Source organism: Streptococcus sp. S784/96/1 (assembly GCF_902729355.1).
GTDB lineage: Bacteria > Bacillota > Bacilli > Lactobacillales > Streptococcaceae > Streptococcus > Streptococcus caledonicus.
The window spans coordinates 1-42674 of sequence record NZ_CACVCC010000020.1; the positions used below are offsets into that span (position 1 = coordinate 1).

General features: G+C 38.7%; 38 protein-coding genes, 8 tRNA genes and 2 pseudogenes. 9 read left to right on the forward strand and 39 right to left on the reverse strand.

The genetic code is table 11. From position 1 onward, the window contains the following. The coding region (locus GZ996_RS07625; protein WP_162011741.1) for an IS3 family transposase at positions 1-150 on the forward strand (150 nt) is incomplete at its 5' end. A gap of 733 nt (positions 151-883) precedes the next feature. Then, on the forward strand, positions 884-1183 hold the full coding sequence (locus GZ996_RS07630; RefSeq protein WP_156807167.1) for a rhodanese-like domain-containing protein: 300 nt from the start codon (positions 884-886) through the stop codon (positions 1181-1183). 111 nt (positions 1184-1294) lie between these two features. Here GZ996_RS07630 and GZ996_RS12245 read toward each other — a convergent pair. The 30 genes and pseudogenes from GZ996_RS12245 to GZ996_RS07780 form a co-directional block, all read right to left on the reverse strand. Continuing rightward, positions 1295-1603, reverse strand: a pseudogene (locus GZ996_RS12245) (DUF711 family protein); the annotation flags it as partial. Further along, complete coding sequence (locus tag GZ996_RS12250) at positions 1581-1826, reverse strand: DUF711 family protein (RefSeq protein WP_162011742.1); 246 nt, start codon at positions 1824-1826, stop codon at positions 1581-1583. The gene GZ996_RS12250 and the pseudogene GZ996_RS12245, both read right to left, overlap by 23 nt. Before the next feature lie 46 nt (positions 1827-1872). Continuing rightward, positions 1873-2103, reverse strand: coding sequence for an ACT domain-containing protein (locus GZ996_RS07645; protein WP_162011743.1), 231 nt, complete (start codon positions 2101-2103; stop codon positions 1873-1875). Positions 2104-2259: 156 nt separating this feature from the next. Next, entirely contained in the window at positions 2260-3603 is a 1344-nt protein-coding gene (gene celB / locus GZ996_RS07650; protein ID WP_162011744.1) for a PTS cellobiose transporter subunit IIC, read from the reverse strand. Positions 3604-3621: 18 nt separating this feature from the next. Beyond that, positions 3622-4146, reverse strand: coding sequence for a hypothetical protein (locus GZ996_RS07655; RefSeq protein WP_202922611.1), 525 nt, complete (start codon positions 4144-4146; stop codon positions 3622-3624). 21 nt (positions 4147-4167) lie between these two features. Next, positions 4168-4482: a PTS cellobiose transporter subunit IIA gene (locus GZ996_RS07660; RefSeq protein ID WP_162011745.1), complete on the reverse strand. Its 315-nt coding sequence runs from the start codon at positions 4480-4482 to the stop codon at positions 4168-4170. Further along, entirely contained in the window at positions 4483-6471 is a 1989-nt protein-coding gene (locus GZ996_RS07665; RefSeq protein ID WP_162011746.1) for a BglG family transcription antiterminator, read from the reverse strand. It abuts the gene before it with no gap. Between the two features lie 56 nt (positions 6472-6527). Beyond that, positions 6528-6845: a PTS cellobiose transporter subunit IIB gene (locus GZ996_RS07670; RefSeq protein WP_162011747.1), complete on the reverse strand. Its 318-nt coding sequence runs from the start codon at positions 6843-6845 to the stop codon at positions 6528-6530. Between the two features lie 274 nt (positions 6846-7119). Then, positions 7120-7416, reverse strand: coding sequence for a hypothetical protein (locus GZ996_RS07675; protein WP_162011748.1), 297 nt, complete (start codon positions 7414-7416; stop codon positions 7120-7122). 264 nt (positions 7417-7680) lie between these two features. Next, on the reverse strand, positions 7681-7920 hold the full coding sequence (locus GZ996_RS07680) for a SemiSWEET transporter (RefSeq protein ID WP_162011749.1): 240 nt from the start codon (positions 7918-7920) through the stop codon (positions 7681-7683). 116 nt (positions 7921-8036) lie between these two features. Beyond that, positions 8037-9470 carry a 6-phospho-beta-glucosidase gene (locus GZ996_RS07685; RefSeq protein ID WP_162011750.1) on the reverse strand — a complete coding sequence of 478 codons (1434 nt, stop codon included), beginning with the start codon at positions 9468-9470 and terminating at the stop codon, positions 8037-8039. A 223-nt stretch (positions 9471-9693) separates the two neighbouring features. Next, positions 9694-11082, reverse strand: a pseudogene (gene argH, locus GZ996_RS07690) (argininosuccinate lyase). Beyond that, a complete protein-coding gene (locus GZ996_RS07695) occupies positions 11083-12279 on the reverse strand; it encodes an argininosuccinate synthase (RefSeq protein WP_162011751.1) in 1197 nt (398 codons plus the stop codon). Positions 12280-12775: 496 nt separating this feature from the next. Further along, positions 12776-13765: a lipoate--protein ligase gene (locus GZ996_RS07700; protein WP_161979635.1), complete on the reverse strand. Its 990-nt coding sequence runs from the start codon at positions 13763-13765 to the stop codon at positions 12776-12778. A gap of 94 nt (positions 13766-13859) precedes the next feature. After that, positions 13860-14969: a DUF4097 family beta strand repeat-containing protein gene (locus GZ996_RS07705; protein WP_162011752.1), complete on the reverse strand. Its 1110-nt coding sequence runs from the start codon at positions 14967-14969 to the stop codon at positions 13860-13862. After that, positions 14966-15283: a PadR family transcriptional regulator gene (locus GZ996_RS07710; RefSeq protein WP_162011753.1), complete on the reverse strand. Its 318-nt coding sequence runs from the start codon at positions 15281-15283 to the stop codon at positions 14966-14968. The genes GZ996_RS07705 and GZ996_RS07710 overlap by 4 nt, the downstream gene beginning before the upstream one ends. Before the next feature lie 176 nt (positions 15284-15459). Continuing rightward, positions 15460-16464 (reverse strand): siderophore ABC transporter substrate-binding protein, encoded by a 1005-nt coding sequence (locus tag GZ996_RS07715; RefSeq protein WP_161980799.1) that lies wholly within the window; start codon positions 16462-16464, stop codon positions 15460-15462. A 13-nt stretch (positions 16465-16477) separates the two neighbouring features. Next, the gene (locus GZ996_RS07720) at positions 16478-17230 is read right to left on the reverse strand and encodes an iron ABC transporter ATP-binding protein (protein WP_161980802.1); all 753 of its coding nucleotides are present in this window, start codon (positions 17228-17230) and stop codon (positions 16478-16480) included. After that, the gene (locus GZ996_RS07725; protein WP_162011754.1) at positions 17230-18198 is read right to left on the reverse strand and encodes an iron chelate uptake ABC transporter family permease subunit; all 969 of its coding nucleotides are present in this window, start codon (positions 18196-18198) and stop codon (positions 17230-17232) included. Before GZ996_RS07725 ends, GZ996_RS07720 begins: the two co-directional genes overlap by 1 nt. Further along, positions 18191-19147: an ABC transporter permease gene (locus GZ996_RS07730; RefSeq protein ID WP_162011755.1), complete on the reverse strand. Its 957-nt coding sequence runs from the start codon at positions 19145-19147 to the stop codon at positions 18191-18193. The genes GZ996_RS07725 and GZ996_RS07730 overlap by 8 nt, the downstream gene beginning before the upstream one ends. Before the next feature lie 193 nt (positions 19148-19340). Beyond that, positions 19341-21095 (reverse strand): dihydrolipoyl dehydrogenase, encoded by a 1755-nt coding sequence (gene lpdA, locus GZ996_RS07735; protein WP_162011756.1) that lies wholly within the window; start codon positions 21093-21095, stop codon positions 19341-19343. 285 nt (positions 21096-21380) lie between these two features. Further along, complete coding sequence (locus GZ996_RS07740) at positions 21381-22766, reverse strand: dihydrolipoamide acetyltransferase (RefSeq protein ID WP_156807134.1); 1386 nt, start codon at positions 22764-22766, stop codon at positions 21381-21383. Between the two features lie 177 nt (positions 22767-22943). Continuing rightward, on the reverse strand, positions 22944-23942 hold the full coding sequence (locus GZ996_RS07745; protein WP_121835855.1) for an alpha-ketoacid dehydrogenase subunit beta: 999 nt from the start codon (positions 23940-23942) through the stop codon (positions 22944-22946). Positions 23943-24182: 240 nt separating this feature from the next. After that, on the reverse strand, positions 24183-25151 hold the full coding sequence (locus GZ996_RS07750) for a thiamine pyrophosphate-dependent dehydrogenase E1 component subunit alpha (RefSeq protein ID WP_161979630.1): 969 nt from the start codon (positions 25149-25151) through the stop codon (positions 24183-24185). 177 nt (positions 25152-25328) lie between these two features. Further along, positions 25329-26141 carry a transporter substrate-binding domain-containing protein gene (locus GZ996_RS07755; protein ID WP_161980801.1) on the reverse strand — a complete coding sequence of 271 codons (813 nt, stop codon included), beginning with the start codon at positions 26139-26141 and terminating at the stop codon, positions 25329-25331. A gap of 145 nt (positions 26142-26286) precedes the next feature. Then, a complete protein-coding gene (locus GZ996_RS07760; RefSeq protein ID WP_156807140.1) occupies positions 26287-26832 on the reverse strand; it encodes an NADPH-dependent FMN reductase in 546 nt (181 codons plus the stop codon). Positions 26833-26967: 135 nt separating this feature from the next. Then, positions 26968-27393, reverse strand: coding sequence for a MarR family winged helix-turn-helix transcriptional regulator (locus tag GZ996_RS07765; RefSeq protein ID WP_156807137.1), 426 nt, complete (start codon positions 27391-27393; stop codon positions 26968-26970). An 85-nt stretch (positions 27394-27478) separates the two neighbouring features. Continuing rightward, on the reverse strand, positions 27479-31873 hold the full coding sequence (locus GZ996_RS07770) for a PolC-type DNA polymerase III (protein ID WP_162011757.1): 4395 nt from the start codon (positions 31871-31873) through the stop codon (positions 27479-27481). Between the two features lie 697 nt (positions 31874-32570). Next, the gene (locus GZ996_RS07775; protein ID WP_162011758.1) at positions 32571-32813 is read right to left on the reverse strand and encodes a hypothetical protein; all 243 of its coding nucleotides are present in this window, start codon (positions 32811-32813) and stop codon (positions 32571-32573) included. 10 nt (positions 32814-32823) lie between these two features. Further along, the gene (locus GZ996_RS07780) at positions 32824-35775 is read right to left on the reverse strand and encodes an LPXTG cell wall anchor domain-containing protein (RefSeq protein ID WP_162011759.1); all 2952 of its coding nucleotides are present in this window, start codon (positions 35773-35775) and stop codon (positions 32824-32826) included. A gap of 143 nt (positions 35776-35918) precedes the next feature. On the opposite strand from GZ996_RS07780, the gene GZ996_RS07785 reads away from it, so the two are divergent. Then, positions 35919-36251 (forward strand): helix-turn-helix domain-containing protein, encoded by a 333-nt coding sequence (locus GZ996_RS07785; RefSeq protein ID WP_162011760.1) that lies wholly within the window; start codon positions 35919-35921, stop codon positions 36249-36251. A gap of 39 nt (positions 36252-36290) precedes the next feature. On the opposite strand, the gene GZ996_RS07790 is transcribed toward GZ996_RS07785, so the two are convergent. After that, entirely contained in the window at positions 36291-36926 is a 636-nt protein-coding gene (locus GZ996_RS07790; protein WP_162011761.1) for an epsilon-antitoxin, read from the reverse strand. A 244-nt stretch (positions 36927-37170) separates the two neighbouring features. On the opposite strand from GZ996_RS07790, the gene GZ996_RS07795 reads away from it, so the two are divergent. From GZ996_RS07795 to GZ996_RS07820, 6 genes are all read left to right on the forward strand, one after another. Beyond that, positions 37171-37464, forward strand: a complete 294-nt coding sequence (locus tag GZ996_RS07795; RefSeq protein WP_162011762.1) for a hypothetical protein — start codon at positions 37171-37173, stop codon at positions 37462-37464. A 42-nt stretch (positions 37465-37506) separates the two neighbouring features. After that, the gene (locus tag GZ996_RS07800) at positions 37507-37977 is read left to right on the forward strand and encodes an RNA-binding protein (protein WP_162011763.1); all 471 of its coding nucleotides are present in this window, start codon (positions 37507-37509) and stop codon (positions 37975-37977) included. A 3-nt stretch (positions 37978-37980) separates the two neighbouring features. After that, positions 37981-38724 carry a cell division protein FtsK gene (locus GZ996_RS07805; RefSeq protein ID WP_162011764.1) on the forward strand — a complete coding sequence of 248 codons (744 nt, stop codon included), beginning with the start codon at positions 37981-37983 and terminating at the stop codon, positions 38722-38724. 311 nt (positions 38725-39035) lie between these two features. Next, positions 39036-40286, forward strand: coding sequence for a replication initiation factor domain-containing protein (locus GZ996_RS07810; protein ID WP_162011765.1), 1251 nt, complete (start codon positions 39036-39038; stop codon positions 40284-40286). Between the two features lie 63 nt (positions 40287-40349). Next, the gene (locus GZ996_RS07815) at positions 40350-40685 is read left to right on the forward strand and encodes a DUF771 domain-containing protein (protein ID WP_162011768.1); all 336 of its coding nucleotides are present in this window, start codon (positions 40350-40352) and stop codon (positions 40683-40685) included. A gap of 52 nt (positions 40686-40737) precedes the next feature. Further along, positions 40738-41868 carry a tyrosine-type recombinase/integrase gene (locus GZ996_RS07820; protein ID WP_162011766.1) on the forward strand — a complete coding sequence of 377 codons (1131 nt, stop codon included), beginning with the start codon at positions 40738-40740 and terminating at the stop codon, positions 41866-41868. Between the two features lie 80 nt (positions 41869-41948). Here GZ996_RS07820 and GZ996_RS07825 read toward each other — a convergent pair. The 8 genes from GZ996_RS07825 to GZ996_RS07860 form a co-directional block, all read right to left on the reverse strand. Then, positions 41949-42032, reverse strand: a tRNA-Leu gene (locus tag GZ996_RS07825). Positions 42033-42044: 12 nt separating this feature from the next. Beyond that, a tRNA-Gln gene (locus GZ996_RS07830) sits at positions 42045-42116 on the reverse strand. A gap of 8 nt (positions 42117-42124) precedes the next feature. Next, a tRNA-His gene (locus GZ996_RS07835) sits at positions 42125-42197 on the reverse strand. 11 nt (positions 42198-42208) lie between these two features. Next, positions 42209-42279: transfer RNA gene (locus GZ996_RS07840), tRNA-Trp, on the reverse strand. Between the two features lie 4 nt (positions 42280-42283). Beyond that, positions 42284-42364 (reverse strand) — tRNA-Tyr (locus GZ996_RS07845). Between the two features lie 6 nt (positions 42365-42370). Then, positions 42371-42456, reverse strand: a tRNA-Leu gene (locus GZ996_RS07850). 6 nt (positions 42457-42462) lie between these two features. After that, a tRNA-Gly gene (locus tag GZ996_RS07855) sits at positions 42463-42534 on the reverse strand. Between the two features lie 14 nt (positions 42535-42548). After that, positions 42549-42621 (reverse strand) — tRNA-Thr (locus tag GZ996_RS07860). Positions 42622-42674 lie beyond the last annotated feature (53 nt).

The following is a 42674-nucleotide window of genomic DNA, read 5'->3' on the forward strand; positions in this document are numbered from 1 at the left end:
ACGGAGTGTTATGACTTGAAGGCTTACAAGACATTTGAGGAATTAGTTTATGATATTGATGACTATATCTATTTTTACAATAACGAACGATTTCAAGAGAAGCACAACGGCCTTGCCCCTCTTGAATCGAGGGACAAGGCCGTTGCTTAATCTTTTATTATTTCATTGTCCACTTGACAGGGAGCAGTTCAAATCATTCATGCTTTTTTATTTTATTGACTAATCTTTGAAATCCCAACTCAGCAACTCTGCTATTCCCCAAATCAAAGGATAGGTGTCTCAAAAAAATAGGATCTGTCCCGTGTTTTCACGGTAGAGATTGCCTTGGAAGAAATAGTGATATGTCTTTCTGTCAACCTCAAGGAATGAGGAGCGCCAACGAGCACCTCTGCGATTGATAGGATTCCAACTAATTTTCAACTGCCTATCTCGGCCCATTAGCTGGATATTAACACTAATCTTGCTTAGGGTCATGGTAGGAACATGGCAGAGCTAAGACACGATTTTCCTCCGTCAAAAAAGGATAAAACTCTTGAATACCTTGATAGTCATCACTTGGTGTGGCTTCTAAATCATCCTCTATCTGAACATGTCATTTTCGTTATACTTTGTCATGTATATTGTTCGCATGACACATATGCAGAGCCATTCCCCAATGGTAAGCATTTAGGTTCCTGGCTGTCATAGGTATTCCCGTACGTGCTACCATTATAGTCCTTGCTATCCTATCTTTGGGAAAAAACATTACCTGAAAACTACAACGTTTCCGTTTGACATGTATACAACTGATATTTACACAAACAAATAAATTACTGAAATACATTGATTGCTTTTTCTATGAAAATAATAGACAATACAGACAGAATAAAAAAGGAGATTATTTATGACAAAGGCCATTTCAGTTATGGAATTGAAAACCTTGCTTGATACTGAAAGCATTAACTTAATTGATGTTCGTGAGAAAGATGAATTTGCAACTGGACATGTTCCTGGGGCTGTTAATCTTCCCCTTAGCGAACTAGGTAATCGTTCCACAGAGCTCACAACCGATAAACCCTACTACATCATCTGCCAAGCAGGAGGACGTTCTGCCCAAGTCTGTGCCTTTTTAGACAGTATGGGCTACGATACAACCAACGTCATTGACGGAACAGGTGCTTGGACTGAAGAGCTAGAGAAATAATAGTAAAGAAACCACTGCTGTTAAAAAGTTCAACAGTGGCTTTTTTACGTTAAAATCATCATAACATACAAAATACACCTATCATCCGATAATAAGTGCAGTAATTGAGTCTTAATTCTTAAAACTATGAATTGGCGCCGGAATTTGTTCGCCTCGATTGATAAAGCCTGCTGATGAGTTCTGATTGATGACCCAGATAGTTGCTTCATTGGCAATCATAGCCGCAATGGTTTCATAAGGGGTATCCTCCGGAATAGCAATCATATCAAGACCAATGGAACAGATAGCCGTCATAGCTTCCAATTTTTCCAAGTTAAGAGAGCCACTCTGCACCGCCGCAATCATTCCCTCATCTTCTGAGACAGGAATGAAGGCACCCGATAGGCCACCGACTTGGTTACAAGCTATCACGCCACCTTTCGTCTTGCAGCTCAATCAAGTGTATGCCCAAAGGAAAATAATTTAACGCATCCGTTGCTGCACCAATCAAGACAATCGGTGTCACACTGACATGTTTGTTGACAATGGAAATCCCAAGCTCTGCTGCAATCTCATCTCCAACCGCAACCAGATTCGCAGCCTTAGTTGTAATTTTGTCATAAATTTTCTGCTCAATTGTTTCACGAACTTGTCTAATATCCATAGGTCACCTCTTACAAATTGTACATGGCGTCAAAAATAGCTGCGCTTTAAATATTGATTTTAACATTCAGCGTTTGTCCAAAGGCCTCCAATTCACTACGCAAAGCCGTGAAATCCTGTTTCTCCTCAGATGACACCACCGCCATCATGGTAAAATACTCATCCAAAACCGTCTGAGAAATATCATCAATGTTCAGATTTAGCTCAGCTAACTTGCCTGCGACGCCTGCTACAATCCCTTTTCCGTCTTTACCAACAACCGTTACAATAGCTTTCATATCAATCTCCTTATCTTTTTTGTTTATTTTATAAACTTTCCAAACATTCTATTTAAACCAAAAAACGTCCGTATAAAACGAACTTTTTTTGGTTTTTATTGAATTTGACACAAAATAACAAAATCATTAACGTTATCTGCTGTGAACAACAACTGATTAAACACCTTCTTCAGCAAGCAATTGTTTATCATATTGACGCACAAATGGCCAATAGACTAAGAAAGCTACCAATGAACACACTAATGCAACAGGGATTGCTTTTACATCCGCAGTACCAAGAAAGGCTCCGATACCAACAGGAGTTGGCCATGGAACTTGAGCTACTACTGCATTGATAAGATTAGTTTTCATTGCAAAATAGTAAACCGACATTGACGCAATAGGCGCTGTCATAAATGGAATCGCAAGCGCTGGGTTATAGATAATTGGTAAACCAAAAATCAACGGTTCATTAATATTGAAGATACCTGGTACAATAGAGGCTTTACCAATCGCACTTAATTGTGCAGAACGAGCGCGAAAGGCACACCAGATACAAAGCCCAAGTGTCGCACCAGAACCACCAGCAATAACAAACATATTTGAAAACTCACCCGCAACAATATTACGCGCACCTTCAGCATTGAGTGCCATATTTGTAAGAGCAATTGGATTAACAAAAGCAAAGACGATATTTGCTCCGTGGATACCTACAATCCAAAGCGCCTGAGTCAGCAAGTAAATAACAACAAGACCAATCCAAGTATTAGTGAGTCCACCTACAAATGAGAATGGAATCGCAATGACTTGGAAAATATCTGTACCAAGAGCAACAAGGGCTCCATTGATAACAATAACTGTGAAAGCAACTACAAAACTAGGAATAAGGGCTGTGAAACCACGAGAAACACCTTCTGGAACTGATGCAGGCATTTTAATAACCCAGTTGTGCTTAATACACATACGATAAATAAGTACTGTTACAATAGCCATAATAATAGCTGTAAAGATACCAGTTGTTCCAAAACGAGTAACACCATTACCCATTGCCCAACCATCTGCTATCACTGTACCTTCCTTAAGGCTTTGGACAGCTGACATCATACCATCTTTAAAAATAATTTGTGGAACAGTCATGATGAAGGCAAACAAGGCCAATAAAGCTCCATTAAGTGGGCTCATGTTTAACTCTTCTTCCTCAGCATAAATTTTTGTCAATTCATATGCCATAGAAAGAACAAAATAGAGTGATAACGACCCCATAGTAGCATAGTTAGCAACCATGTATAAAGCCGTAAATTTATCAAATGAAGCCGCAAATACATCAGCTACAACTGGCCAAAAAGAGAACGCTTGAGGTAATATACTAAATACCAAGAACATTGATCCTACAATTGTAAATGGTACTGCAGCCATACCTGCCGCTGTGATAGCACGCACAACTTTATACTGTGCAATTTTTCCCATTGGTCCCATAAGATATTTCTCTAACAAGCCAAAGAATCCTTTTTGTTCGTCCATAATGAACTCCTTTCAAAATTAAAATATTTTTCCAAATGATTTTTGAAAACGATAATAAAAGTTATCGGTATTAGTTTCAACACGCTGTACACGATTCACATTATGCCAAACAGCCAATAAACCCAATAACAGTAAACTTGAAACAAATAGTTTCCCTAACAAATTACTAGCAAAAACAGGAAAGACATACTCAAATTGACCCGGGAAAACGACACTTAGCAGTGCAAGAACATTAACAATTCCTTGTGCCTGAAAGGCACGTTTTGTCCAAATCAATACGGCTTTTGTTTTACCATAGAGAGAAAATTGCTCAGCAATTGCTCTAATAAGCAACAATAGCAAACCTATCGGTAAAATGATGTAAACCGACGTTCTATACATTTGAATCATTCCCCAATAAATATTAGCAAAAAAGAAAAGAGTCAGAGAATATCTAAATAGCATATAACGACTAAATAAGTTATTTTTCCAAGTCGTTTCTTGTTTCAAGTCACGACTCTGTGCTTTTTTGGTCACTAATTTCTTTCTCTGATTTTTTCCCATAACTCTATCCTTCTCTACTAGTTATTTTATTTTTTTATGTAATTCTAGCATCTCTAAGGCCACCTCACGCAATGTCATCGTCGTCATGAGATGATCTTGTGCATGAACCATAATAATTTCAATTTTGATTTCCGTTCCACTTGCATATTCTTGCAATAAATGTGTTTGAGCTTTATGTGCCAATAATAATTCTTCATTAGCCTCATCTAATCTTTGAGCCGCAAGTTCAAAATCACCTGCACGCATAGCATCAAACCCTTCATGAACAATTGTTCGTGCATTACCGGAATTTAAGATAATTTCAAATGCAGCCATTTGTAATTCATCTGAATTCATTTACTCTCTTCCTTTCTCTATAGATAAAAATAACTCTCTAAATTGTTCAAAATGCTGACATGACATCAGTTTTTCTTGAATATAATCACAATCAACTAAGTCAACAATCATCGAAGCCATTTCAGGTAATCCTTCATTATCATGGGTTGACATTGATGTTAGAAAAACAAACTTAATTGACGGATATTGCTCATCCCACCACATCCCATTTTTAATAATAGCAACCGCAATATGATGATTGCTCGCAACTGCTTTAATCGGATGGGGAACTGCAATGGTATCACTAAAAACAACTGAACTCATCAATTCTCTTTGCGTCAGCAACTCACACATCCGTTTACTAAAGCCAGGCTCTTCGTCAACAGCAAGCTGTGCAATCATTTTTTCCATAAGTTCTGCTTTGCCGATTTCATCAACAATTATAAATAACTCTTCTGAGAAATAATCATCAAAATATTTTGAATAATCAATTGAAACTGACGATTTTCCTAAAATTTCCTTGGACTTTCTTAATTTAGAAATGCCATCCTTAATAGTTATCACTTCATCTTTAGTTAAAAATACAGATACTGTAAATACTGGCACATTAAAAATTAAATTGGATAAATCAATAGATGAAATGATAAAATCTATGCCTTGCAATTTGTCATCATTAATTTCATAGTAGCCAATAACATCTGAGATGTGTACCGTTTGTCCCAGTTCATTCTCAATACGACTTTTGAGCATCTGCGCACTACCATAACCCGTCGCACAAATCACTAAAATGTTATACTTATACTTTTCTTTGTAGCGCTCTCTACCAGCCATAAAATGAAGAGCAATGTAAGCTAACTCATCTGCGGATAGTTGAAAACGTTCAAATAAAGGCATCTTAGCAATTGTTAATTCTGCCCAATGGTACATGTCTCCATAGTTTGACTGTATATCAGCTGTCAGTGGATTATCAAGAGCAACATGACTTTCTAACCTAATTAATAAGGTCGATAGATGAACTAATAAGCCTTCTATAAGCTGAAAATCATTTTGAACAAAGGCGTCAAACTGCCTCAAACTGGCTAACAATTCATGTCGTAAACGTTCATGTAAATCTTCTGATTCATAACGCCCACTCCCATAGCTTTTAGACAGCAAGTGTAACGTAATATAGTCTGCCTCTTCTTCTGGAAAATCTATACCTGTACTTGAAGCGATTCTCATCAAAATTCTTTCAGCAATGAGATGCTCTATCGTTTCCTTTAGCTTAATATCTTCATCTGTGATCTTAGCTATTTTAAATCCTTCAGCAATCCTACGAAGTGCTAAAGCAATATGGATAACTAAATTTTGAATCACAAAGTCTGATAATTTTAACTGCCCTTCTCGACATTCATCTAAGACAATGATTGTCATTTCCTCAAATGAAATTTTTTGGTTCAACAACTCATTGTCTACATATGAATGCATCGTATTTAAAAAATCAGAATCAATGAAGTAATCCATAATAAATCGACGCTTATCTCTTTCCGTACCAGTAACATAGACACCTTTATTAGCCTTACTCTCTATTTTTAAATGATAGGGAAGAAATTTTTGACGAATTTTTTTAAAATCTGCAGATAGGGTTGAACGGCTCACATATAATTCATCAGCTAAATCATCAAAATAAATTTCATTTTGTTCAAATAACAATTTATTAAGAATATAATTATAACGATCATTAATATCAGTTTTACCAACATATTGTTTTTGAGAAAGTGTAATGTGATTCTCTTTTATAAAATCAGAATAAGTACGTTCATCACTCACTTTCAACGCATATCCGTTACCTTGTTTGGATATGATATCAACACCAGCATAATCGCTCAATTTCTCTGAGATAGTCTTGTAATAATTTCTAATCGTACGATCAGAACAGCCTAATTCATCAGCCAATTCCCTGCTTCTGACAAAACTGTCGCGATGCTGAGATAACAATTGAATAATACGTGCTTCTTTTTTAGTTAACACAGGACCTCCTCCTTAAATAATTTAGTCAGTCCGTCATAACATTTTTAAATATCCTTTTAGATATTTTCTTTGACTAACGCAGCCATCTTTTCAATACCAATTGGAATTGGAATATAAGCTTGCGGTGGGATTTGCACAATTGGTTTCCCTGTCTTAGCAGCAGCATCAGCCAACTGCTTAAAGTTCATTTTAGTCTGAGGGCTAACAAGATATAAATCATACTTATCTTCTATAATACGTTTTTGACCTTCTGGAACACCAACTGCATCCATTTCAATATCTTCACCACGTTCTTGAAGGTAAGTCATTGTCTTTTTAGCAATAAGTGATGATGACATTCCACCTGCACAAATAATAAGAGCTTGTTTAGCCATAAAAATAATCTCCTCTTTTGATGTATTTATTTTACATTTTTATTATAGGAAAACGCATACAATATGTAAATTGACATATTTTCCGTTTCGAAACGGAAAACAATACGACCTTGCGGAAAAAAGGTTACTTATCTCATCTTTCCATAATTAACAGAATTACATTTCAGATTTGTAAAGTATTACTTTCTCCTAGTTTCCAACAAAAAAGACTGGATGAACTCCAGCCTTATTCATTTAGCATCATTTTACAGTAAGATAAGTATTACCTAAAATGTTATACCGCTATCTGCCTAAAAGTAACCCTGACATTTTTAGGTTTGAGATCATACTCTTCTAAAATCATCTCTCTGAGTTTTACATCGTTAATAGTTGATGCTACAGCATAGCCATCTAAGGTATTATACTTGACTGATAATACGGACATGATTTTATTATTTTGACGAATATCAGGAATGCTGGTGTCTGAAAATCCAATAAAATAATTATTCATCGTTTTACCATCTTTTGTGACAACTGATGGTGTCAGTTGTTTTTTCTTCAATCCTACAAATAGGAACCACATTCCAGACATTATTGCACTAACTACAAGAAAACCAAATATATAATATAGCATTTTTCTCCTTATTTTTAAATCACTGATAGACTATTTTAATCATAATCAATGTGTATCAAAACTAATCTACATAAAACTATGGAAATATCTCTCTATTTTGTGAACTAAAAAATATTCTTTATCAACTCTTTTATACCAAACTTTCGTAGCCATTTTAATTATCATTTGTTCTATAATAACCTTATAAACATTGCTACATTATTTTAAAACTTTTATTACTTTTTATTTGTAGCGAATTTTACAAATTAAAATCGTTCCCGACAATACAAACGAGATTGAATTTGCCATGATTAAAGGCATATCTTGAATATTCAATCCATGAAGCAACCATAGAAAAATCCCTATGACCTGCATACTATACATCACGAGTGAAATACCTGAAGTATCCTTTGTTTTAATCGTTTTTATCGCCTGTGGCAAAAAGGCTAAGGTCGTCAGTACTGCAGCAAGTGTACCAATCATTCAGAATCCTTTCCATATGAATAAAAGTTTTACAACTAGAGGAGTGAAACCAGTAAAAATTTCAAACTTACATTATAATGAGGGGTTTTAATAAGTTGATAGATGACTTGACATCATTACAGATGCTCGCCATTTGAAGCAATAACTTGTTTATACCAACCAAATGACAATTTCGGTGAACGCTTATAGCTTCCCTTACCTTCATCATCTTTATCAACGTAGATAAAGCCATAGCGCTTACGCATTTCACCAGTACCAGCTGATACAAGGTCAATACAACCCCAAGGTGTATAGCCAATTAAGTCAACACCATCCTCATCTACAGCCTTAATCATTTCTTTAATGTGAGCTCCAAGATAGTCGACACGGTAATCATCATGCACCATCCCATCTTCTTCAACTTGGTCAATAGAACCAAAACCATTTTCAACAATAAATAATGGCAGATGATACATATCTGTAAACCAGTTTAAGGCATAGCGCAACCCTTCTGGATCAATTTGCCACTCCCAATCAGACGCTTTAACATAATTATTTTTAACCAAATCTTCTGTTTCCAAATAGTCATAGTGAGGATTATTAGGACGATGAGAATCAATAGCAAATGACATATAGTAACTGAATCCAATATAATCAACTGTTCCATCAAGTAAGTCCTGTTTATCTTCTTCTGTCACATCTACTTCAATACCTTTACGCTCCCAATATTTAAGAATATGATTTGGGTAGAAACCATGAACATGGACGTCAGTAAAATAATAGCGTTTTTGCATTGCCTTTTGAGCCATCAAAATATCAGACGGTTTACATGTTGCAGGATAAATCGGACACATGGCAATCATACATCCAATTTGGAAATCTGGATTGATTTCCTTAGCAATTTTAACAGCACGCGCTGAAGCTACTAATTCATAATGAGCGGCCTTGTACATGATAGCTTCGCGGTCATCACCTTCTTTATAAACAATTCCCGAGTTCGTAAATGGAGCAAAATCTTCTTGATAGTTGGCTTGGTTGTTAATTTCATTAAAAGTCATCCAATATTTGACCTTGTCCTTGTAACGGCGGAAACACGTTTCAGCAAATCGAACAAAGAAATCAATCACTTTACGATTCGTAAATCCCCCGTATTCCTTAACTAAATGAAATGGCAATTCAAAATGAGATAAAGTAATGACAGGTTCAATCCCATATTTTAAACACTCATCAAATAAGTCATCATAGAATTTCAAACCTTCTTCATTTGGTTCTAACTCATCTCCATTTGGAAAAATACGAGTCCAAGCAATTGATGTACGAAAACATTTAAAGCCCATTTCAGCAAAAAGTGCTATATCTTCCTTATAGTGATGATAAAAATCAATGGCTTCATGATTAGGATAGTATTTTCCTTCAATAACTCCATCTGTAATTTCACGAGGGATACCATGACGACCTGAAGTCATGACATCAGCGACGGACAAGCCTTTTCCTCCTTCTTTCCATCCACCTTCAAGCTGGTGAGCTGCAACAGCTCCTCCCCATAAGAAATTGTCACGTAGTTTACTCATATAGAGCCTCCTTATTTTTTTACTAAATTATAGCAAGCGATTACAAAAAATAAAATAGAGAAATTTTCCACATGATTTAGGAAAATTTCTCTATCTTCTTGTATTACCCAAAACAATTTTGGTAAAAGAGATGAAAAACTGAAGTCGTTTCAAACAAAGTTCCCAATCTCGACCTGTTTAATTTTTCTATCTCTCAGTTAATCGCAAACCTTATAAATAGCAGTTAGTTGCTCAACTCAGCCTTCGCTATCTCAATCTGCCATTTTACTTGATTAAAGCCTGTGCCTCCAAGTGAGTTACGACGCTCAACTGCTGTTTTTGATTGTAAAGCTACATAGATATCTTCCTCAATCAAGTCAGAGATTTCTTGATAACGTTCCAAGGGAATATCTTGCAAATAGTGTCCTGCCTTGGTACATTCTAGGACTAATTTACCTACGATTTCATGTGCTTCACGGAAAGGTAAACCTTTAGCAGCAAGATAGTCTGCCAACTCTGTGGCATTTGAAAAGTCTTTTTCAGTTGACTCTGCCATATGTTTATCATTTACGGTCATACTGCTCAGCATGCCAGCTAAAATATCAAGGGCTACTGTAATGGTTTCAGCTGTATCAAACATACCTTCCTTATCCTCTTGGAGGTCTTTGTTATAAGCCAGAGGCAGGGATTTCATAACCGTCAAAAGCCCGACTAAATTGCCATAAACACGACCTGATTTCCCCCGAATCAGCTCCGCCATATCAGGATTTTTCTTTTGAGGCATGATGGAAGAGCCTGTTGAAAAGGTATCTGACAAGGTCACAAATTGGTATTCACGACTACACCAGTTAATGATTTCCTCACATAATCGGCTCATGTGCATCATCAAAATAGAGCTATTGGCTAAAAATTCCAAAATAAAATCACGGTCAGACACAGCATCTAAGGAGTTGCTGTAAGGTTTGGCAAAGCCCATAAGCTGCGCTGTCCTCTCACGGTCAATCGGAAAGGTTGTTCCTGCCAAGGCTGCTGCTCCCAGCGGTGATAAATCAGTATGTGTCACATTAAACTCAAAACGCTCCGCATCACGAGTAAACATACTATAATAAGCCATTAAATGATGTCCAAATGAAATAGGCTGTGCGTGTTATAAATGTGTGTAGCCTGGCATGAGGGTTTCCACATGCTTTTCAGCCAAGTCCACCAAAACCTGACGAAGGTTACTTAATTTAGCAAGGACTTCTCCCAACTTCATTTTTAAATAGAGATGCATGTCTGTTGCCACTTGGTCATTACGTGAACGTGCCGTGTGAAGCTTACCAGCGACTGGACCAATTTTAGCAGTCAGTAAGGCCTCTATGTTCATGTGAATATCTTCGTTGGTCACGTCAAAGGTAAGCTGCCCATTTTTGTAATCTATCAAAAGATCTTCCAAACCAGATTTAATCTGCTGAGCTTCTACTTTAGAAATGATACCCGTTTCTCCAAGCATGGTGACATGAGCAAGGGATCCTGTTAAGTCCTGCTCTGCCATTTTCTGGTCAAAGGAAATGGAAGCACCAAATTCTTCCACCCATTTTTCGAGGCTAGCCTCAAAGCGACCACCCCATAATTTGTAATTTTCTGCCATAATCTAACCCTTAGTTCCATTAACCTGACTATTTACTTGAGTTGGAAGACCCCACAGTTTGATAAAGCCAACCGCTGCATTTTGGTCAAAACTATCTGCTGATGTGTAGGTCGCTAGGTTTTCGTCATAAAGAGAATTTGGAGATTTCCGGGCAACGACTTGAGCATGTCCTTTATAAAGCTTCACTTTAGCTGTCCCATTAACGGCTTTTTGCGTTTCTTTAATATAAGCAATAATTGCCTTAGTTGCTGGACTGAACCAAAGAGCATTGTAAATCAAGTTTGATAATTCATTTTCAAGAATTGGTTTAAAGTGAGACACTTCACGTACCAAAGTCAAGTCTTCAATTTCCTTATGAGCAGTTAAAAGTGTGATGGCACCTGGACACTCGTAAATCTCACGTGATTTAATACCCACTAAACGGTTTTCAACATGGTCAATACGTCCTACACCATGCGCTCCTGCAATCACGTTTAATTTTTGAATAAGGTCAACGAGTTTCATTTCTTCACCATTGATGGCAACAGGTTTTCCAGATACAAAGGTAATATCTACAAATTCAGGAGTATCAGGAGCTTTTTCTGGTGCTGTTGTAATCCCAAAGGCTTCTTCTGGCGCTTGATTCCAGGGATTTTCCAAAACACCACATTCATTGGCACGGCCCCAAAGGTTTTGGTCAACAGAATAAGGATTATCAAGGTCAGCTGGAACTGGAACACCGTTTGCTTTAGCATATTCAATTTCTTCTTCACGTGACCATTTCCATTCACGGACTGGAGCTACCACTTTCAAGTTTGGATCAAGTGCTGCAATAGCAACTTCAAAACGGACTTGGTCATTTCCTTTACCGGTACAACCATGGGCAATCGTTGTCGCCCCTGTCTTATGAGCAATTTCCACTAATTTCTTAGAGATAATCGGACGGCTTAGAGCAGAAACTAATGGGTATTTTTGTTCGTAATAAGCATGCGCTTGAAGTGCTGGGAGAACGTATTCTTCCGCAAATTCATCTTTTACATCAAGCACATAAGATTCAATGGCACCGACAGCCAAAGCCTTATCATGAATAAAATCAAGGTCTTTTCCTTCACCAACATCCATACAAACAGCAATGACATCATAATCTTTTTTCAACCAAGTAATGGCTACGGATGTATCAAGACCACCTGAGTAAGCTAAAATCACTTTTTCTTTTGACATAAATATACTCCCTTTTTTGTAATAAAATTATTTTATTGAATATTTATTCTTTTGTCAACTGTTTTTATCAAAAAAACCGAAGGTTATACCTTCGATTCGTATTTTTATAATTAAATCATAATTAATTTGTGGTTAAATATTCATTTAAAACTCTGCGCGAAGGCTGTTATCTTCTTGAACATCAAAGAAAAATTCAAACAACACTTCACCGTAACTCTCTGGTCTGTAAGTTGCAAACAAAATCCCCTCTTCATCAATATCAAGTTGATTTAAATTAAATTTATCAAATACAAATGGCGTTCTTCATCCTCAGCCCACATCTCCAATTGTTCCTCGATCCATTTACCCAATTCTAATAATTCTTTTTCTTATAAATCAGCAGGTACATTGGTATGAGAGACGATATTTTTGAGTTGAGAGTATTTTCTATCCGAGATTGTATCAATAACTTTCTCTACAATCTTACTGATTTGTTTCTGATAGAGCATAAAGCTTCCTATGCCACAATTGCTTTTGCAACTTCCTCTGTTGTCATCCGTGAGAAGTAGTGTGTTGTGTCAATGCTTTGCAATTTCTCCAAAACATCCGCATACTCATAGCGCGTGCCGATAAGGAGCTGTTCAATATCAGAAACATCACCAATACCGAAGAAATCCCCGTAAATTTTGATATTTTCAATAACTGAGTTCTCAGTCTTAATATAGCTCGTAATCTTACCAGCTGGGTAACGAACCGAACGCTCTACTGTATAATCTGGGGCAGCACCATAAGTCCACTCCCATGTTGAGAATTGCTCTTCATAAGATTTTTGGATTTTAGCCAATTCATCTTCTGACAAAACATACTCTGTCATATCAGGATAGTGCTCTTTCATTTTATCCAAAATCTTATCCGCAAATTCATTAACCGTAATTTTTTCTGGCAATTCATTTAAGATATTGGTCACCCGCGCACGGACAGATTTAACCCCCTTTGACTCAATTTTATCTTTTGAAACCTTGAGGGCATCGCCAAGAACAGTCATATCCACATCAAACAATAAGCAACCATGGTGCATCATGCGTCCTTTATAATAGGCCTGCGCATTACCACAGAATTTCTTGCCGTCAATCTCAAGGTCGTTACGTCCCGTAAACGAAGCGGTTACTCCAAGATCAGCCAAGGTTTCAATCACAGGTTGTGAGAACGTTTTGAAATCAAACGCTCCCTCGTCAGCTTTGTTGGAAATGATGGTGTAGTTCAAGTTATTAAGGTCATGGTAAACAGCCCCACCACCTGACAGACGGCGAACCACATGAATCCCGTGGGCATCTGTGTATTCCTTATTGATTTCCTGCACCGCATTTTGGTGTTTCCCAATAATAATAGCAGGCTCATTGATCCAAAGGATAAAAATCTCATCTTCACTCTGTAATTCTTTGAAAGCGTAGGCTTCTAAGGCAATATTATAAGCCGGGTTATTTGATGTGTTAACAATATATTTCACAGATTAATCCTCCTATTAGATACTTCTATTTTAGTGAAAACGGTCGCAAAAGACAAGCCCAAAGTCTTTACTTGCTCTAAAAAGTTAAGAGGTCCTAGTTGACTGAAACATCTCCAAAATGATTGGTGATTGTCAACCGACGAGTCGCTTGATGATTGGTATCAGTATAACGTCCATTTTCTCCAGTATGACCTAACACGCTGTAATCACCAAATTTTGTTTCAACCACTATGGCTAAGTCCTCTGCCTGACCTTCTTTTAAGATAACAGCAGCATCGCCACAATGATGCGTTAGCATTAAATCTTTAAAATCAAGGTCTGACACCGTCGCATCTCCGTTAGATAATTTTGCCCTTGCATAATCAGCCTTACTGTAACGGTAGGTCAGGTCACCATTTGAGAGTTCTAATTCGAGAGTTTCTCGACTTTCCACCTTTTCTAATTCTAAATCACCATTGGCTAAATGAAACTCCGCTACTCCTAATTGGCTATTAATAACCTCACAATCGCCATTTTGGAAATTTCCTAAAACATTTTCAGTAGCACTATTGACCACTTCTCCATCACCATTTTGCAAGGTCAGCTTAAGGTTAGCAATACGGCAAGAATTTAACTCCAAGTCTCCATTTGTCAAGGCTACATTGCCTTGATTAGCAGTCAATCCTGATAATGTTGCATCGCCATCCCTTGAAATCACCGTAATCGTTTCAAACATTGTCTCCCGCGGGACTTTTACAGTGAACCGACCACCATAAGTCGTCTTGATTGAAAACAATCCTAAAATGGAAATGGTTTTATAACGTGCCGGATCAGAGATTTGCGCAATAGTCACCTGACCATTTTCTCTGGAAATAGCTAAGAGTTCTTGCACCTCTTCTACCGCTTCGACAACAACTTCTGAAACATCATCCTGCTCAACAATCACATCAAAATCATTCAGAGTGATTTGAAGATTCGTCGCATCGGTTAGCGACTGACGAACTATCTGTTCTTGGGCTCTTTCTTCCAAAATGCCTTTTTCTTGAAATTGCCCAACCAATTCTTCAGCCACTTCTTCTGGCTTTCCAAGCTCAGCAATTGCCTCTGCATTATCCCCAGCTTCAGCAAGGTATTCTTTGAAATAAGCCATTACTTCTTGCTTTTGACTGTCTGTTAAACTAGCCAAAGCCATCTCTAAACGTTGTAAAAATTCTTGTCCTGTCATTTTTTCAATTTTCCTTTCGCCATATCCAGAATAGCAGCTGAGTAGCGTAGCCATTCTTCTTCTAAAAACGTAAACTGTTGGCTCCCTAGAGCGGTTCTACGATAATATTTGCGTTGCCTTCCTTGATGAGCTTCCGAATAGGTCTCGAGATAACCACTCAACTCCATTTTTTTCAAAATAGGGTAGAGGGTTGACTCTTTGATGGAAGTGAGCATTTTCAAGGTCTGACTAATCTCATAGCCATAAGAGTCTTTCTCAGCAACAACCCCCAGCACCAGAAACTCAATCACAGGGGACGGAATAGGATAATACATATTAACCTCCTTAATTTTTATATATGCTTAATTTAAGTATATATAAATTATAAAACTATCATTCCAAAATAGCAAGTAAAAACTGAAAAAAATAATCATTCTCTATAGATGTCCTCCCGTAACCAAGAAACAAAAAAACTCAGACAAGTTTTTCCTGTCTGAGTTCATCTTATTAATTATTTTCCTGCGTGTTCAGCAACTTCTTCAAACATGAGGCGTGTTGACTCAAGTCCACCACCTGATAGGTACCACAGGTCTGATGTTAGCGTAATGATACGTTTGTTCTGACCAGCCTTTGTTCCTTGTAATAACGCGTTATTAAGAACATCCGCGTTGGTTGACGTATCCCCACCAATAGCAAGGGTGCGATCTACAACAAAAATCGTATCTGGGTTAACTTCTGCAATTGATTCAAAGCTGAGCCCTTGACCATGTCCACCACGGCCACCGCGACCGCCACGCGCTTCTTCTTTAATCTCAAGACTTGTTGGCTTGAAACCTAGAGTATTATAGACAAAACCATAGCGACCTTCCGATCCGATACCTGCAATATTCCCTTCATTTAAAAGAACCATCAAGGTTGTTTGATCTGCTCCTTCATTAGCTTTTGTGGCAATTGAAACAATATTATCTAGCTCTGCCAATTCTTTTTCGGCTGTTCCGACCGCTTCATCACCAAATAGTTTAGCCACTTCTGTCACATTGTTTTTAACAGAATTAAGATAGTCGGCACTATCTGTGGCAAAATAAACTGTCGGTGCAATTTCTTCAAATTCTGCAATTTTTCCTTGAGTTCGACCTGAGGCAATAATGATATCAGGTGCCAATTTAGCAATCGCTTCGAGATTAACTTCTTTCAAGTTACCAACATTTGTGACAGAATCCTTCTTACCAAGGTCAGTTAAGTAAGTTGGTAAAGATTGAGACGGCATACCAACGATCGCATCTTCATGCCCCAAAGTACGTAAGGTATCAGCCATTCCTAAATCAAGAACAACAATTTTTTTAGGATTCGCTGGGACAGTGATATCCCCATTTTCTGCTTTAATCGTTACTTCTGCTGGAACTGCTTTTGTTTCCTTTGATGTCTTCTCTTTAGCTGTTTTTGATCCACAAGCTACTAAAATAAGTGTTGCAACCAATGCTATTGCACTAAGTAATCGTTTCATTGTTTTTGACATATCTGTCTCCTTTTTAGTGATAAATACAAATGCGTTTGCCATGAATTTCATCAACAGTAACATCCATGTTATAGAGGTCATCCAAAATCGTTTTTGTCATCACCTCTTGAGGGGTTCCTCGGCAAAAAATTTCCCCCTCTTTAAAGCCAACCATCTGATCAACAAATTGACTGGCAATATTAATATCATGGATGACGATAACGACTGTTTTCCCTAATTCATCGACCAAACGTCTCAGGGTTTTCATCATCGCAATTCCTTGCTTAATATCTAGATTATTCAGTGGTTCATCCAACAAGACAATATCGGTATCTTGTGCCAAGACCATCGCAATGTAGACTCGCTGTAATTGCCCACCTGATAGGGTGCCAATCAACCGACTACGTAAATCCTGCAAATCCATATAAGTCAGTGCTTCATTAATTTTAGCAAGGTCTTCTGCTGTCAGACGCCCCTGACTGTAAGGGAAACGTCCAAAAGCAACTAGCTCTTCAACAGTGAACTTGACTTGAAAATGAATTTGCTGTTTGAGCATGGTCAATTCTTTTGCCAACTCAGCCGAATGCCAAGCCTCAATTTCCTGCCCCTTAATCATCAAGAGCCCTTCATCTTTGACCAATAGCCGACTCATGATTGATAGAAGCGTTGATTTTCCAGCCCCATTCGGTCCAATAAAAGCCGTAAATTGCCTAGGAGCAATATCCAAGTTAACAGCCTTTAAAATGGCTTTTTCTCCGTAAGATTTTCCAATTTGCGCCATCTTCATCATGATTTCATCCGCTCCTTATATAATAAATAGAAGAAAAAGGCTCCACCTAATAGTTCCACCAACATGGCAATAGTAATCTGATAGTTAAATAAACGTTCTAAAACACCTTGGCCTATTACTAAGATCACAAACCCTAACAAACTAGCCACACCAAACAACCACTTGTGTTCATAATAATTAAGTAACTGATGGACGATATTGACCAACATAAAGCCAAAGAAAGTCATCGGACCAACCATCGCTGTCGAGGCAGACACCAACAGGACCACTATCCACAGGACTGTCTGCTGCGTTTTTTCCACATCAATCCCAAGAAGCGTAGCATTAGATTTCCCAAGATAAAAGACATTCAAAATCGCACTTTTACGATAAAGGAAAATCGTAGAGATAACGACAAGAACCGTTGCCATAGCTAGAACATCAGTATTAACATGTTGCAAGGAAGCAAAAAGCTTACTCTGTAATTTGTCATACTCATTAGGGTCCATAACCACCTGTAAGTAGGTAGAAAAACTTCTAAACAAAGTTCCCAGTGACATACAGATGAGTAAGATCGTTCCAAATCCCTTGGTCAATAAGTTACGAATAATCGGTTGGAAAAGACCAAAGAACAGTAATTGAATCAGTAAAACCACAAGGAATTCCACAATGGGATTCGGTGCCTGTTGCTCAATCCATTTCCAATAGAAAAAGAGATAAACGGATTGCATGAGAACGTAAAGACTTTCTAGCCCGAGCACTGATGGAGTTAAAAAGCGATTTCCTGTAATGGTCTGAAAACTAATGGTCGAAAAGCTCGCAATAACAGCCACAAGGGCATAAGTCAAAACTTTTCGTAACCGCAACTTCAAAATATAAGGAATCACACGGCCACCAAAAGGATAAGTATAGAGTATTGTGCAGCCTATTGCCAAAATAATCAGTAGCCACAATAACTGCTGACGTTTAGATTGTATCTTACCCATGTCGCTCACCTCGCCACAAGAGTAAAATGAAAATCAATGATCCTAAAACACCTAAAATCAGAGAGACTGACACCTCGTAAGGACGGATAACTAGCCGTGCAAAGATATCGCAAGCTAGTACGAGACACGAACCCGCTAACACCACTACAGCCTGAGAATTTTTCAAATGTTCACTAATATGCAAACGCACCAAATTAGGAATAATAATCCCAACAAAGGGAAGACTGCCAACTGTAATCATCGTTGTTGCTGTCGTCAGTGAGATCAACAATAACGCAAGTCCTTCCATATGTTCAAAAGGAAGACCCAGAACACGACTAGTATCCTCACCCAGACTCATCAGTGAGAATCCTTCTGAAAAATACCAAACAGCTCCTAAAATTACAAGGTTTAAGAAAAGCCATTCATATTGTTTCGTCTGAATCATGGCAAATGAACCCTGAGTCCAGGAAGCCATAGACTGTACCAGATTAAAACGATAGGCAATCATTTGTGCAAAGGCTCCAATCATCCCCCCATAAATCATGCCAACTAAAGGCAACTGCCATTTTTCCTTAAACTGTAACCGACGCACGACCTTAATAAAAAAGAACGTAGTTAGCATGGCAGCACTAAAGGCAAACACCATCTTCTGCAGTAAGGTGGCCTGTGGAAAAAAGAAGAGTGGCACCAACATGCCTAACTGTGCTGCCTCGACTGTCCCTACAGTTGATGGTGCAGCGTAGTGATTCTGTGTAATGGTCTGCATGAGTAAGCCAGATAAACTCATAGCTCCAGCTGATAATAAAATAGCTAAGGTTCTTGGCAAACGTGATTGCCAAAAAACGTGACTTGCCATATCACCACCTTGAAATAAGCTCACCCAGGAAAACTGTGAACTGGCACCAATCGTCAAAGACAAAAAAATCAATATAAATAACACAGGGACTAACCCATTTAATGCTTTCATGAGTTACCTCCCTCAAAGCCTACAAGCATCGCAACACTTCTTAAATTAACAAAATATCGAGTTATCGTCAAGTTAATCTAAGCATTTTAAACAACATTAAAGTGATTCTAAATACTGATACAAAAGGACTATTCATATTTTGAACAAGCATAAAAAGACTCTAGCACTGTATACTAGAATCTTTAAGTCATTATTATTTACGACGTGGTGGGTTATGGATAGCTTCTCCAAGAACATCCATGAAGGCTTCATACATATTTTCTGAGAAGGTTGGGTGTCCGTGGATTGATTGTGCGACATCATGAACTGTCAATTCAGCTTCCATAATTGTTGACGCTTCATTGGCAAGTTCTGCTGCTGCAGGACCAATGATATGAACACCTAGGATTTCATGGTATTTTGGTTCTGCAATCACTTTAACAAAACCGTGTGCTTCGTTAGAAGCAATCGCACGACCATTTCCAGCAAAGCTAGAACGTCCAACCAAAACATCTCCATATTGTTCACGCGCTTGTTCTTCAGTCAAACCAACCATAGCCACTTCTGGGTGTGTGTAAACAGCAGCCGGTGTGTAGTCAAGTTTTGCTTTACGAACATTACCATGCATTGCATTTTCAGCAGCTACTTCACCCATACGGTAAGCAGCGTGAGCAAGCATTTTCGTACCATTAACATCACCTGGGGCGTAAATACCTGGAATTGATGTTTCTTGGTAGGCATTGACTTTGATACGGTTACGATCCATTTCAAGGTTAAGGTTTTCAAGTCCTGCTAATTGTGGGACACGTCCGATAGAAAGCAGAGCTTTTTCAGCAACAACTTCTTCACCATTGTTAAGTTTCAATGTTAATTGGTTATTAGCTTCAACGATTTCTGACACACCAACGTTAGTCTTGATGGTCATACCTTTCTTAGCAAGGATTTTTTGAAGTTCAAGTGACACTTCTTTATCCATACCTGGGATAATGCGGTCAGCCATTTCGATAACAGTAACTGGTACACCATATGACGCCCAAACAAGTCCAAGCTCGATACCAACAACACCACCACCCATAACAGCAAGTGATTTTGGCATTTCTTTAAGGTCAAGGATATCATCTGAAGTCAATACAAGTGGTGATTCGATACCAGGGATATTGATACGTGATACTTTTGAACCTGTTGCAAGGATGATAGAGCGACCTTTGATTGTTTCAGAACCAATGGTAACTGTCTTATCTGGGTTTACTTGACCAAGTCCATTGAACATAGTCACTTTGTTAGCCTTCAAAAGACCTTTAACACCACCAGTCAAGGTACGAACAACGGAGTTCTTGAAGTCAACAGTTTTATCCATATCAATCGCATAGTTCGTAGAAGCAAGGTTGATACCACGTCCTGCTGCAATTTTAAGACCATCAAGAATTTCAGCATTTTTAAGGTAAGTCTTCGTTGGGATACATCCAACGTTCAAGCAAGTACCACCAAATTCTGATTTTTCAACAATAGCAATTTTACCACCTAGTTGAGCACCACGGATAGCTGCGTAGTAACCAGCAGGTCCACCACCAACAACGACGATATCGTACTCGTTGTCTGCAAGGGGAGCTTTATCAGCTGCTGGTGTCGCTGCAACAGCAGGTGCGGCAGGTACTTCAAGACCAGCTGCTTTAAGATCAGCTGTGGCTTGTGCTACTTCAGCTGGAGCTGATGCGTCTGCAATAGTCTCGCCAGCTTCACCAATGTAAGCAATGATTTCAGTAACTGGAACTACCTCACCAGCTTGGCGAGTAATTTTCAAAAGAACACCTGATTCTTCTGCTTCAAGTTCCATATTTGTCTTATCTGACATGATTTCAAGAAGGACTTCACCTTCAGTGACCGTGTCACCTTCAGCTTTTTTCCACTCGATGATTTCACCTTCTTGCATGTCAACACCAAGTTTAGGCATAATTACTTCAAAAGCCATTTTATTTATTTTCCTTTCGGTTAAAGCTTTATTTCTCTTTTTTGCTTTCGTAACATAGCGGAGCAAAGACCATCAAATCAGTACTGTCAATTTATTTCTGTTGTAGAGCTACAAACGTCAATACTGATAATAGCCCAGCTTCTTATTTTTATATTACTACGATAAAGGCTTAAAGTCCACTATGGTACAAAGCAATCATTAGCGACTTCGTCGCCTTAAAGTCATCGCATCAAGAGTGTCACTTATTATTCCGGACTACCTTAATGGGATAGCAACATGTTCTTATCAGATTAACAATTCTAATGGGTTTTCCAACAAGTTCTTGAGGTCAACCATGAATTTGGCACCATTCATACCATCCACAATACGGTGGTCAATTGTTAAGCAAAGCGCCATGATTGGACGAATCTTAATTTCACCATCAATAACAACTGGTGTTTGAACTGTTGAAGCAACACCTAAGATTGCTGAGTTTGGTTGGTTAATGATTGGGTTGAATGTCTTCGTACCAAACATTCCCAAGTTAGTGATTGAGAAGGTAGAACCTGACATTTCTGCTGCTTTTAACTTACCAGTTTGCGCTTTTTTAATCACATCTTTTGATGCGACTACAAAGTCTGACAAACTCATCTTATCTGCACCGTGAACAACTGGTACAACTAAGCCCTCATCAAGACCAACCGCAATACCAATATTAACAAACTTATGCAATTCAATTTCTTGAGCATCATTGATGAGAGAGGCGTTAAGGTAACGGTGTTCTTCTTTCATCAAAGTACGCGTTACAGCAAGACCAATAAGGTCTGTAAAGGTCACTTTAAGACCTGTTTTATTCATTATTGGTTCAAGCACTTGTTTACGAAGTGCCATAAGGTTTGTCATGTCAATGTCGTAGTTAAGCGTAAAGGTTGGTGCCGTCAAGTATGAGTGTGTCATACCTTTTGAAATAGCTTTACGCATTGCAGACATCTTGATGATTTCAACACCTTCTGGTAATTCTTTAGCTCGTTTTTCTTCAGCTTTAGGTACTTGTACTGTTTCTGCAACAACTGCTGGCGCTACAAGAGCAAGGACATCTTCTTTGGTAATCTTACCACGAGCACCTGTTCCAACAACAGTTGCAAGATCAATTCCTTTATCAGAAGCAATTTTAGCAGCCAATGGAGTTGCTTTAGGTTGTGCACCTTTAAAGTTCTCCACATCATCTTTGTGAACACGACCATTAGCACCTGTTCCAGGTACAAGACCAAGATCAACACCTTGTTCAACAGCCAACTTACGAGCTGCTGGCGTTGCACGAACCTTACCACCATGATTTTGTGGCGTAGCTACAACAACTGCTGACACTTCTACTCTAGGTGCAGCAACAGATTCTTCAACTGGACTTGCCGCCTCAGCAACTGTTTCAGAAGCCAAAGTCGAAATACTCTCACCAGCTTCACCAATATAAGCAATGATTTCAGTAACTGGAACTACCTCACCAGCTTGGCGAGTGATTTTCAAAAGAACACCTGATTCTTCTGCTTCAAGTTCCATATTTGTCTTATCTGACATGATTTCAAGAAGGACTTCACCTTCAGTGACCGTGTCACCTTCAGCTTTTTTCCACTCGATGATTTCACCTTCTTGCATGTCAACACCAAGTTTAGGCATGATTACTTCAAAAGCCATGTTTTTTCCTTTCAGTTTTATTAGAAAGTTTCTTTTATGATAGTGTCTTGTGGTGAGAAAGGGTGCTTATTCTCTGTACCTTTCATACTTATCAAACATAGAAAGTCTCACCACACAGAAACTACCGAGCTTTACTAACTCGCGCTAGCTTTAGCCCTAAACGTCTAAGTTGGAAAATTAGTTTCCTTTGTTTGCCATTTTGTAAATCGCTGCTTTGATTTTAGCAACATCTGGCAAGATTGCTTGTTCAAGAACACGCGCGTATGGTACTGGCACATCTTCTGAAGCCAAACGAACGATTGGGTGGTCAAGGTAGTCAAAGGCTTCGCTTTCTGTAACGATTGTTGCGATTTCACCGATGAATCCACCAGTCTTGTAAGCATCGTTGACAAGCATCAATTTACCAGTTTTCTTAACTGAGTTAATGATGATTTCTTTATCAAGTGGGATAAGGGTGCGTGGGTCAACAACCTCAACGTTGATACCATCTGCAGCCACTTCCTCAGCAGCTTGTAACACGCGCTCAAGCATACGTCCGTAAGATACAATAGTGATATCTGTACCTTCACGTTTGATTTCACCTTTACCAAGTGGCAAGTAGAAATCTGGATCTTGAGTCACTTCTTCTTTTTTACCGTAAAGTGCTTTTGGCTCCATGAAGATAACGATGTTATTATCTTGGATAGCTGATTTCAAAAGCCCTTTAGCATCGTTGGCATTCCCTGGAGCAACAACTTTAATACCTGGAATATGTGTCAACCACGCTTCAAGTGATTGTGAGTGTTGCGCTGCCGAACCAATACCTGAACCAGATGCAACACGGTAAACGACAGGTGTTTTCAATCCCCCACCAAACATGTAGTTGTTTTTAGCTCCGTTGTTGACAATCGCATCAAGAGCAATTGTGATAAAGTCCATGAAGGTAAGATCAATGATTGGACGAAGTCCAGTAATCGCAGCACCAACTGCCGCACCAGCAATCGCAGCCTCAGAGATTGGCGTGTCTTTAACACGTTTTTCACCAAACTCAGCAAGCATACCTACAGATGTCCCGAAGTCACCTCCATAGATACCAACATCTTCACCCATAAGGAAGATGTTCTCATCTTTACGCATTTCTTCGCTCATTGCAAGGTTAATCGCCTCACGCAAAGCCATTAATTTTGTTTCTGACATGTTATTTTCTCCGAAAAATGATTTTTTCTTTTGCGACCTATGGTCGCCTCATTTTTGATTTGCCAGTCCACCTTTGGTTTTATGGCTAAAATGAAAGCCTAAAGTCCTTCATTTTGCCTGTATCGTCACCTACTGGTAACGATACTTGAACCACAGCGGTGACTGGCGTTAGACCGTCGCTTTTTATTTGTTAAGCGACGACTCCTAGCAACTTTGTCGCAATATTCTTTCAATAATTTCTTAATCTACCCAAATGTCTTCAAAAGCAACAGACAAGTCTGGATCTGGACTATTTTGAGCAAATTCATAAGCATCGTCAACTTCTTTTTTCACTTGTGCTTGAATCGCATCAAGTTCTTCATCAGTAGCGATACCTTCTGCTGTCAAGTATTGACGGTATTTGATCATTGGATCTTTTTTCTTCCACTCATCAACTTCTTCTTTGGTACGGTAAACACCGGCATCGGCTGTAGAGTGCCCAAACCAACGGTACGATTCAACTTCAACAATCGCTGGTCCATTGCCACCGCGCACATGCTCAACAGCTTTCCCCATTGTTTCATAAACCGCAAGAACATCATTCCCATCTTCACAGTAAAAACCAGGGATACCATAAGCTTCTGCACGAGTGTAAAGGTGAGGCGTATTCGTCGCGTTTTCAATACTCATTGAAATACCGTAACGGTTGTTGATGATAAAGAAAATTACAGGTAGTTTCCATGTTGCTGCCATGTTAACAGACTCGTGGAATGAACCTTCGTTAGTTGCACCATCACCAGAGAATGCCACAACAATATTATTTGTGCCTTTGTATTGTTGCGTCAAGGCAGCACCGACAGCCATCGCATACCCACCACCAACGATACCATTAGTCCCGTAGTTACCTTTAGCAAAGTCTGCAACGTGCATTGATCCACCACGCCCTTTTGAAACACCAGTTGCTTTACCAGCAAGCTCAGCCATCATGGCATTCAAGTCCATATCTTGGGCAATTGATTGACCATGACCACGGTGGTTAGAGAAGAAAATATCATCGTAGCTCAAGTGTTGAACCGCACCTACGTTAGCGGCCTCTTCACCAACTGAGAAGTGAGTCATCCCTTGCACGAAACCACGACGAACAAGTTTATTGATACGCATGTCAAATTCACGAATGCGTTCCATTTTCAGAAACATTTCTAAATGTTGTTCTTTTGAAAGTGTTACCATTACGGCCTCCATTTAATCATATTACTCCATTATGATATTCCTTTTTTTCACAAAGCGCAAATTTTTGAACCGTTAATTTTAAAGGGATTTAAGGCATCAAAAAGTCATTTTAGTTAGTGAACTCACAAACTTTTTCGGTCAATAAAAAACCTGAGAACTTCCCTCAGGCATTTAAAATTATTCAGCAGATAAAGACAGCTCATAAGCTTCTTGAACAAAGGTATCAATTTCCCCAGATGATTTAAGTTCTCCAATCACTTCATCAATGACTTTCTTCAGTGATTCGCTTCCTTTAGCCATGGCTACAGCACTACCTGGTTCACCAGCATCTTCTTTTAATGGAATTTCAGCAATTGCCAACTCTTCATTATTGGCCACGTAACCTTTAGCAATGGTTTCCTCCATGACAATAGCATCAAGCTTCCCTGAATTTAACTCAGTCACCATTTCAGTAATCTGCATCAAAGAAACAAGATGACTATCTGGAAGTTGTTCTGTTACAATTGGTTCCTGGATGGAACCTTTTTGAGCTCCGACAGCTCTGTCAGCTAGACTACTAGCTGAAGTGTATTTCCCCATATTCTCTTTTTTAATCAAAACAATATTTTTAGCATTGTAGTAAACATCTGAGAAATCAAAGTTTTTAGCACGCTCCTCGGTTGCTGAAATACCAGAAATAGCAATATCAGCTTTCTTAGACACGAGACTAGCTAAGACATTATTAAATGACATTGGCGACAGTTCAAGTTCCACACCCAATTTATCTGCAATTGCTTTAGCAATCTCAACATCTGCTCCAACGATTGTATCTTTACCATCTACCAAAGTCTTAAACTCAAAAGGGGCATAATCTGGGCTTAATGCTACAACTAATTTCCCTTTATCCTGTATATCTTTTAAAGACGTATCTTCTTTAGTTTTAGAACTTCCGCAAGCTACTAATGTTAAAGTAGCCAATCCCATAAGAACTGTTGTAAATAATTTTTTCATTATTAAGACCTCATTTGTATTTTTATTATCTTACATGTATTTTATGTTATATTTATTCAAATGTCAACTGTTTTCTTGATATTTTTTCAAAAAATAAAAACCTGCCAAATCAATTGACAGGAATTAGGAAATTTTGTGAGTAATTTTAGTTAAGAGCTGAAAGAAGTGCTTCTGCTTGTTTATTAAGATCTGAAAGAACTTCTTCAGTAGCAACAAATTGGCCATCTGCCCAAGCTGAGTCGTTAACTTTTGAGAAAGTCAACTGATCAACAAATTGTGTACGGATAAATGGCATCAAGTTACGGAAACCTTCTGCCACTTGCTCATGTCCGCCGTTTGCAACTACTGAAACAGTTGATACTTTATCTTGAAGTGCTGAAGCACCTGTTGTGTCTGAAAGATCAATAGCACGGCTCAACCAATCAAGCAAGTTTTTCACTGATCCTGGAATCGCAAAGTTATAAGCTGGTGAGAAAATCCAGATAGCATCTGCAGCAACAACAGCGTCACGAACTGCTTGAACAGCTGGCAACACTGGTGTTTCAAGGTCTTGTGAGAATACTGGTACATCTTTCCAGTTGAGGTAAGAAACGTTCGCTTTACCTTCTAAAACTTTTTCAGCATTAGCTGCTAGCTGATGGTTAAATGAGCCTTCACGTAGTGAACCAACGATAAATAGAATGTTTTTCATAGATTTTTCCTCTTCTTTATTAAAAAATGATTTGATAGTGTTAATGATTGACATAATGTCTCCTTCTAAAAACACTACATAGTAATGTTATGGCACTATATTATCACTACTTAGTAATATAGTCAACCCATTTGCTCAACAATTTTTAAATTTCTTAAGTAAGTCAATCAGCTGCGTCTGCTCATCTGACGACAAAACGGCAAATGTCTCCTCAACTTTATCAATATGGGCTGGTAAAGCTGCCGCAATAACCTCTCTTCCTTGATCTGTCAAATCAATCCAAAAAGCCCGTTTATCATTAGGACAAGCAGTCTTATTTATCCAACCCTTTTTCTCCATATTTTTAATGACCACAGTCATATTGCCAGAAGTAGCTAGTGTACTATCAATCAAATCACCAATTTTCATACTGCCTTTAGCATAAAGAACATCCAGGACACCAAACTGAGCTGGAGTTAGTTCAAAATCCTTGAAACTTTCTGAAACTTTAGCATCAATTGTACGAAATGCCTTACGAAGAACCACCATTGATTTGACCGCATTATTTTTGAAATTCGGCATAAAACCTCCATTATTACTATTTAGGGCTATTCTATCAAAGAACAGCTGTTTAAACAAGAAAAAACAGCTCTCACGAACTGTTTTCTTAAAATAAGTCGTCAAATAAACTTAATTGGTTATCTTCTGGCATATTACCCAAGATACCCATTTCATCTAATTTTTCAACAAGAGTCGATGATAAACCACCTCGTTTACGCAATTCTGTCTTAGAAAGAAATTCCCCTTCTGCACGCGCCGCAACCAGTTGCTTCGCAACGTTTTCTCCCAAGCCCTCAAGAGCTACAAATGGTGGAATCAAGGTATCTCCTTCAATTAAGAACTCAACCGCATTTGATTTATACAAGTCCAGTTGACCAAACTTAAAACCACGCTCTAACATCTCATTAACAATTTCAAGAGTGGTAAACAAGTCATTTTCAACATTACTTGCCTCATTACGCTGACGTTTTTCAGTAATATCCTTCATACGAGCCTTGACCGCATCCAGACCTGCACACATGGTTTTCAACTCAAAGGCCTTGGCACGAATAGAGAAATAAGCACAGTAATACATGATAGGATGGTGAACCTTGAAGTAGGCCACGCGCAAAGCCATTAAAACATAAGCTGCCGCATGAGCTTTTGGGAACATGTACTTGATCTTACCACAAGATTCAATGTACCAATCAGGGACATTGTTATCACGCATGGCTTGAATATAGCCATTACGCTCCTCCTCGGAAATCTTCAGCCACATCCCTTTACGAACCCGCTCCATGATGTTAAAGGCCATCTTAGGAGGAAGTCCCGCATGCATCAAGTAAACCATGATATCATCACGGCAGCCAATTACTGTTTTCAGTGTTGCAATACCTTGTTTAATCAAATCTTGTGCGTTGCCAAGCCAAACGTCCGTACCATGTGACAACCCTGACAACTGCAACAATTCCGCAAACGTCGTCGGTTTCGTCTCCTCAACCATGCCTCGAACAAAGTTTGTTCCAAACTCAGGAATCCCCAACATACCAGTTGGTGTTCCAATTTGCTCCGGTGTCACCCCAAGAATCTCCGTCCCAGAAAACAAGGCCATAACTCCTGGATCATCAGCTAAAATGTCCTTAGGATCAATACCTGATAAATCTTGTAACTTACGAACCATGGTCGGGTCATCGTGTCCCAGAACATCAAGTTTCAAAACATTCTCATCAATATCGTGGAAGTTAAAGTGAGTAGTCTGCCAAGCAGCATTTGCATCATCTGCAGGATATTGAACAGGTGTAAAATCATAAACATCCATATAATCTGGAATAACAACGATACCACCAGGGTGCTGCCCCGTGTTTCGTTTAACACCTGCCGCACCTTTTGCCAAACGGTCAACTTCAGCCTCACGGTAAAATTTACCATAATCACGCTCATAGCCCTTAACAAATCCATAAGCCGTCTTATCTGCAACTGTACCAACAGTTCCTGCACGGAAGGCATAATCTTCCCCGAAAATATCACGCACATCCAAATGAGCACTTGGCTGATCATCTCCAGAAAAGTTCAAGTCAATATCAGGAACCTTGTCCCCATCAAAACCAAGGAAGGTCTCAAAGGGAATATCCTGTCCATCCTTTTTATAGAGCGTTCCACATTCTGGACAATCCTTATTCGGCAAGTCATAACCAGAACCATAAGAACCATCTGTAATAAATTCGCTGTGCTGACAATTTGGACAAACATAATGCGGTGGCATCGGGTTCACTTCTGTAATCCCAATCATCGTCGCCACAAAACTTGACCCAACAGACCCACGCGAACCGACCAAGTAACCACGCTCATTAGAGCGATTTACCAACATCTGAGAAGCCAAATAAATCACCGCAAACCCATTACCAAGAATAGACGTCAATTCTTTTTCAATCCGCAGATCAATAATATCAGGCAACGGATTACCATAAATCTCAAACGCCTTTTGATAAGTCATTTCAGCAACTGTTTCTTCCGCCTGAGGAATGTAAGGTGTATATAGGTCTCCCTTAACCACCTCTACTTCTTCAATAATGTCTGCAAAAGCATTCGTATTCGTCACGACAACTTCATAAGCCAACTCTTCACCAAGAAAAGCAAAATCATCGAGCATTTCATTCGTGGTACGGAAATGAGCTTCTGGTAACGGTGCCGGTTGCGCATTCTCACCACGACCAATCGTACGGTTTATCAAGGCCCCTTGCCCCAAACTACGTACAATAATCTCTCGATAAATAGCATCTTCAGGCTCTAAATAATGGACATTACCCGTCGCCATAACTGGCTTAGCCGAACGACGCCCAACCTCAATCAAGTCTTTAATGACCTGCTGAACAGCAGCTTCATCCTTAATCAAATCCTTAGCAATCAGCGGTGCATAAATCGCAGGTGGCATGATTTCAATAAAATCATAGTATTTAGCAACCTCTACCGCCCCATCAATCCCTGATGAGAGAAGGGTATCAAAGACTTCACCCTCTGAGCAGGCTGTCCCTAATAGCAGTCCCTCACGGTGCGCATCTAAAATCGTTCGAGGAATACGAGCTACCCCTTCAAAGTATTTCACATTTGACAAGGAAACCAACTTAAAGATATTCTTCAAGCCAATCTGGTTCTGCACATAAATAGTCACATGCTTGACACGAGCCTTTTTATAAGAATCCTCAGCAATCAGTTTGGTATTTAATTCTGACAAATCAGTAATCCCATGGCGGTCCAACACATCATTAATAAAGATAAAAAGAAGTCGCCCTGTAGCTTCCGCATCATAATTGGCCATGTGGTGATGTTCCAAAGAAACTTGGAAACGCTTAGTCAACGGCCCTAAACCATGACGTTTAAATTCTGGATACAAATTCCGAGCAAATTCCAAGGTATCAATCACAGGTTGGGTGATGATTGGCAGACCGTGACGCTCATAATTGGCATTCATAAAGCCAACGTCAAAGGTTGCGTTATGGGCTACTAGAACTGTGCCTTCACAGAAAGCCTGGAATTCCTCTAAAACCTGCTGCAAAGGCTTTGCTCCACGAACATGATTGTCAGTAATCCCTGTTAATTCGGTTGTAAAAGCTGACAAAGGATGACCAGGATCAATGAACTCATCAAATTGCTCAACAATATTCCCCTTGTACATTTTGGATGCCGCAATCTGAATCAAACTGTTATGAACCGCAGAAAGCCCTGTTGTTTCAACGTCAAAAACCACATAGGTTGCTTCCTTCAACGGCATCGGAACTTCATTATAAGTAATCGGAACACTATCTTCAACTACATTCGCTTCTAAACCAAAAATAGCCTTAATACCAGCCTTCTTAGCCCTATGATAACCGTGTGGAAAGGATTGTACATTAGCATGGTCCGTAATGGCAATAGCAGGATGGCCAAAACGCTTAGCCGTATCAATCAAATCTTCAACCGTTGGCAAAGCATCCATAGTTGACATATTCGTATGAGCATGCAGCTCCACACGCTTTTGCCCTTCAGGCATCAGATCTTTACGAGGAGTATGCACAATTTCCTTAACTTGCTGAACATTCATTGTCAAACTCTTTGTGAAAGGATTCGTCTCAATATTTCCTTGGACACGAAGCCAAGCTCCTTTGGCAATCATATCAAATTTCTTGAGTTCTTCATCATCTTTAGCCCACTTTTGCATCGCAAAACTAGACGTATAATCCGTCATCTTGAAATTAATGATATGACGACCAGTCCTTGTTGTTTTCTTTTCAACATCAAACACAACCCCCTCAAATACAATACGATTTTCCTCAGTCTCAATCTCAATCATTGGCGTTATCGTCGCCTTCTCAAAACCAGCTTGACGCTGAGCCACACGTTCTTTAAAATCAAAACTAGGAGCTGCTTTTTCCTCTGCCATTGGTGCCATCGCCTCCAATGACTTCTGCGCCTCTAGATTCTCCTGAGTCGCCTTTTCAACTAAGGCCTCACGACTAGCCACAAATTCGTCTTGTAGCGCCTGAGTTATTTCCTTATGAGAAATTATATCAAACTGAGCTTTGTCAAAGCCAAAACGCTGAAACTGCTCTTCAAGCTTTGGTAAATGACTTTTTTTAAAATGATCATTATTGACAAAAGCTGGCGCTTCAATAATAAATTTACCATCAATAAACTGGACAGTCAAATTCATGAACGAAGCCTTAAAGCTGGCGCTGTTACACAATGGTAATTCAAAAGCCTCACGATAATATGCCTGAATTAAATCATCAGAAGCACTCGTATTTTCAGCATGAATATCAAAAGTCGCCTTAATATCTGCACGTTCAAAAGTCACCACTAATCGACTAGCTAATTCACGATAAAGTTCAATCGGTAGTATTTCTCCAAACAAAAAATGAAACTCCCAATGCCGACTAACTGTATGCACCTTTACTTCAAGAATATCCCCAGACGAAAAAACACTTGAATTTCTCCATTCAAGCGGCATTTCTATCTGCTCCATTAATTTCTTAAACAGTTCAGACATAACTTTCTCCTTGTCCATCGTATCACCATTTTAACATAAAAGTCCTAAAAACAAAACTCTCAAATAAAAACGATCCCAAACTTTAAATCATTAGTTACTCTTACGAAACATTCCCGTAGTTGCTAATTTCAATGAGTGGTTTCAGGATAGAAAAGTCAATTTTTTGACAAAACAATCAAATAACCCATATTATGCACGATCCAACAATCCTTATACCAACAATTTCAATTACCTTTATATCTGAAAACGTCAAAACTTTGTGGCGATAATGTTGAAAAATGGATGTTCTTCTATAAGTTGATAAGCTAAAATGTTAATATCATGTGGCGATTTTTATTTTTATAGTCCTCCAATCGCTTGATAGGACCGGGAGGAAGAACAACAGGAATGATTCCTTACACATTTATATTGACAAAAACGTTATAAGTATGCCATACCCCCTCAGACATAGGCCCCTGTCAATTAAAGTCGAATTATCCTATAAAAATAAAAAAAACGCTGATCAATCAACGCTTCCCATTTCTAAGCTATACCGGCGGCCGATAATCGGACGTTAAATTCAGTTAAATTACGTAACAAGAATAGGATAAAATCAAGGTAGTATCACTTATTAGCTATTATTGAAAAAGTATTTTTCGTACAAATTTCGTACACATTAAAAAATCTTCCTACAAATTAAGTAAGAAGATTTTTCTTTTTATTCTTTTCTACTTGATAGGTATTGTATCAAATATTTAACCAAATGATAACCTAAAACAGCAACTAAAATAATACCTATTATCCAAAGTACAATTGTCAACAGTCCACCTAAAAATGAAATAGTGCCAGAAATAATAGCTTCCCTATTAAAGTAGATGATTGCTAGAGGTATCAATGCGACCAAGCACCCACAACCTGTACAGCCAGGTTCTTCAGTGACTTCCTCAATTATTATTGCCATTACTTCTCCCTTAGTTCTTTCTTCTACGTTTTCCAGTATATCCTAAACCAAGCAACATACTAGCCCCTAACAGACCCAGTAACGATTCTTGTGAGCCTGTATTTGGTAAGGATTTATATTTTTCAACACGTGAATACGTAATTTTGTCTCCAACTTGTGTCACTCCTGCTTGTTTCACAACCTTTGTTGGTACAACAGTTGTTGTGGCTTTCTTACCATCAACGTAATCAACTACTACCCCACTACCATCTACAACAGGAGTAACAATACCACCATCCTTAGTGATAGCATCAGCTTTGTCTTTGAGGGCTTGAAGACGCTTAGCCTCAGCTTCAGCCTTGTCTTGCTCAGCTTTCAAATCAGCCAACTCACGGTAAGCATCAAGTTTTTCCTTAGCCGTAACCTTAAGACTAGCAAGCAAGTCCTTAGCAGTCTCATACTCTGCACGAGCTACTGCTAAAGCCTGTTTAGCTTCTTCAAGTTTAGTAGTAAGTTCTGGAAGAACGGCATTTTTATCTGCCAAAGCTTTAGCCAACTCTTCGTATTTAGCAGTGGCTTCGTCACTAGCAAGTTTAGCGTCTGCAAGTTTAGCATTAGCATCAGTAACCGCAAGTTTAGCTACCCCTTCAGCCTTACGAAGAAGTTCAAGAGTTTCTTTCTCCTCCTTCAAGACAACATTAGCTTTATCATTAGAAGCCTGAGCAGATACCAAATCAGCCTTAGCTTTAGCAAGAGCGTTAGCCTTATCTACTGCACTTGCCTTAGCTACCGCTAGGGTCTCTTTAGCTGTTTGAAGTGAAGCTTGGTCTTTCTCAAGTTGAGTTTCAGCATCTTTTACCGCCTGCTCAAGGGCAGGAATATCTACCGTACCTGACTTCAAGTTATCAAGTTGTTGCTTAGCGGTATCAAGAGCAGTCTTAGCTTCGTCATAGGCTTTTTGAGCATCTTCTACGACTTTTTGAGATTGTTCCCGTTCAGCCGTAAGTTCTTTAAGAATACCCTCTAGGCGAGATACCCCTGCTTGGTCTACGATAACAGTTGTTTTAGTTTCATACACAGGGACAGTCTCAACCTTACCACCAGTAACTGTCTCATAAGGACTGCTAATAGCAGAATCATTGCTATTACTAAAGACGATAAATGTCTTAGGCGCACGGTCAACTCCACCATTGAAGATATTAACAAACTCAAACCCCAAACCAACGGAATTATGTTTATTCTTACCTAACCCTAAAACCTCCAAAGCAGTAGCATATCCACTAGCACGACCACCATTTAAACCACCAAAAGCCTCTCCAAGCTCACCACGACCCTCAGATCCGTAAAGCTGTACCCCTAGGGTAGCTAAGAGGTTAAACTTCAAATCAGCCATAGTCTGTTTACGACCATCATTTTTAGCGTACTGTAAGGAATTGGCAGTCTCCGACCCAATAATAGTGTTATTACCAACAGAAGAAGCAACTGCCTTATCAACACTAACACCACTTCCCGCTTTCAAAGCAGGCTGTCCGGTAGCACCAGTATCACTGTTAAGACCAGTTGTTGTATTCCAAAAACCATTAGCAACTTTCTGACCGTTAGTCATACCCTTATAAGCAGGGAAAGTAGCGTTAAAGATAGACTCCACAACATTCTTACTATTCTGCAAGCTACCTTTAGTAACTTTCAAAGGCTCTGTTCCTACTTTTGAACGCAAATCATTAACCAAAGCAGTATAGAACAAAGCCAAATCAGTCAACTGCGCATCAGTTAAATTATCAACATCTACAAGAGTAGTAGCATCTGTATTGGATAAACTACCTTCAAAATTTTCTCTCCAGCTTTTAAAGGCGGCTGAATTAGGTGCCATGACGTTATTTAAGTCATCCAAAGGCTCATCATCCATACCGAAGAAACCATGCTTAATAGCATTATTTACATCTTCAACAGAACCTTTACCATCTGCAAGGTTTTTAATAGCAGTTAAGTACTCGTCATTGGTCAATACCCCATTGCTTTCGTACCAAGCTGAAGATGCAACACCATCATTAAGCGTAGTCTTGCCACCAGTAGAGGTAGTCTTAGTACCAGTCTGAACGGTCTCTGTCACTTCTTTACCTTTTTTAGCTTCATCAAGTTGACCCTGTACAGTCTTAACTTCTTGAGTTTTGCTATCAAGAGCAGTCTTAGCAGTCGCAAGAGCATCTGAAGCAGTCTTCTCGTCAGCAGTAGCCTTAGAAATTACCCCTTCCTGAGTTTTAATAGCCTCAGCCTTGTTAGTTTCTGCAGTCTGAGCAGTGGTAAGAACATCTTTAGCAGATTGTACCGCTTCTTTATCATTAGCTACCGTACTAGTCAAGTCCTTAACGTCCTGTTCAAGCTGAGCAGTATCAACCGTACCTGACAAGTCAGAAACTTTTTTCTCTGCATCAGCTACCGCACTAGCAGACTTATCTGCCTCAGCCTCAGCATCAGATACTACACCCTCTTGAGTTTCTACCTTAGAAGAAGCATCACTAAGACTAGCTTCAGCAGACTTAGCACCCTCACTAGCTGTCGCAAGAGCCATACCAGCTTGGTCAGCCTCTACTTTAGCAGACTCAACAGCCTCTGGCGTTACATCCGATACTTCATCTACCTGATTAGTCAAGTCATTAACAGTACCCTCAGCAGTAGCAACTGTACCCCCAAGCTCAGAAACTACACCCTCCTGAGCCTGAACCTTCTGATTAGCACTATCAGACTCAGCCTTAGCCGTAGCAACCTGTTCATCCGTAATACGAGGTTCTTCTTTTACTGGCTCAGTAACAACATCATTAGAAGAGGTAGAAACAACTTCAGTAGGTGTTTCTTTAGTTGAGGTAGTTACCTCATCTGCATTTACTACCCCACCCATAAGGGCTGAAGTAGTGAGAACTGAAATAACCGCACCAGTGCGTAACTTCTTAATGGTACCATGACCATTAGTTTCTATTTTTTTCATTAAAACTCTCCTTTTGGTATTGTTTCCAATCCATTATATGTTTTTACATACCATTATAGCATACTTTTATTTTATTTTGTATCGTTTGATGTACTTATTTTGTTAGGAATAGGATAGTAAAATGATACATAAAGGAATCAGATATGAAATACAATCAATTACAAGAACATATTGCACTTCGGATTCGTGAGTGTCGAAAAGAAAAAGGGTTAAGTCAGGAAAAATTATCAGAGATGGCAGGCTTAGGAATAAAAGCTATCCAAAATATCGAAAACCGAAAGTATGACTTCAAAATCAAAACCCTTGAAGCGGTTATCAAAGCATTAGAAATATCCGTGGAAGAATTTTATAATTTCCAATTTGAAGAAAATGAAATTTCGATTGAAACATTATCCGATAACATAGCCAATTTACCTAAGGAAAAACAAAATAGTGTCATTTCTTCCTTTAATGAAATTCTTAAGAATATAAAGTAAAAAGCCAAGTCTAAAAAATGACTTGGCTTTCTGTTTGTCCTACTCCATATAATTATCAAATCCATTGCGTGTCTGAGTTGATTTGATAAACTCTTCTAAATTATCCCAATCTTCAAATTCATCAACTATCGCAAATAATTCCAATCGTTCAGCTACTTGAGAAAATAGTTCAATGTTTTCTTTAGTCTCAAAAATCTTTTCGATTAGAGGTAGGTAATCAAGCACATTCGTTAATAGTTGCTCATTTTGTAATAACATAGGTAGAGCATAATGACGATTACTGGATTTCTTCATCTTCTCCAATATCTTAGGGAATTCTTTGTTTTCAATTCGATGCTCAATAATGTCCGTAACCTTGTCCATTATTACTTTATCATTGTTTTGAATGCCTTCGTATATTTTTTCTGAAATCTCTCTAAATTCTTTAACATCCATAATCGAATTGAAGGTGTGAGTAGTAATTTTAGCACTACCATACAAAACATTTTGAACCGTCGCTTCAGATAATAAAACTTTTTTAGCAATAAAATATTCTTTTTTCCCTTTTTCAAATTTTAAATCCTTTTCCTTTACGGTCGTTAAAAATTGTTGATACTCTGGTAGTTCTGTCACAAAATTTAAAGTTATTGTCGCAAGCAATAACATTTCTTCTCTAATTTTATCCTGTGATTTCATCATATCCTCCTCTTTCTATCTTATTATACAAAAATTCCAAAAATTTAGGGAGTTTTAACATAAAGTCAAAAAACACTATAAAATCAGGCTTTTAAAAACTTATTATTTTTATATTTTTTCTTATTATCAAATATGAGAATATAGCATTGTGAAATAGCTATTACACACAAATTGATATCTTCAATAAATTTGAAAATCCGTGATTTATTGATGAATTTTTAAAACGGTTAGAAAAAAGTTTAATATGGAAGCTAAAAACTTAACAACTCAAGGAAAATTTCTTGGTGCATTTGCAATTAAAGATTTCACAACTGGAATCGAAACCGGGGAAACCCAAATCACAATCGGAGAGCGAGTAGAGGGGCGCTTCATTCAAACAAATATAAAAACTAGAATGGTTAACATATCAGACTTTGAGTCAATTTTTGACGAAAAAGTAGAAATTACCCTCGAGGATGTCTCTATCAATCCGTATCCTAGCGGAAATCGAGCCTCACTTTCAATAAAAGCAAAGTCTGCTTTTATTGAACTTGTTTAAGTTAAGGGGAGATACTTCCCCTTTCTTTAGAAAGGAACTCTTATGTCTATTATTTCTTTGTTAATTATCTTATTCGCTGGATTTCTCTATATTATCATCAAAATTGATGCTATTAGAGAAAAACACAAACAAGCTCAAATTCTACGATTAAATTTACCTATAATCAGTGCTGACCTTGAGCAGGTGGTTGAAATGACATCAACTGTTTCAAAAAGCAAATTGCTATTTGATCGTCGCAATATCAGGTGCTTACAAAGTACTCCGAGTCAAGATACCCATCTTGTGACTTTCCCGATTATGCTTGACAAAAAGCCCGATACTGAGACAGAAGGATACCTTACACAAGTCTTTCTAACTCAGTTAGAACAGTTTCTATCTGACTCTACAATCTACGAAACCTGGTCTGATAAAGGCACAAATCTGCAATTTACTTATCAATTCGGAGATGTTCTGAGGTACAACAACCAGTACTATCTAAACCTCCTGATTACCTTCTCCTATAAGAAAGTTTAATAAATGAAATGTTTTCTCGATAAAAATCTCTTTGATTACGGAAATCACTTTTTCTGGGATATACCAGTTGAGCGTGTACCTCACGCTCTTTTGGTAGGTTCCAGCGGGTCTGGGAAGACCTATGCAACTAAAGTCTTTTTGGCACGGTTTGCTTACACATACCCAGAAGCTACGTTCCTAATTGGCGACTACAAAGCCGATACTGATTTTGCCTTTTTAGATGGATGTAAGGGATTTAAACGATTTGAAGAAGTCTCCGAACTCCTTACGTTAGCTTTATCCATTCTTGAAAATCGTCAAAAAGGAATCGATAAATCCAGAGAATTTGTAGTGGTCTGCTTCGATGAGTTCAATGCGTGGCAAAATAGCCTTGATAAAAAAGAACGTGAACAAGCCATTAAAGACTATACTCGGCTTATCCAGCTAGGACGTTCCTTTTCAATTTATGTCATTATTTCCCAGCAAGATGCACATAAAGCAAGTTTGGGGTTGTCACGTGATTCCATTGGTACAGTGATTGCACTGGGCAAATTATCTAAAGAAACGGTCTCCATGCTCTTCTCTGATGAAAAAGATGACATTGTGCGAAACAATCTCAGAGGTGTCGGCTACATGAAGATAGATGGGCAAGATAGTCGCCATATACTTGTACCAAGTCTCAATATGCCCCCTTTAGAAAACCTGATTCAGGAAGCTGTTCAACGTTCAGACTGCTATTTCCTTGATGAAGAGGCTGTTGCCCCGTAGCTCCAAGCGAAGGATCAGGCTTACAGCCTCGCCAGCTTTAGCTGGCTGACGTGGGTACTGTAATAACCCACGTTCCATTATTTTCTAAATTCTTTGCTTTGTACATTCCTCTTTAGGGAAAGAACCCTTCCCTACCCCAAAAGACTGTCAAATCAAGACTTTCTTACTGAGTAAAACTTAGGGTGCTTATCCACTGAAATAGTGGAATAATAAAAGCATAGGGATTTTGCTACTCAGTACAATAGTTAACTAAACCAATAATGACCGCCATGTTAACTATCACTTTCTAGGCGGAGAGAAGGAAATAAATTATGTTTTGTAAAAATGAAATTGAAGAGTATCTTCAAAAAAATAATGACCGAAAACCAGTCATCATGACTAGCATCGATGAGGCGACATTCGTCATCAAACCTACTGAAGAAACTGTAGGAGAATACCCTGATAATTGGTCTCAAATTGCGACAACAATTGGAGAAACAGTTTCCGAGAAACTATCTTTGCCTACTCTCTTTGGAGAGTGGATTCCTCTAAAGACACCTCCAGCAGGTTATACAGATGGGTTTACCTTTCAGAATCTCCCTTATTACTTCGCGATTGCTTGGCATGAGACCAATTTTACAATGGGCATTATCATTAAGTTCTCTGCCTCAGCTTTATCTCATTATAAAGCTTCTTATCAAGAGTATTATAATAAAGCGATTGATGTTCAGCAAATAGCTCAATTGCTTAACGAAGACTACTGGGAACTTCGATTGTCAAGAATAGATTTAGCAGTTGATTACTTCGATTTCCCCATTTCTGTCAATGACCTTTACCAAGGTCTGAAAAGTAAACGATATATCATTACCAATCACAAGGGACGTAAAAATATTTCTACTATCAGCGCTCAAGAAGTAAACGGTCAAGCACAAACTGTTTATATTGGTAGCAAGAAAAAGAATGTTAACGCTCTCTTACGTATCTATAACAAATATCAGGAGCAATTAGATAATCAAGGGCGCTACATGCACTTAACTAAGTATTGCGACTCTTGGGTGCGTATGGAAGCCTCATACAAAGGTATATACAGTAATCAGATTCTGGCCTTACTACTTACTATTGATAGTCCTCAAGATTTGAGTAAACTCATTGTCAATAAGATGATTGATAAATATTGCTTTCAAGATACGGAAACTGGAGAACCTCTTCCTTTCACCAGTGATTTACTAAAAGGATTTGGTAGCTTCCCAGCACTCGAATCTTTAAACTCCCGAAACAATGACCTTTTATCTACCATTTCACATTTAATGAAGGGTAGTGGGCTCTTTCCCCTTCTAATGAAAATTGAAAAAGTCTGGGGCAGTAAAGCCCGTAATCACTTTATCATTAGGCTAATTCAAGAGTATGAGACAAATTACACTCCCAACCTCGATGTAGAATTATGGTTAAATAAATTTGGTAAGGAACTTGAGAAACTCAATTTTGAAGATTTCTTTGAAGATGCCTTTCAAATTTTTTATCAAAAAAACAACATCACTCCTAAACGTCCCGCCAAGAACTCAAAGAGTGATGTTGCAGATTAGAAGAGATAGGCAGTAGCTTACCCCTACTGCTCATTATCTCATAATGAGAAAGGAAAATCTATGATGAAAGAAATAAAAGTTGATATATCAGACTTAACTATCAAACTTCCTCCGACGCATTTAATTGTGAGTAAGGAAGAATATCAAACTCTTCAAAAACAAAGCTCTCAAGGGCAGTACATGACCTTAAATGAGGTCCTAGAGTTACTTTCTGTTTCTCGCCCTTGGCTACTTGAAAATGTCCTCTATCGAGCTGATATTCGCCAAGAAATTGATATTGACCTAAGTCCTAATGGATTTGTTAAATATCCTCAGAATAAAGGTGGACGTTACTACTTTCTAGCTTCCAGAACAAGAGAATATTTCGAGAAGCACTTTGCACAAATTTTTAAAGTATGATATGATGACCAAGATACTATCTTGGTTATCCTTTTTTAGAAAGAGGTAATCAATGTCAATTTCATATAGCCAACGTGGCAAAAAGAACCTATGGACTTATCGCATCTTTGATAAGACAGGAAAACAACTCGCATCAAAAGGAGGATTCAAAACCAAGACAGGGGCGAAACAGGAAGCCATCCCATTAGAGAGCAAGCTCATAAGCGGTCTAACAATAGATAAAAATATCTCACTTTACCACCTATGGGAAAAATGGTATCAGCTTCATATTCTGCCGCAAGGAAAGATGCAATCCACATTGAACAAACATCTGAAGCGTGGACAACTCATTGATGAGTATTTCAAAGAAATCCCTTTAAGAGATATAAAAGCAAGTCAATACCAAGATTTCATCAACACTTATGCCCAGACAAATTGCAGGGATAATGTTAGCCGATTAAATAGTGAAGTCAAAAAAATCTTAGATTTTGCAAGACAAGACAAAATAGATTTTCATGATTTTACTATTGGTGTAAAACTTTCAGGCAAACCTGCCACCAAGAGCAAAGAAGAACGATATATTAACAGTAAATCGGATTATGTTAGACTACTAGACTATCTTCATAGAATAGCAAACTATAAAGATAGTGTTATTCCTTACTTGCTCTATATCCAACTTAAAACAGGTTTACGCTTTGGAGAGGCTCTGGGACTTACTTGGGATTGTATCAAATGGGATACAAAGGAAATCTATACATATAGACGTTATGATTCAGTTAGCAAAAGATGGACAAAAGCAAAGACTCCTGAATCTATTCGCACTATTCCCGTTGATGATGATACCCTCCAAATCTTCAAGCGTATCAAATCAGAACAAGCACAATGTCAAATAGATAACTCTGACAATATGTTATTCGTGAATATCTTCTATGGTATCCCCTCAAATAAAGCATGTAACAAACACCTACAAGGAATTTTAGAACAATTGAATATCTTTCCTCAAAATATGACCTGCACAGGAAATCGCCATACCTACGCTTCCATTCTCTTATCAGAGGATATTGACATTTGGGCAATAGCGAAAAACATGGGACACAAAGACATTAAACAAATTACAGAAATCTACGGACATCTTATCAAAGAGAAAGCAGAACAAGAAAATAATAAAGTTCGTCAAGCACTTCTCAAGCTCAAAGTAAGCTAAGAACAAAATTAATCTTCGTACAAATTTCGTACAAAAACAAAAGAAACGTTGAATTATCAACGTTTCTAATGCTTAAGCAATACCGGCGGCCGGGGTCGAACCGGCACGTCCGTGAGGACACTGGATTTTGAGTCCAGCGCGTCTGCCAATTCCGCCACGCCGGCTTAAAAATATAACTGGGGTAGCTGGATTCGAACCAACGCATGAGGGAGTCAAAGTCCCTTGCCTTACCGCTTGGCTATACCCCATTAAAATAGGCGAATGAGGGGAATCGAACCCCCGAATGTCAGAGCCACAATCTGATGTGTTAACCACTTCACCACATCCGCCATATTTTAAACACGGGCAGTAGGAATTGAACCCACACTGAAGGTTTTGGAGACCTTAGTTCTACCTTTAAACTATGCCCGTAAGATGGAAAGAGAGGGATTCGAACCCCCGAACCCAAAGGAGCGGATTTACAGTCCGCCGCGTTTAGCCTCTTCGCTATCTTTCCAATTAGTGCCGAGGACCGGAATCGAACCGGTACGAAGGTCACCCTTCGCAGGATTTTAAGTCCTGTGCGTCTGCCAGTTCCGCCACCCCGGCGCCTCAAGCGAATGACGGGATTCGAACCCGCGACCCCCACCTTGGCAAGGTGGTGTTCTACCACTGAACTACATTCGCATCTCTTTGACTTATGCCGGCTACATGACTTGAACACGCGACCCTCTGATTACAAATCAGATGCTCTACCAACTGAGCTAAGCCGGCCTATCTCTCTTATGCGGGTTAAGGGACTTGAACCCCCACGCCCTTCGGCGCCA

What these genes read in the sequence shown, in the direction of transcription:
- GZ996_RS07780 (WP_162011759.1), bottom strand. Translation starts at nt 35,775, where the DNA reads ATGAAAAAAATAGAAACTAATGGTCATGGTACCATTAAGAAGTTACGC.
- GZ996_RS07775 (WP_162011758.1), bottom strand. Translation starts at nt 32,813, where the DNA reads ATGGCAATAATAATTGAGGAAGTCACTGAAGAACCTGGCTGTACAGGT.
- GZ996_RS07695 (WP_162011751.1), bottom strand. Translation starts at nt 12,279, where the DNA reads ATGTCAAAAGAAAAAGTGATTTTAGCTTACTCAGGTGGTCTTGATACA.
- GZ996_RS07720 (WP_161980802.1), bottom strand. Translation starts at nt 17,230, where the DNA reads ATGAAGATGGCGCAAATTGGAAAATCTTACGGAGAAAAAGCCATTTTA.
- GZ996_RS07660 (WP_162011745.1), bottom strand. Translation starts at nt 4,482, where the DNA reads ATGAATTCAGATGAATTACAAATGGCTGCATTTGAAATTATCTTAAAT.
- GZ996_RS07680 (WP_162011749.1), bottom strand. Translation starts at nt 7,920, where the DNA reads ATGATTGGTACACTTGCTGCAGTACTGACGACCTTAGCCTTTTTGCCA.
- GZ996_RS07645 (WP_162011743.1), bottom strand. Translation starts at nt 2,103, where the DNA reads ATGAAAGCTATTGTAACGGTTGTTGGTAAAGACGGAAAAGGGATTGTA.
- GZ996_RS07670 (WP_162011747.1), bottom strand. Translation starts at nt 6,845, where the DNA reads ATGGCTAAACAAGCTCTTATTATTTGTGCAGGTGGAATGTCATCATCA.
- GZ996_RS07755 (WP_161980801.1), bottom strand. Translation starts at nt 26,141, where the DNA reads ATGAAAAAATTATTTACAACAGTTCTTATGGGATTGGCTACTTTAACA.
- GZ996_RS07805 (WP_162011764.1), top strand. Translation starts at nt 37,981, where the DNA reads ATGAAATGTTTTCTCGATAAAAATCTCTTTGATTACGGAAATCACTTT.
- GZ996_RS07750 (WP_161979630.1), bottom strand. Translation starts at nt 25,151, where the DNA reads ATGGTAACACTTTCAAAAGAACAACATTTAGAAATGTTTCTGAAAATG.
- GZ996_RS07810 (WP_162011765.1), top strand. Translation starts at nt 39,036, where the DNA reads ATGTTTTGTAAAAATGAAATTGAAGAGTATCTTCAAAAAAATAATGAC.
- GZ996_RS07770 (WP_162011757.1), bottom strand. Translation starts at nt 31,873, where the DNA reads ATGTCTGAACTGTTTAAGAAATTAATGGAGCAGATAGAAATGCCGCTT.
- GZ996_RS07740 (WP_156807134.1), bottom strand. Translation starts at nt 22,766, where the DNA reads ATGGCTTTTGAAGTAATCATGCCTAAACTTGGTGTTGACATGCAAGAA.
- lpdA (WP_162011756.1), bottom strand. Translation starts at nt 21,095, where the DNA reads ATGGCTTTTGAAGTAATTATGCCTAAACTTGGTGTTGACATGCAAGAA.
- GZ996_RS07715 (WP_161980799.1), bottom strand. Translation starts at nt 16,464, where the DNA reads ATGTCAAAAACAATGAAACGATTACTTAGTGCAATAGCATTGGTTGCA.
- GZ996_RS07800 (WP_162011763.1), top strand. Translation starts at nt 37,507, where the DNA reads ATGTCTATTATTTCTTTGTTAATTATCTTATTCGCTGGATTTCTCTAT.
- GZ996_RS12250 (WP_162011742.1), bottom strand. Translation starts at nt 1,826, where the DNA reads ATGGATATTAGACAAGTTCGTGAAACAATTGAGCAGAAAATTTATGAC.
- GZ996_RS07730 (WP_162011755.1), bottom strand. Translation starts at nt 19,147, where the DNA reads ATGAAAGCATTAAATGGGTTAGTCCCTGTGTTATTTATATTGATTTTT.
- GZ996_RS07815 (WP_162011768.1), top strand. Translation starts at nt 40,350, where the DNA reads ATGAAAGAAATAAAAGTTGATATATCAGACTTAACTATCAAACTTCCT.
- GZ996_RS07705 (WP_162011752.1), bottom strand. Translation starts at nt 14,969, where the DNA reads ATGACAGGACAAGAATTTTTACAACGTTTAGAGATGGCTTTGGCTAGT.
- GZ996_RS07785 (WP_162011760.1), top strand. Translation starts at nt 35,919, where the DNA reads ATGAAATACAATCAATTACAAGAACATATTGCACTTCGGATTCGTGAG.
- celB (WP_162011744.1), bottom strand. Translation starts at nt 3,603, where the DNA reads ATGGACGAACAAAAAGGATTCTTTGGCTTGTTAGAGAAATATCTTATG.
- GZ996_RS07675 (WP_162011748.1), bottom strand. Translation starts at nt 7,416, where the DNA reads ATGTCTGGAATGTGGTTCCTATTTGTAGGATTGAAGAAAAAACAACTG.
- GZ996_RS07760 (WP_156807140.1), bottom strand. Translation starts at nt 26,832, where the DNA reads ATGAAAAACATTCTATTTATCGTTGGTTCACTACGTGAAGGCTCATTT.
- GZ996_RS07655 (WP_202922611.1), bottom strand. Translation starts at nt 4,146, where the DNA reads ATGGGAAAAAATCAGAGAAAGAAATTAGTGACCAAAAAAGCACAGAGT.
- GZ996_RS07685 (WP_162011750.1), bottom strand. Translation starts at nt 9,470, where the DNA reads ATGAGTAAACTACGTGACAATTTCTTATGGGGAGGAGCTGTTGCAGCT.
- GZ996_RS07630 (WP_156807167.1), top strand. Translation starts at nt 884, where the DNA reads ATGACAAAGGCCATTTCAGTTATGGAATTGAAAACCTTGCTTGATACT.
- GZ996_RS07745 (WP_121835855.1), bottom strand. Translation starts at nt 23,942, where the DNA reads ATGTCAGAAACAAAATTAATGGCTTTGCGTGAGGCGATTAACCTTGCA.
- GZ996_RS07820 (WP_162011766.1), top strand. Translation starts at nt 40,738, where the DNA reads ATGTCAATTTCATATAGCCAACGTGGCAAAAAGAACCTATGGACTTAT.
- GZ996_RS07795 (WP_162011762.1), top strand. Translation starts at nt 37,171, where the DNA reads ATGGAAGCTAAAAACTTAACAACTCAAGGAAAATTTCTTGGTGCATTT.
- GZ996_RS07710 (WP_162011753.1), bottom strand. Translation starts at nt 15,283, where the DNA reads ATGTATTATCCTATTCCGTCCCCTGTGATTGAGTTTCTGGTGCTGGGG.
- GZ996_RS07790 (WP_162011761.1), bottom strand. Translation starts at nt 36,926, where the DNA reads ATGAAATCACAGGATAAAATTAGAGAAGAAATGTTATTGCTTGCGACA.
- GZ996_RS07725 (WP_162011754.1), bottom strand. Translation starts at nt 18,198, where the DNA reads ATGGGTAAGATACAATCTAAACGTCAGCAGTTATTGTGGCTACTGATT.
- GZ996_RS07765 (WP_156807137.1), bottom strand. Translation starts at nt 27,393, where the DNA reads ATGCCGAATTTCAAAAATAATGCGGTCAAATCAATGGTGGTTCTTCGT.